A 49,458-nucleotide genomic window follows, 5' to 3' on the forward strand; every position below is an offset into this window, starting at 1 on the left:
GCTGGATTTGGGTTTGCCGGCAATAATCTCCAGACTCACCCAACCACCACTGCTCACACGACCAAGCGTGTCGTAGGCAAACCCGCGCGACAGCCCGAAAATAAAACTACCCAACACCATTTGTTGTCGCATCACACCATTCCATCGGTCAGTGCTGCGTCGCGTCGCGTCGCCAGCAGGTTGTCCATCGATAACGGCCTGAACTGCGCCTCGATCTGCTGCACCACGATTGCCGCCAGCTGTTGATAGTTGGCCTGCTCGGGCGCGGTGATGGTGATCTGCGGGGCGAAGTTGATTTGCCGATTATCGGCTTGAGCATTGGAGAGGTTTTTGCTGACATCTGTGGGTGGAGGGAGGCGGTCGGCAGGGCTCGAAAACTTTTCACCTAACCACGCGCTGATGTTGCTGCCGATGTCGCTGCCGATGACAGTGCCCAAGGCACCACCGACATACCTACCGACTGCACCGCCCACAACCAACCCCACCCCATTGCCGATAACGGGTACAACGGTACCCAGCAACCCCCCGGCGGCTGCACCCACGACCTGGCCAATAGCCGCGCCGGCGAACTGGCCTGCAATCCCACCTGCCGCAGAACCGGCGGCGGAGCCCATCAGCTGTTTATCTCCCGTCACAGCACCCTTGACGAAATCGAAGCCGGCGTCTGCCATGACCATCGCAGGACCTGCCCATTTGGCGAGCTTGGCGGTTTTGCCGGACAAGCCCCACGTCGGGCCGGCAGAAGGCTTGGCATTTTTGGACGTGCCCTTGCCTTTTTGGCGGTTCTTGTTTGTGGAGTTGCCTTTCTTCCTGGAGCCGCTGCCGGGACTTGTATCGCCTTCGCGCAAAATCTTCCCGGCCACCTTGTCGAAAACCTTGTCCTTCACGGCATCGAACACGCCGCTTAAAAGCGGCCCCATTACCGCGGCAGCCACCGTGACAGTGGCAGTCGTCTTGGGCAAAGCTTCAGCCAACCAACCCACGCCGTTGACCAACGCGGTCATCGCCGTCAGCGTGGTATTCACGATCGGTGCCATCGCCGTATCGCTGGCAGTGTCCAGCCGTGTGGTGCTTGCGTCGAAGGCCTGCCGGCGCGCTTGTGTGGAGTCGGCACGAAGCTCCGCCGAACGCACGACTGAACCCTGCGCGCCCACGGCCGAGGTGGCATACGTCGACTTGTCCGCCACCAGCGAGAAGGCCTGCTTCACACTGTCGACTGCCGGCATCAGGCTCAGGATCGACTGGTTGCCGTCGAACAGCTGTGTGGCCAACGCCGCCTGTCGTTGCGCAGGCTGCGCCTTGAGCGCTTCAAGTACCGTCACCAACGTTTGCGGTGCGTCTTGCTTCATCTCGCCCGCGAGTACTTTGGGGTCAAGCTTGAGTTCTGCCCAAGCACTGCGCTGGGCCTCTGAGGCGTTTTCACCTTTTGCCAGGGCGGCGCTGATTTTTTCCACCCCAACACCCGTGGCACCTTTGCTGTTGCCAGCGTTGAGTAACGCTGCCGAGAGTGCCGCTATCTGTTCAGGGCGCATGCCAGCCGCCATCGCGGCGGCACCCTGGCCTTGTACAACGCTACCGATATCTGCAGCCTCAGCGTTCAGCGAGACGCTGGTGCCCAACACGTTTGTCGCGTCTGCCAGATCCAGAGCTTGCCCACGGTCGAGCTTCATCGACGCGCGCCACCCGCCGATGATTTCGCCAGCATTTTTAACGTCGATCTTGAAAGCCGTGGCCATGATCGCGGAGTCACGGGCGAACTGTGTCAGGTCAACCTGGCGCGCCGCGCGATCGATGTTCCCCGAAGCGTCGACGCGCTCACTGCCGATACCGGACTTTGCCGCCACATACTCGACCTTGGCCAGATCGACCGCACTTGCACCACTCGCCGCCACCACCGGCTCTGTCGCCATGGCAAGGTTAGTTTCGCGCAGATGTTTGCGCTCACGCCCTGCAAACCCCAGCAACTGATCCAGGTCGGTCATCGCCGCGTCCAACATCTGCGACCGCGTCCCCGAATCAGGAACTTCGGAGGCCTTGGCACCGCTCGCCGCGTTGCCAGATTCGATTTGTCGGGCGTCCATCAGGTTCAGCAGCGAGGCGTTGAACAACTCCAGCGTGTCAATAAGTCGAGCCTGCCCTGCAACCAGTTGGCTGATCTGCTGGCCGGCCGAGTCGCCCGGGACCGTATCCAGAAAGGAGGGTGTCACAAGCGTTGGCGCAATAGCGTTGATACTGGCGTAGGACTCTGCTCGATCAAGTGAGCCAAAAGGCGCCCCGCCATCCTTGGCGATGGCCGACCTCAGTCCATATTCACTGTTTGCCATCCGCTCTACTCCTGTTTGACGCCAAGGCGAGTGATCGCGATGTCGTAGCGGCGCAATGCTTTTCCAGCGTCCCAATCGAGGATCTCCGCTTCATTTACCGAGTAAATGAGCGGAACGATATCGAGGATTACTTCGATATCGCGCTCCGAAAGAAGTCCGCCGGCTTGTTTAAAAAATCGTCGATGCGCTCCTGCAGTTCCGTCCAGTCAGGCACGGTCAGGCCGGCGAGATCGGGAATCATCAAGCCAGTGCAGTGGGCGGTGATGAACTCGGCGCGCTCTTTGTTGGTGGCGAGTTTTTTCATCACTTTGGTGGCACGCAATGCAGGCATTTCCAGGGTGACGGCGGTGAGGCTGCGACCGGCCGTATCGAGTGGCAGCAGCAGCGAGACGTGCTCGCTGGTTTGCGACTCCCGTGGCTGATCGTTAGCGTTGAGGAAAAACGAGGCCGGGCGGGTCGACATCTCGTGCACGTACTGCGCGATGCTGACGTAGTCCGGACGCTTGAGCTGGTCGAGCTCATGTTCAGAAAGGCCGGTGGCGAGTTTTGCGAGTTCGAAAAATTGGTCGTCTTCGTCGTCGCCAGCGCGAGCCAGGGCTTCTTTCTGTGGCGCGTAGAACAGCGGCTTGAGTTGGATCTTCTCGATCGTCTCACCGGTATCGGCGGTGATCGGGGACAGCAGGATGTGCAGCGGAGGCATCCAGGCCATGGGACAATTCCTTGGTGAAGTATGGGAGCGAGCACACTCGCTCCCAGGGGCTTACGGCATCAGTACCGCGCGGCGGGCGTCGCCCAGGATGTCGACGCCATTGAGCACGAACTTCTGCGTTCGCACATCGATGTCGATCACCGGGATGCCGTTTTCGAGGCGGTTGTAGGTGCGGCAGGTCAGGATCAGCGTGGTGGTGACCTTATCGCCCATCTTCAGCTTGGATTCGGTCAGGGTTTTCAGCTTGCCGCCCACCGTGTGGTAGATGAAGTAGGTCTTGCCGTCCTGATCCTGGCCGGCTTCACGTACGTTCAGCAGGATGTCATCGCCTAGCTTCACACCCAACGCCAGCATGATTTCGGGCCCCACGCCCTGCAGCGCCAGGGTCGCGTTCAACACCTTGCCGCTCTTGGCCATTTCTTCGGCAATGAAGCGGCCACCGGTCATGGGTTCCATATCAAAATCAATCACCGGCGGGGTGAACTCTTCCACGGTTGCGGACAACGGCAGGCCTTGAAGGGTGGCCGCCATGGCCTGTCTGATTCGGTTGGTAAACATTAGAGAACGTCCTCCAGGAACTGCTCGATGATTTCATCGCGGGCGTTGAGTTGATAAATCATGTGTTCGTTCGGCGCGTAGCGGCCGTAGTCGATGACGATGAACCAGGTGCCGTTCTTGTACTTCTCGACACTGTTCAGTTCAGGGTGCAGGTACACGCTGCCGCCTGGAATGGTCTCGTCGGCCACCAGGGTTTGCAGCCAGTCGTTGATGCGCTTGACCTCCTGGTCCATGAACGACTTGGTGAGGTTCTTGGCCATGGCTTTCTGGCCGGCCTTGACCAGCTTGCGGCTGATCGCATCTTCCAGGCCCACGTAGCTGATGAACTTGCCGGTGATGGAGCGGTTACCCAGCAGCGAGAAACCGCCGAGGATGGTGCGGGCGTAGTAGCTCACGCCGTAGCGGTTGAGCAGGTCGCCTTCGGTGGAGGTGTCAAGGATGTTGTACTCAACCACGCGGGACACGTCTTCGGCGAAAGTCACCTGGTTGCCCGGGCTTTCCCACTGCTTGACCTTGGCCAGCGCGGCGATGGCCAGGGACGACGGCGCCAGGAACACGTTTTTCTTCGCGGCCTTGGAGTACACCGACGGCATGTTGTGCACCAGCAGGCAACGGTCGAAACCGAGATCGGCACCGCCCAGTTCGCCGCTGTAGGTCACCTGGTCGGCGACGGTTGCGTCCTTGCCGTCCAGCACCACACGGGCCTTGACGCGCTTGCCGAAGGAGGCGAATTCGCCGGCCACGGCCTTGGTGCCGGTGAAACCCGGGGCGCCGATGATGGTCAGGTCTTCGGGGACGCTGGCCAGGGCGGCGAGACCCAGTTTGCGGCCGGTGACCGGCTCTTCACCGCCGATTACGTTATTGATGGTGTCGGCCGGGGTGGTGCCCTCGTCGACGATCACTACGTAGACCGGCACCTTGACCACTTTGAGGATCTGGTACACGGCGTGGAACAGCGTGCCGGTTTCAGCGCCGGTGGGGTCCAGCAGCGCCTGGGTGGTGAAGCTGTTGATGCGGAACGGGGCGTTTTTCGGAATCGACGCATGGGCGTTGGGGGCGGTGCCCACCAGGCCGATGACGTTATCGCCCAGGCCACCCATGGCCTCGGGGGATTCAGTGGCATTCACGGTGATGCCGTTATGTTCGAAGTTCAAAACCTCAGCCATGATCAGTCAGCCTTCTTCGGGGTGGAGTTGAGGACGCTGGTCAGTTCCAGGCGGCCAGCGGTGCGCAGGGCGGATGCTTCGACGTCCAGCAGTTCCAGTTCCTCGCCGGCGGTAGACCAGTGGCCGTTGCCGGTGGGGAATGGAATGAGGACGGTGTAGGTTTGGCGGTTAAACATGAGTGGGATTCTCCGGGTGAAAAACGCCAAAGCCCCTGCGAGAGGGGCTTTGGGCGGGCGAAAAAAAACCGCTTTCGCGGTGGGTGATTATTTATCTTCCGGCAACGGGAACCGCGCCTTGATTTCGGCCACTTTGGCTCGCCATTCCTTCTCCTTCTCAGGCGTACCGTCGAATTGCCACTCGAGGTACATCGGGTCCGCTTCGCTGACATAGGCAGAGCGGCGAGCAGCAATAGTGCTAGCGAGCGCTGCAGCGGCAGCGGCTTTCTCGATCAGCGCTTGAGCGGCCACATCACTAAAGCCAAGACCTTTAAGTGTCTGCACGCTGGCAGGTACGTTGATCAGCGAGTCACCAGCGGGGGTTTCCAGTTTTTCAATAAACAAAGTCATTTGATCAGTCCTTAAACCTTGGCGGTATACCGAGTGTCGTTGTCGTAGGAATAAGCCAAGCGCTTCTCTTCATAGGCCTTCCCAAGCACGGCATCTGCCTGGGCCAGCGCATAAGGCTTCACTACCCAACGCACCTCCCAATCAGCCGTAACGTCATCTTTCATGATCACTTCGGTATCCACCTTGCTGAAGCTCACAGGGTAATCAAACGTTTTGGTGATCGTGTAACTCAACCCACCTCTTAGGTACATCCCGGAGAATTGTGGGGACGTGGTCAGCTGACCAGCGACCAAACCGACATACATGGGTTTAAGCCCTGTAACGGCACGAGCCGTGCAAATCATGCCAAACGAGATGCCCCGAACCGTTTCGCGATAGGTTTGCGATATTCGTTTGATCGACAGGAAGTTGGCATCACCATTCCATGGAAAACCAACACCTTCCAATTGCAGGTTCAAGCCGGCGATATGATAGATACCCTCACCAAAGGGCGCCTTTTCGCTATCTCGAGAAAAAATTCGAGAGATAGTAAGCTCGGTTTCTCCCCCATCGTTACCGGGCATGCTCCACCACACTGGGTAAAGCACGTCCGTGGACAAGCCGGTAAGGTCAATATCCTGCTTGTAAAGCGCGCGGCCATTGATGTCTTTCGCTTGTACACCGTTACGCCACGCAGTGAACTGACTCGACGCGGCCTCTACCCGTGCATCAATTTTGCCAATCTGGTTAGTCACCGTTTCTGTCAGCTTGTTACACGCATCCACCACTTTCGTGATAGTCGTTTCAATTCCCATCATCAACTCCCTGTCAATTAGTCTTTCCAGCACTTTTGTCAGTGCAACTACTTCGCTTCGAGATGCATAACCCGCAACATCAGATCAACGTGGCGGAACATATTGCCAACCGAAGCCGCCGCCATGATTGCGATTTCTTCAGCCATCAATACATTCAAATTCTCGCTCCCCACCACAATCGTCACGCTATCCGCCGGCAACGGCGAAATATCCAACGTGAACTTCTGCAGTACCCGAGCCGCCGCCGCTTTATACGTGAGCAGTTTCCCCTCCACGGAATACACCGCCAACAACGTGCCACTGGCGAGGTAAAAACCAAACTCGCCGATCTCATACTCGGCCTCGCCATCAAACAGCGCGGCCATCCGGAGTTGCCGGTCGCCCAGATCCTCGTAGTCCACAATGGCGACCCGCTGGCGCTCGTCACGCAGGGCCACTTCGATGCCGTCGGGGTTGTAGCGGCCAGTACCGGCGCCAATGTGGGTGATCTCGCCTTTCAAGCCCTGGTTCTTTGCCTGCAGCACTTCATCCAATCCCTTGGAGGTGAAGCGCACCAGGCGTGTAATTTCATCTGTCATGGCTGCGCCCTGAGGTCGTAGTCGTTAATGGTGTAGTGCCGGGCAACCCCGGCACTGTTTAGCCGGGCCGCCAGCCCGAGTTCAGGCAGTACGCCGCACAACTGCAACTCGCCATCGCTGAGCGGTGTGTGCGCCACGCTGCTGCAAGCAAGTACCCCGTTCAGCTTCACTTCGGGCAACGCCCCGGGCTGGCCCTCATCGCCGATGCTCAACCCTGGATCAGCGGCTGCAGCAACACGTAAACCCTGGGAGGTCTCGTGCACGATGGTGATGGTGGCCAGGTCCCGCTCGCTCTTGGCCGCGTTGATGCGGCGGATCAAACGGTTGTGATCGCCACTGGACCAACTGCGACCGATGATTGCCTGCACATCAAAGGTGTAAGGCAGGCCGGTTGGCCGCTGTTGATACCAGGCACTGATATTGGGGGTGAATCCCAGGGATTCGACGGCGTAGCTCAGCGCCTTGGGCGTACCGGCCTGACGCTGGATTTGCCAGGACAAGGCCACGGTGAGGCGCTTCTCCGACTCGCTGGCAGCGGCGTCCCATTCACTGACGCCGCGATCAGCGGCCAGGTAGGGAAGGAATTCAGCCGGCGTCTGCAGCGGGTTCATCAGGGCGGGAAAAGGGGGCGTCACCCGATCGAGCAATTGCCCGAAACCCAGGTCCAGCGCCTTCTCCAACGGCGAACTGTTGGCGGGCAGCAAACTGCCTTTGGGCTCGTTCATAGCGTGCGCACCTCCACCTCGACACCCGTGCAATATGGGGCCTGGAATGCCGTGGTGACGATCGGCTCCAGCGGTTCAAGGATTTGCAGTTGTGCAGCTCCCGCCGAGTGGATGGCGTAGTCGATCCAGCTCGGGTCCACCCGCCCTTCCAGGCGATGACAGGACTCTGCATAGTCTTGCAGCAGTTTCTGGGCGGCGACTTGAGTGAGCCCGGAATCCGGGCCGGCGTTGATCTTGGCCACCACGCGGATTTTGTAGCGCAGGATCTGAGCCGCCTGCACCGTGACGAGATCCGTTTCCGGTCGCACGTCAGGCCGGGCGAAATGCCGACGTACACAGTCAAGCAGATCAGCAGAAGGTGTACCATCCCCGTCTCGGGACAGGACCGTGACCATCACTTCGCCGGGCGCGGTTCGACGGCCATTACCATCCTTGACCCGCGCCGCGTAACCGTCCGGGTCGAAGGTATAAGTGACCGTCACCACACCCGGCGTAGCACTTTGCACTTTCACCGATGGACGCTCACCGAGGGTGAAAACCTCCCGCCGATACTGCATCCGCGAACCCGCCGCCGGAGCGTGAGGCGCGAGGTAATAACGCAACCGGGCGTCATCGTCGCTCTCCAATATTGGCGGTACCGGCGGGAAAGCCGCCGGGTCACCAGGGTCGAGCACCTGGCGCTCCAGGCCCATGTCCGCCAGGCGCGCATCGAGGTTGCTGCCGGTGGCCCACCACGCCAGCATCTGCTTGATGCGGGCGTTGTATTTGCGCTCGTGGGTTTGCAGGCGAACGCAAAAAGCTTCCAGCGCCAACGTCAGCAACTCGCTCTCGTTCTCCAGGCTGACCTTCAGCTTGGCGGCATTTTCAGGCGCACGAGTAGCGACGTAATCAACGACAAACGCCTTGAACTCCGCCAACAGTGGCTCGAACTCATCGACGGCAATGATCGCTGGCTCAGCCAGCTGGTTCTGGCCGGGTATCAGCATGCTCATGTCACCACCTCGAAGGATTGCTTGCGGTTTTTCCAGGTGCCGGCGAAGCGCAGCAACAGGCCGGCGCCCTGGCGGTTGGCGACGATGACTTGCGGCTCGAAGTCGGCGATGCCGTTCTGCGGGTTGTAGAACGCCTGGGCGGCATGGCTCTGGGCGAGAATCAGCAGGTCATCGCCGAGGTTTTGCCCGAGCAGCTGCGGGATCATCGAGCCGTACAGCGGGCGCTTCTGGCGAGTGCCCAAGGGCGTGGTCAGCGCTCGGGTAGCGCGCTGCACAAATTGCAGCCAGTCATCGACCGCCGCCCCGGTGTTTCTATCGATTCCGATCATGGGATGTCCTTGTCAGGGGCTGATGACTCGACCCTGGTGGTCCACCACCGGGCCGCTGAAGTGCGCGCCGCCTGCATCCAGCAACAGGCTGGTGCCGCCGACTTGCAGCGTGATGCCCTGGGCGCTCATCGTGAGGCTGGCGGCGCCGACCTTGATGTCGACCTGTTCGCGGGAACCTGTGAACGTGGTGGGGCCATTGACCCAGTTGAAGGTATGGCTGGCGTCGTCGTAGTCGCTCTGGGTACCGTCCTGATGGCGGCGCCGGGTCAGTGTCGAAGCGCTGGAGACCGGTGGAAAGCGGTCGCTGTTCAAGCCGAACAAGGCCACCGATTGCGCCCCGCCCTCCCCGGCACCGTAGTTGAGCAGCAAACATTGCTCGCCTACTGACGGGATGCGGGTTTCCGTCTGCGCTCCGGCGCTGGGGTTGAAAAAGCGGATCGCCGGGGTGAGCAGTTCGCCGTGGCTGACCTTGCAGGTATTGCTGGCGGCGTCGACCTCCTGGCACACGCCGATTCGGCAGAAACTTTCGGCGCGTCGATACAGGTCTTCGAGCTGGCTTTCCATTTCCGCCAGGCGCTCCACGATCGGCCCCAGTTGCATGCGTAACAGCGCGTCGAACATGGGCTACTCCGCCAGCGGCTTGTATTGGTCGGGGTCGTCGATGTTCGAAACTTCCCAGGTGCAGGCAAAAAGCGGCTTGCCTGTGGGATCGTTGAGCAACGGCGGCCCGATATAGAGGGTTTGGGTGAAGGTGACGGTCCAGGTGTCGTAGTCCGTCTCCGCGCTGGTGCGTATTGAAGGCGCAGCGACAATGCTGGTCGGCAGGTCGCACTGCGCCTGCGGCAGGTTCCAGCGGTTATCCAGCACCAGGTCCATCAGTTGGCTGGCCAGGTCGCAGGCATCAAAGGGCAAGGCACCCGGGGCCACCATGGCCTTGAGTGAAATCCCCAGGGCATGGGCCTTGCGCCCCTCGCGGGAGCGAAGGCCCGGCCCATTGCCTTCGACCGTGATCAACACGCCGGTGTCGTTCGCGCCGCCCTGAAAGTCCTGATGAGTGCCGACCTTAAGTTCCGGAAACGCCCTGCGCAGTGCCTCGCTGATGGCCTGGGGCAGTTGGGAGGGTTTTTCGATAAGTGTCATTTAAGTAGCGTCCTTGCAACGGTTACTGCGGGTCCCGGCCAGGGCCTTCGTTGACGCCGATGCGCTTGGCCGCCCAGCGTTCATAAAGGCCGATGGCCACGTCGGCGCCGGCCATGGCGGTCAGGCACCCAATGGCGCCGGCCGTCCAGATCGACATGCCGGCGGCGTAGCACAGCATCAGGGCTGATACCCCGCACACCATGCAGGCCCCCGAACGCAGGGCCAGGCGCCGCATAAGCGACCAACCGCGGGCGCCTTCCTTGTCGGCGCGCCACATTTCTCCGGAAACCCCGCCAATCACCGCCAATACGATGACCAGCCAGATAGGCATTTCCGCCAACGCTTGCTGCTCGTTTGTCATGTCACGCCTCCTGGAATGAGTGATACCGGCAGGTCGCCGGTTGTAGGTGTTTGTTTCAATTTGAATGGGTTCTCTAGGTAGGCATTCCAAAAAGCCCGGTTGCCCGGGCTTTTCAGTAATGATGTCCTCGAACTTTCGGCGCTACTGGCGCGGTACGGTTCTTTCCTCGATGTTTTTCCGACCACGATCCCTGTCTGCCGGATAACTGCTTCTGGTGCTTTACGCTGCACACCCGGGCCAGTTGCCAACCCTCTGAACCGTTAAGGCCGGTTCATCGCTGCCTGTTCTTGAAGCGGTTTGAAACTAAAGAGCGTCGGCATCCTTGCCGGTATTGCCTGGCATCCTTGCCATCGCTTCGATGGCGTCCTTGCCGGTGTTGCGTAACGTCCTTGTCTTCCTTGGCAGCATCCTTGCCGCCTCCACCAGGCCTTCTTGGCTGGCTTGAGATGAAGAATATGCATGTATGCATATACAGTCAATGCACAAATGCATTTATTTTTGCGCAAGAAATGCACAGGTGCATTTATAGCCCCACAGGCAAAGGGTTTGGTGGTTTACGCAGACGAAAAAAAGCCCGCTCACTGGCGGGCTTTGTCTTACACAGAAGGGTTAGCGGGCGTACATGCCCCACCAGAAAACGTGACCAAGGATGCTGATCTGTTCATCCTGGATTTCCTGGAAGCTGTAGTCCTCGTCCGGATGTTCATCGCGGTTGAAGCTACGCAGGCGAATCCCGGAAGGCAGGCGATAGAGCTGTTTCACCCGTAGCTGGCCGTTGTGATTGATGGCGTAAAGATCGCCATCGACGATGTCACCAATCCCGCATTTGCCCGCATTGACACCTACGGTGGCGCCGTCGCGCAGCACCGGCAACATACTGTTGCCGCGCACCGTCACGCACTTGGCCTGGTCGAACTGCACACCGTTATGCCGCAGGCTGCGCTTGCCGAATCGCAGGCTGGCCTTCTCGCTTTCCTCGATGACGAATCTTCCTGATCCAGCAGCCAATTCAACCTCGCGCAGAAAGGGGATCGACACCTCGTCATCATTAACGGGTGTTTCGTCGTCCCACAGGCTTATGTCCTTGAGTTCCGAATGCATCGGGTCACGCTCGTCCGACCGCACCGGCACCAGCCCTGCGCGCCCGCGCAGCTGATCGGTGCTGACCTGGAAGTAATCGGCGATGCGCGAGATGTGCTTGTCCGACGGATCCACGATCTTGCCGCTGAGGATCCGGGACAGTGTGGATTGAGGCACGCCGGTACGCCGGTGAAGCTCCGTGGGGGAGATCCGGTCGCGGTCCAGCAGCTCTCTTAATACGATAGAAACGTTGCGTTTTTGCATAATGCGGATAGTGCAGGCAGTTTTGATGCTTGGCAAATGCTTATTTGCATATTTAATGCATGGAGCAGCGAATTTGACCTGACCGTTTGTGCACTGCGAAGCCCCGACCGCGCGTGTTAACCTTGCGCCCATTGCAAAAAATGCTGGGCCAAGCGCCCCCTTTGCCCCATCACTTTCAACGAATTTGCCAACTATCCAATGAGTAAAAACACTTCCGATCTGTCCTCCCACACCCCGATGATGCAGCAGTACTGGCGCCTGAAAAACCAGCACCCTGATCAGTTGATGTTCTACCGCATGGGCGACTTCTACGAGATCTTCTATGAAGACGCGAAGAAGGCGGCCAAGTTGCTGGACATCACCCTGACCGCGCGCGGGCAGTCGGCCGGGCAGTCAATTCCGATGTGCGGGATTCCATATCATTCGTTGGAAGGTTACCTGGTCAAGCTGGTGAAGCTGGGCGAGTCGGTGGTGATCTGTGAGCAGATCGGCGACCCGGCCACCAGCAAGGGCCCGGTGGAACGCCAGGTGGTGCGCATCATTACGCCGGGTACGGTGAGTGATGAGGCGCTGCTGGATGAGCGTCGCGACAACCTGATCGCGGCAGTACTGGGGGACGAACGCCTGTTCGGCCTGGCAGTCCTGGATATCACCAGTGGCAACTTCACGGTGCTGGAGATCAAGGGCTGGGAGAATCTGCTGGCGGAGCTTGAGCGCGTCAACCCGGTGGAGTTGATGATCCCGGACGACTGGCCAAAGGACCTGCCGGCGGAACGTCGCCGTGGGACCAAGCGTCGTGCGCCGTGGGATTTCGAGCGTGATTCGGCGCTGAAAAGCCTGTGCCAGCAATTCTCCGTGCAAGACCTCAAGGGCTTCGGTTGCGAAACCCTGACCCTGGCCATCGGCGCCGCCGGTTGCCTGCTCAGCTATGCCAAGGAAACCCAGCGCACTGCCCTGCCGCATTTGCGCAGCCTGCGTCATGAACGCCTGGACGACACCGTGGTGCTGGATGGCGCCAGCCGTCGCAACCTGGAACTGGACACCAACCTGGCCGGCGGGCGCGACAACACCCTGCAATCGGTGGTCGACCGTTGCCAGACCGCCATGGGCAGCCGCTTGCTCACCCGCTGGTTGAACCGCCCGCTGCGGGATTTGACCGTGCTGCAAGCCCGCCAGACCTCTATTACCTGCCTGCTCGACCGCTACCGCTTTGAAAAGCTGCAACCGCAGCTCAAGGAAATCGGCGATATCGAGCGGATTCTGGCGCGGATCGGCCTGCGTAATGCGCGGCCCCGCGACCTGGCACGCCTGCGCGATGCCCTCGGCGCCCTGCCGCAACTGCAAGCGGCGATGACCGAACTGGAAGCACCGCACCTGCAGCAGCTGGCAGTCACCACCGGCACCTACCCGGAGCTGGCGGCGCTGCTGGAAAAAGCCATCATCGACAACCCGCCCGCGATCATCCGTGACGGTGGCGTGTTGAAGACCGGTTACGACACCGAGCTGGATGAGCTGCAATCCCTGAGCGAGAACGCCGGGCAGTTCCTGATTGACCTGGAAGCCCGTGAAAAAGCCCGCACGGGCCTGGCCAACCTGAAAGTCGGCTACAACCGCGTGCACGGCTACTTTATCGAGTTGCCAAGCAAGCAGGCCGAGCAGGCGCCGATCGATTACCAGCGCCGCCAGACCCTCAAGGGTGCCGAGCGCTTTATCACTCCGGAGCTTAAAGAATTCGAAGACAAGGCGCTGTCGGCCAAAAGCCGCGCCCTGGCCCGGGAGAAAATGCTCTACGAAGCCTTGCTCGAAAGCCTGATCGACAAGCTTGCGCCGTTGCAGGACACCGCCGCCGCCCTGGCCGAGCTGGATGTACTGAGCAACCTGGCCGAGCGTGCCCTGAACCTTGACCTGAACTGCCCGCGCTTTGTCAGCGAGCCGTGCATGCGCATCGTGCAAGGTCGCCACCCGGTGGTTGAGCAGGTGTTGACCACGCCGTTCGTCGCCAACGACCTGTCGCTGGACGACGACACCCGCATGCTGGTGATCACCGGTCCGAACATGGGCGGTAAATCCACCTACATGCGTCAGACCGCGTTGATCGTGCTGCTGGCGCATATCGGCAGCTTCGTGCCGGCGGCAAGCTGCGAATTGTCACTGGTGGACCGCATCTTCACCCGGATCGGTTCCAGCGATGACCTGGCCGGTGGCCGTTCGACCTTTATGGTGGAAATGAGCGAAACCGCCAACATCCTGCACAACGCCACCGAACGCAGCCTGGTGCTGATGGACGAAGTGGGCCGCGGCACCAGCACCTTCGACGGGCTGTCCCTGGCGTGGGCGGCGGCCGAGCGTTTGGCGCACCTGCGGGCATATACGCTGTTCGCGACGCACTACTTCGAACTGACCGTGCTGCCGGAAAACGAGCCGTTGGTAGCCAACGTGCACCTCAATGCCACCGAGCACAACGAGCGCATCGTGTTCCTGCACCACGTGCTGCCCGGCCCGGCAAGCCAGAGTTACGGCCTGGCCGTGGCGCAACTGGCGGGGGTGCCGGCCGAGGTGATTACCCGTGCTCGCGAGCACCTGAGCCGCCTGGAAGAAACAGCGCTGCCCCATGAGATTCCCGTGGCCAGCCCGGCCAAGGCCAGCAACAAACCCAGCGCGCCGCACCAGAGCGACATGTTCGCCAGCCTGCCTCATCCGGTACTGGATGAGTTGGCTAAGCTTGACCTGGATGACGTGACGCCGCGAAAAGCGCTCGAAATGTTATATGCACTGAAGACTCGGATATAACGCAGACGCTTGCAAGCTGGTAGACTCTCGCGCGGTTTGGGATGCTGCGGGCTTTTAGCCTGGCCTGCAGACTATCGCTCCCGAACCTCGCGAGCCCTGCCACAAAGGGTTTCGCTGCCGCCGCCTGAGGAGAAAATTAGAAATGACCTTCGTCGTCACCGACAACTGCATCAAGTGCAAGTACACCGACTGCGTAGAAGTGTGTCCGGTGGACTGCTTCTACGAAGGCCCGAATTTCCTGGTCATCCACCCGGACGAGTGCATTGACTGCGCCCTGTGTGAACCAGAATGCCCGGCCGTCGCTATTTTCTCCGAGGACGAAGTCCCGGCAGAGATGCAGGAATTTATTCAGTTGAACGTTGAGCTGGCGGAAATCTGGCCGAATATCACTGAGCGCAAAGACCCGATGCCGGATGCGGCAGAGTGGGATGGCAAAAAAGGCAAGATTGCCGACCTCGAACGCTGATAGCGTCGATGCCCTCCAAAAGGCCCCTTGCGGGCCTTTTTGCATTTCTGCGGGGCGGGTTTCACTTTTCTACAGGCAAAAAAAAGGGGCGGTATGACCCGCCCACATTTTTTCCCTAGTCCCTGTGTTCCTTTTCATCGTCCTGATGAATCGCATCCTGCGAGGTTCCCTGAATCATCGTTCCTTGATGACTGTGTCAATCCGTGGACACAGGGCTGATCTTAGAGAGTTCACGGGGAAGTTCAACGGGATCCAACCCGCCGGGTTTTCGATTCACGCGCTCAAACGCGAATAAATAATCTTTATATTTCAATAAGATAGAAATATAGGCAATCAATTCAAGACGCCCCCGCCGATGAAAAAACCCAAACGCTTACGAAAAAGTAAGTGAATGCTTACACCAGCAATTACGTAAAAGAGTAAAAAACGCCTCGTTGGTGTTCACCAGGCAAGAAAAAGCCCCGACAAGGTCGAGGCTTTTTTCCCATCCGGTGGATCAGTCGTCGCTGACAGTAATCGTCGGCATTGCCTGGGCCTCTGCTTCCTGCAGGACGATTCGCGCGCCTACGTGGCGCGCCAGCTCCTGGTAGACCATGGCAATCTGGCCATCGGGCTCGGCAACCACCGTCGGCTTGCCGCCATCAGCCTGCTCTCGAATCCCCATGGACAGCGGCAATGACGCCAGCAGTTCAACGCCGTACTGGGTCGCGAGCTTCTCGCCGCCGCCTTCACCGAACAGATGCTCGGCGTGGCCGCAGTTGGAGCAGATGTGCACCGCCATGTTTTCCACGACGCCCAGCACCGGGATGTTGACCTTGCGGAACATCTCCACACCCTTGCGGGCATCCAGCAGCGCCAGGTCCTGCGGTGTGGTGACGATCACCGCGCCGGCCACCGGCACTTTCTGCGCCAGGGTCAGCTGGATATCGCCGGTGCCGGGCGGCATATCGATCACCAGGTAGTCCAGATTGCCCCAGTCGGTCTGGGTGACCAGTTGCAGCAACGCACCGGATACCATCGGGCCGCGCCAGACCATCGGTGTGTTGTCGTCGGTCAGGAACGCCATGGACATGACTTCCACGCCATGGGACTCGATCGGCACGAACCATTTCTGGTCCTTGATCTTCGGCCGGGTGCCTTCCGGGATGCCAAACATCACGCCCTGGCTCGGGCCATAGATGTCGGCGTCGAGAATCCCGACCCGCGCGCCTTCCCGGGCCAGGGCCAGGGCCAGGTTGGCGGCGGTGGTGGATTTGCCCACGCCGCCCTTGCCGGAAGCCACGGCCACCACGTTCTTGACGTTGGCCAGGCCCGGAATCTGCGCCTGGGCCTTGTGCGGGGCGATCACGCACTGGATGTCGACCCTGGCCGCGCTGACGCCGTCCAGGCCTTCGATGGCCATTTGCAGCATCTGCGCCCAGCCGCTCTTGAACAGGCCTGCGGCGTAGCCCAGCTCAAGCTGGACCGAAACCTTGTCACCCTGCACGTCGATGGCGCGTACGCACCCGGCGCTGACCGGGTCCTGGTTCAGGTAGGGGTCGGTGTACTGGCGAAGAACGGCTTCCACCGCTGCGCGATTGACGGCGCTCATGGGCTACTCCCGAAAAAAGACTGACTAAAACAGGCGGCTATCCTAACCGTTCCAGCGCCCCAGCGGCACGCTTTCGGCCTGTGGGAAAATCCGGAAACAGCCGCACGGGGTGAAATAAATTTCCCGGCGCTTTATAGTGGCCGACCTCCGTTTCATCAAGTAGCCGAGCCCCATGTCCGAGCCACGCAAGATCCTCGTCACCAGCGCCCTGCCCTATGCCAATGGTTCCATCCACCTTGGCCATATGCTTGAGTACATCCAGACCGATATGTGGGTGCGCTTCCAGAAGCATCGCGGCAATCAATGCATTTATGTCTGCGCGGACGACGCCCACGGTTCGGCCATCATGTTGCGCGCCGAGAAGGAAGGGATCACCCCGGAACAACTGATCGCCAATGTCCAGGCTGAACACAGCGCCGACTTTGCCGAGTTCCTGGTGGATTTCGATAACTTCCACTCGACCCACTCCGACGAAAACCGCGAGCTGTCGAGCCAGATCTACCTGCGCCTCAAGGACGCCGGGCACATTGCCACGCGTTCGATCACCCAGTATTTCGACCCGGAAAAGAAAATGTTCCTGGCCGACCGCTTCATCAAGGGCACCTGCCCGAAATGCGGCACTGAGGACCAGTACGGCGACAACTGCGAGAAATGCGGCGCCACTTACGCGCCCACCGACCTGAAGGATCCGAAGTCGGCCATCTCCGGCGCCACCCCGGTACTCAAGGATTCCCAGCACTTCTTCTTCAAGCTCCCGGATTTCCAGCAGATGCTGCAAACCTGGACCCGCAGCGGCACCCTGCAGGACGCCGTGGCGAACAAGATTGCCGAATGGCTGGACGCCGGCCTGCAACAGTGGGACATCTCCCGCGATGCGCCGTACTTCGGCTTTGAGATCCCGGGCGAGCCAGGCAAGTACTTCTACGTGTGGCTGGACGCGCCGATCGGCTACATGGCCAGCTTCAAGAACCTGTGCGACCGCACGCCGGAGCTGGACTTCGACGCGTTCTGGAACAAGGACTCCACGGCCGAGCTGTATCACTTCATCGGCAAGGACATCGTCAACTTCCACGCGCTGTTCTGGCCTGCAATGCTTGAAGGCTCGGGCTATCGCAAGCCAACCGGCATTGCCGTGCACGGTTACCTGACGGTCAACGGCCAGAAGATGTCCAAGTCCCGTGGCACCTTTATCAAGGCGCGCACCTACCTGGACCACCTGTCGCCGGAATACCTGCGCTACTACTACGCCTCCAAGCTGGGCCGTGGTGTCGACGACCTGGACCTGAACCTGGAAGACTTCGTACAGAAGGTCAACTCGGACCTGGTGGGCAAGGTCGTCAACATCGCCAGCCGTTGCGCCGGGTTTATCCACAAGGGCAACGCCGGGGTGCTGGTGGCTGAAAATGCCGCACCTGAGTTGACCGATGCATTCCTGGCCGCCGCGCCGAGCATCGCCGATGCCTATGAAGCTCGCGACTTTGCCCGGGCCATGCGCGAAATCATGGGCCTGGCCGACCGCGCCAACGCCTGGATCGCCGACAAGGCGCCGTGGTCGCTGAACAAGCAGGAAGGCAAGCAGGCTGAAGTCCAGGCGATCTGCGCCACGGGCGTCAACCTGTTTCGTCAGTTGGTGATCTTCCTCAAGCCGGTATTGCCATTGCTGGCAGCCGACGCCGAGGCGTTCCTCAATGTGCCGCCGCTGACCTGGAATGACCACGCGACACTGCTCGGCAACCATCAGTTGAATGAGTTCAAGCCGCTGATGACCCGTATCGACCCGGTAAAAGTGCAGGCCATGACCGACGCATCGAAAGAAGACCTCGAGGCCAGCAAGACCGATACCGGCGACGCTGCACCTGCGGGCAATGGCGAACTGGCGAAAGATCCGTTGTCGCCGGAAATCGACTTCGACGCCTTCGCTGCGGTGGACTTGCGGGTGGCCCTGATCCTCAAGGCCGAAGCCGTGGAAGGCGCCGACAAGCTGCTGCGCCTGACCCTGGACATCGGTGATGAACAACGCAACGTGTTCTCGGGGATCAAGAGCGCCTATCCGGACCCATCCAAGCTCGATGGTCGCCTGACCATGATGATCGCCAACCTCAAGCCGCGGAAAATGAAGTTCGGTATCTCCGAAGGCATGGTGATGGCGGCCGGCCCTGGCGGTGAAGAGATCTACCTGTTGAGCCCGGACAGCGGCGCCAAGCCGGGTCAGCGCATCAAGTAACAATGGCTAACTGCCTCATGGTCTCGGCCATGGGGCGGTTTCAGCTAGTACCCCCTCCTCGCTTGCCGGATAATCGGATTCTGTTTGCTGTCGGCCCGTTGTTGGCTGTGGCTTTTCCGGGTTCCAACGCAATGATCAAACCATGAGCCTGATTCAACGTATCGACGCCCTGCTGCCGCAAACCCAGTGTGGCAAATGTGGGCATCCTGGCTGCAAGCCCTACGCAGAAGGCATTGCCCAAGGCGAGGCGATCAACAAGTGCCCTCCGGGCGGCCAGGAAACCATTACAGGCCTGGCGCAGCTGTTGAAGCTCCCGGTGCTGGAGTTGGACACATCTCGAGGGGAAGCGCCCGCACAGATCGCGTTTATCCGTGAAGCGGAGTGCATCGGCTGTACCAAATGCATCCAGGCCTGCCCGGTGGACGCTATCGTCGGTGCTGCCAAATTGATGCACACGGTGATTGTCGACGAGTGCACGGGTTGCGACCTGTGTGTAGCACCCTGCCCGGTTGATTGCATCGAAATGCGTCCGTTGAGCACCGTGGTACCGATTGTCGGCGGGCTGGCCTCCAATGATCATGAACGCGAGGCACGCAGCCTCAAGCGCGACCGGGCCCGGCGACGGTTTGAACAGCGCAACGCGCGGCTGCAACGCGAAGAGGAACAGAAACTTGCCGAACGCCAGGCACGCTCCAAGCGCGCCGCCCCGGTAGCTGCGGCCACGGTCAACCCGGTCCAGGCGGCCATTGAGCGGGTTCGTGCACAAAAAGCCGCGGCCATGGACGCCGCCTTGAAGAAGGCCAAGATCAACCTGGCCATGAGCCGCGCCCAATTGCACAAATCCCTGAAAGCTTTCGGCCACCCGCCGACCTTTGAACAGCAGTCGCAGTTGATCATTCTGCAACAGCACTTCGAAACGGCAGAGCAGGCGCTTGCGGCACTGGTGGTAGCTGATGCCCGCACCTGACCCCCTTGAGCACCGGCCCCACGTGATGAAGCGTGTACTGCCGGTGCACGCCGCGTTTATCCTGCTTGGGTTATTGGGCCCGTTTTTCGTAACCACACTGACTGTCCGCAAGGAACCGCTCGCCCCATGAACGCCGCAAAACGCCTGGAAATTTTCCGCCGGCTTCACGAAGACAACCCGGAACCGAAAACCGAACTGGCCTACTCCTCGCCGTTCGAGTTGCTGATCGCCGTGATTCTCTCGGCCCAGTCCACAGACGTCGGCGTCAACAAGGCCACCGCCAAGTTGTATCCGGTGGCGAACACCCCGGAGGCGATCTACGCGCTGGGGGTTGAGGGCTTGTCCGAATACATCAAGACCATCGGCCTGTACAACAGCAAGGCGAAGAATGTCATCGAGACATGCCGGCTGCTGGTGGAACTGCACGGCAGCGAAGTACCGCAAACGCGCGAAGCCCTGGAAGCCCTTCCGGGTGTTGGCCGAAAAACCGCCAATGTGGTGCTCAATACGGCATTTCGCCAATTGACCATGGCGGTGGACACGCACATCTTTCGGGTCAGCAACCGAACCGGTATTGCCCGCGGAAAAAATGTGGTGGAGGTGGAAAAACAGCTGATGAAGTTCGTGCCCAAGCCGTATCTGCTGGACTCGCATCACTGGTTGATCCTTCACGGACGCTATGTCTGCCAGGCCCGCAAGCCGCGCTGTGGCAGCTGCCGCATCGAAGACCTGTGCGAATACAAGGAAAAGACTTCCGACGATTGAGCCATCATTGCTTTTATCGATGGGTCGATTGAAAAAATCTTTTTTACCAGACCCGAGATTATCGTTATAAGGAGCGCCAACGGCAGTCTTAGCCTGGAGTTAACCTTATGAGCACTGGCAAAGAACAACTGGATGTAGAAGACGACGTTGTTGGCGCTGAATCCGACGATGATGCAGCAGAAGCACCGGTAGAGGTGGCCAAGACCAATTTGAGCAAACGCCGCACCATCGACAACCTTCTGGAAGAGCGGCGCTTGCAAAAACAGTTGGCCGATTACGACTTCGATCTCTAATCGATCCAACGATAAACAGAAGGCTCCCTTGCGGAGGCTTTTTTCTGACTGGATGTAAATGTGAGGCCGGCCTACACCAGACCGTTTCGCTGGGCCAGCTCGATCAAGTCCACCAGCGAGCGTGCGTTGAGCTTGAGCAGCAAGCGGGTCTTGTAGGTGCTCACAGTCTTGTTGCTCAGGAACATGCCATCGGCGATCTCCTTATTGGTCTTGCCGCGGGCCAACTGCTGCAACACCATCATCTCCCGTCCGGACAGGCGCTCGACCATGTCCGCTTCGCTGGCGTTACCCATTGTGGAGCGCACCGAGTTCAACGCCTGGTTGGGGAAGTAGCTGTACCCGCACAGCACCGCCTTGACCGCGCTCAACAGCTCGGTGAGATCCTGTTGCTTGCACACGTAGCCGGCAGCACCCGCCTGCATGCACCGCATCGAGAAATGCCCGGGCGCCTGGGACGTCAGCACCAGCACCTTGAAGGGATGTGCCTGTTTGGTTGATGACAGCCGGCATATAACTTCCAGGCCATCGAGTTTGGGAATTCCAATATCCAGTATGACAATGTCCGGCATATGCTCGCGCGCAAGTTGCAAGGCATCGACACCGTTATCGGTCTCGGCAACGACCTCATAACTATGACGTTCCATTAGCATACGTACAGCAAGACGAATGACGGGATGATCATCCACGATCAGCACTTTATTCATGGGCAAGTCCAATTTCGCTGTTCGAATTATTAAGAGTAAGCACAATAGCCTAGTCGTTTCTCGCTTGGCATAGCGCTCCCCCCCAAGCAACAGCAAGCAGAGACCTAACCCACAAAGACATAGGATTTAACCTACAAAAAAACGCCAGATCGGAGCTATTCAGTTTTGTTGGGGCTTTCAGAACTTTCCGAGCACAAACATATTTTGAGTGAAAATTCCCAGGATTACGCGGGTCCGGGTAAACGCGCCGTACACAAGTTTCAGGAAATGCCCCTTGTGCGCTGTCAGAAGACCTGTGAACCCGGAGGGAAACCGGGTTTTTAAAAGTTCCATTCGACATAATTACTAACGCTCCATAAATCCTACAGGCATGTCAGCATCTGACATATTCGCGGTACATTTCTGAGTGAATTTTCTGTAGTACATAGTTCCTGCCTACAAGAAAAAATCTCACTTTCAACAATGCATCACTTATCGAGCGAAATTAATAAACATTGCCCCCGTAAAAATATAAACACTCCAGATCATCTCCTGGAGTACCTGAACTTTTTCGAAGCGAACAATAAACACAGGCGCGCGCCCGATGATTCCGGATGTATTTTCAACCAAAAAAAATGGCCCCTTGAGGGGCCATTTTTCATTGCAACTTACAACACTCAGAACAACTTGCGACCTTTGTTGGCCGCAATGCGCATGCGCAACGCGTTCAGCTTGATGAAGCCTGCCGCGTCTGCCTGGTTGTAGGCGCCGCCATCTTCTTCAAAAGTGGCGATGTTGGCGTCGAACAACGACTCATCGGACTTGCGACCGGTCACGATCACATTGCCCTTGTACAGCTTCAGGCGCACAACGCCGTTCACGTGGACCTGGGAAGCGTCGATCATCTGTTGCAGCATCAGACGCTCCGGGCTCCACCAGTAGCCGGTGTAGATCAGGCTGGCGTACTTGGGCATCAACTCGTCTTTGAGGTGAGCCACTTCACGGTCCAGGGTGATGGACTCAATGGCGCGGTGAGCGCGCAGCATGATGGTGCCGCCCGGGGTTTCGTAGCAACCACGGGACTTCATGCCCACGTAACGGTTCTCGACGATGTCGAGGCGGCCGATACCGTGTTCGCCACCGATACGGTTCAAGGTCGCCAGTACGGTGGCCGGGGTCATTTCGACGCCGTCCAGCGCGACGATGTCGCCGTTGCGGTAGGTCAGTTCCAGGTACTGGGCCTTGTCAGGAGCGTTCTCCGGGGAGACGGTCCATTTCCACATGTCTTCTTCGTGCTCGGTCCAGGTGTCTTCCAGCACGCCGCCTTCATAGGAGATGTGCAGCAAGTTGGCGTCCATCGAGTACGGGGACTTCTTCTTGCCGTGACGCTCGATCGGGATCGCGTGCTTTTCAGCGTAGTCCATCAGCTTTTCACGGGACAACAGGTCCCATTCACGCCACGGAGCAATCACTTTTACGCCTGGCTTCAAGGCGTAGGCGCCCAGTTCGAAACGCACCTGGTCGTTGCCCTTGCCGGTGGCGCCATGGGAAATGGCGTCGGCGCCGGTTTCGTTGGCGATTTCGATCAGGCGCTTGGCGATCAGCGGACGTGCGATGGAAGTACCCAGCAGGTACTCGCCTTCGTAGACAGTGTTGGCGCGAAACATCGGGAAAACGAAATCGCGGACGAACTCTTCGCGCAGGTCGTCAATGTAGATCTCTTTCACGCCCATGGCTTGCGCCTTGGCACGTGCAGGTTCGACCTCTTCGCCCTGACCCAGGTCAGCGGTGAAGGTCACCACTTCACAGTTATAAGTATCCTGCAGCCACTTGAGGATCACCGAAGTGTCCAGGCCGCCGGAATACGCGAGAACGACCTTGTTTACGTCGGCCATGCCATCACTCCACGGGGTTGTACGGAAAGGCGTCGATTCTACCGACCAAAACCGTGAAATTACAGAGGCGCGACAGCAAATGAAGATAAAGCGACAGATTATGTCGAGCGGGCGACGAAACGCCGCACCTTATGAGGTGGCGGCGGCGTTGCCTGGCGCCTTGGCCTGGGGCGCCGGTTTCTCGGGGGCTGCCACCCGTTCGAGCTGAATATTCACCCGGCGGTTTTTCGCCCGGTTGGCCGCGTTGGTGTTCGGCGCCAGCGGATAGCTTTCGCCATGAAAGCGCAGGGTAATCTGAGATTCCTGGATGCCATTGGCCTTGAAGTAGTCCATTACCGCCAATGCACGACGCCGCGAAACGTCGCGATTGGTCAGGCGATTGCCGCTGTTGTCGGAGTGGCCATTCAACTCGACGTGGTTAACCGTCGGGTCGGCTTTCATGAATTCGAGAATCACCGAGAGCTTTTTCCTGGCCGCCGCGTCCAGTTCGATGCCGCCACCCGGGAAGCCCACCTCGGTCTGTTTGACCTGCTCGAAATTCATCGGCAGCAGCTTGGTGGTGCAGAGTTGATAGTCGTTGTAGGCCTTGCTGAATTTCGCCGGCAGCAGGCGGATCTCGGAGTAACCGCCGTCGCGGCTATAGTGGCGCACCGTCGGGCTGCGCCCTTCGAGCAGGCCGGTAAACAAACGCCCGGCCTGGGCCTGGGAGCTGTTGAACAGCACATCGCCACTGCCGACACGCACCGCCCCCAGGTTGATATCGCCACGCCCTGGCTGCCACGGCGCAGCCGCCGCCAACAGGGTTGCGGAACCGGCACCCAACGAGCCGTTAAAGGCTTTCAGGCGAAACGTCGCCTGCTCGCCGGCCCGGCGCACGAACTCGCCCGAGCCGAAATCGGTGATCGGCTGGGTCAAGCGGCACTCGAATTTATCGCCCTCCACTTTCCACTCAATATTCTCCAGACGAGTCTGGAACGTGAGGGCCATCGCGGGCAGGCTGGCGAACACACTGAGCAGGGCTAAATAATGCTGGCGCACGGGAGGCTCCACTGGTTTCTACAACACATCAAGGCGTCATACATCGTTAAGGCATACCCAGGGATATCGGTCGCATCCTGCAAAACTTGATAGCGAGTGCCTGCAAGAGTCTTTTCCGGTAGCATTCCCACCAGATTGACCCGCCTGGAATCCCCAATGTCCGACCGCCTGACCCTGCTGCGTCCCGACGACTGGCATATTCATCTTCGCGATGGTGCTGCGTTGCCCCAAACCGTGGCCGATGTAGCGCGCACGTTTGGCCGCGCCATCATCATGCCTAACCTGGTACCTCCGGTGCGTAACGCCGCGGAAGCCGACGCCTATCGCCAGCGCATTCTCGCTGCACGACCGGCCGGCAGCCGCTTCGAACCGTTGATGGTGCTGTACCTGACCGACCGCACCCAGCCCGAAGAAATCCGCCAGGCCAAGGCCAGTGGTTTCGTGCACGCCGCCAAGCTGTACCCGGCCGGCGCGACCACCAACTCCGATTCCGGCGTCACCAGTATCGACAAGATCCTGCCGGCCATCGAAGCCATGGCCGAAGTGGGCATGCCGTTGCTGATCCACGGTGAAGTCACCCGTGGCGATGTCGATGTGTTCGATCGTGAAAAGATCTTCATCGACGAGCACATGCGCCGAGTTGTCGAACTGTTCCCGACCCTCAAGGTGGTGTTCGAGCACATCACCACCGCCGATGCCGTGCAGTTCGTCACCGAGGCTTCGGCCAACGTCGGCGCGACCATCACCGCGCATCACCTGCTGTACAACCGCAACCACATGCTGGTGGGCGGGATTCGGCCGCACTTCTATTGCCTGCCGATTCTCAAGCGCAACACGCACCAGGTAGCGCTGCTCGATGCCGCCACCAGTGGCAGCGAGAAATTTTTCCTCGGTACCGACTCTGCACCTCACGCCCAACACGCCAAGGAAGCCGCGTGTGGTTGTGCCGGTTGCTATACCGCCTATGCGGCAATCGAGTTGTATGCCGAAGCGTTCGAACAACGCAACGCGCTGGACAAGCTTGAAGGGTTCGCCAGCCTCAACGGCCCACGTTTCTATGGCCTGCCGGCGAATACCGACCGCATTACCCTGGTCCGTGAAGACTGGACCGCCCCCACCAGCCTGCCGTTTGGCGAGCTGACCGTTATCCCGCTGCGCGCCGGTGAAACACTGCGCTGGCGCCTGCTGGAGGAACACCCGTGAGTGAAGACCATTACGACGACGACCAGGAACACGGTGGCGGTGGTGGCGGTTCCCGTCACCCGATGGCCGAGCGTTTCCGTGGCTACCTGCCCGTTGTCATCGACGTAGAAACCGGCGGCTTCAATTGCGCCACTGACGCGTTGCTGGAAATCGCCGCCACGACCATCGGCATGGATGAACAGGGTTTCGTGTTCCCGGAACACACCCACTTCTTCCGCGTCGAGCCGTTCGAAGGCGCCAACATCGAAGCGGCGGCCCTGGAATTCACCGGGATCAAGCTTGATCACCCACTGCGCATGGCCGTCAGTGAAGAAGCGGCGCTGACCGACATCTTCCGTGGCGTACGCAAGGCCCTGAAGGCCAATGGCTGCAAACGCGCGATCCTGGTGGGCCACAACAGCAGCTTCGACCTGGGCTTCCTCAATGCCGCCGTGGCGCGCCTGGACATGAAGCGCAACCCGTTTCACCCGTTCTCCAGCTTCGACACTGCGACCCTGGCCGGTTTGGCCTATGGCCAGACCGTGCTGGCGAAGGCCTGCCAGGCTGCCGGTATCGACTTCGACGGTCGTGAGGCCCACTCGGCCCGCTACGACACCGAGAAGACCGCCGAGCTGTTCTGCGGCATCGTCAACCGTTGGAAACAGATGGGCGGCTGGGAAGACTTCGGCGACTGAAGCCAAATCCCGCGCATAAAAAAACCGGCCCTCTCAGGCCGGTTTTTTTTGCTTCGAACGTGGCTTACAGCTTGCCAGCGTTCTCGGTCAGGTAAGCCGCAACGCCTTCTGGCGAAGCGTTCATGCCTTTGTCGCCTTTTTTCCAGTTGGCAGGGCAAACTTCACCGTGCTCTTCGTGGAATTGCAGAGCGTCGACCAGGCGGATCAGCTCTTCCATGTTACGGCCCAGCGGCAGGTCGTTGATGATCTGCGAGCGCACAACGCCCTTGTCGTCGATCAGGAACGCGCCACGGAAAGCCACGCCGCCTTCGGACTCAACGTCGTAGGCCTTGGCGATGTCGTGCTTCATGTCGGCAGCCATGGTGTATTTGACTTTGCCGATGCCGCCATCATTGATGGCGGTGTTGCGCCAGGCGTTGTGGGTGAAATGGGAGTCGATGGAAACGGCTACCACTTCAACGTTACGCGCCTTGAAATCGTCCATGCGGTGATCCAGAGCGATCAGCTCCGATGGGCAGACGAAGGTGAAGTCCAGCGGGTAGAAGAACACCAGGCCGTATTTGCCTTTGATGGCTTCAGACAGTTTGAAGCTGTCTACGATTTCGCCATTGCCGAGGACGGCGGGTACGTCGAAATCCGGGGCTTGTTTGCCGACGAGTACGCTCATTGGGTATCTCCTGATGGTGGTGACTGAAGTAAAAGGATCCGTCCCAGTGTGCCGCAGCTAAACGACAGGCCTGTGACGTGATCACGCTTCGTGAAGACCGACCATCATACCGGAAAAAAGCCGTTCGTCAGTGAAGCCGCGTGCAAACACCAAGGCTTGAGAAACTACTTTGACAATCATTCTCGTTAACATTAAGATCCGTCGCACTTAAGCCTTAAACCGCGATGGTTCTCCCTTATGTATGTCTGCCTTTGCACTGGCGTCACCGACGGACAAATCCGCGAAGCAATCTACGAAGGTTGCTGCAGCTACAAGGAAGTACGTGAAACCACCGGCGTTGCCAGCCAATGCGGCAAATGCGCCTGCCTCGCCAAGCAAGTGGTACGGGAAACCCTGACGCAGCTGCAAACTGCCCAGGCTGCGATCCCCTACTCAGCAGAATTTACACACGCTTAATCAGCGTGTTTTAAAGAACCGGACTTAGTGTCCGGTTTTTTTATGCCCGAAATTCAAACAGTTAGCGCCAAGACGCGGAACACAAACATTCTTATTCCGATTAATTTTCATTTATTATTCAATAACTTAGGTTTGACAGTAGTAAATGCGCAGCTCAAACTCCGCCTTATATACAGCTAATACAGGGCAGGACCCCAATCATGAAAGGCGACATCACAGTCATCCAGCAACTCAACAAAATCCTTGCCAATGAACTGGTCGCGATCAATCAGTACTTCCTGCATGCGCGCATGTATGACGATTGGGGCCTGGAAAAGCTGGGCAAGCGTGAATACAAAGAATCCATCAAGGCCATGAAGGACGCTGACGCGCTGATCAAGCGCATCCTGTTCCTGGAAGGCCTGCCGAACGTGCAGGACCTGGGCAAGCTGAACATCGGCGAGCACACCCAGGAGATGATCAACTGCGACCTGAACTTCGAGCGCAAGAGCCACACCGACCTGAAGGCCGCCATTGCTCATTGCGAATCCAAGGGCGACTTCGGCAGCCGTGAACTGCTGGAAGATATCCTTGAAGACCAGGAAGAACACATCGACTGGCTGGAAACCCAAATCGGCCTGATCGACAAAGTGACTATCGAGAATTACCTGCAATCGCAGATGGGTGAATAACCCTTCAATTCCCGGCCACTAAAAAGCCCCGCTCTCTTTCGAGAAGCGGGGCTTTTTATTGCCGCGGCCTAAAACAAATCAGGCTTCGGTCTTCGCAGCTGCTTTGGCCGCTGCGTCTTTGATCAGTGCCTGCAACGAACCATCAGCCGCCATTTCGGTGATGATGTCGCTACCGCCGACCAGCTCACCGGCAACCCACAGCTGCGGGAAGGTTGGCCAGTTGGCGTACTTCGGCAGGTTGGCGCGGATTTCCGGGTTCTGCAGGATATCCACGTAGGCGAACTTCTCGCCACATTGCATGATTGCCTGGGAAGCCTTTGCGGAGAAGCCACACTGGGGAGCGTTAGGGGCGCCCTTCATGTAAAGCAGAATAGTGTTGTTGGCAATCTGCTCTTTGATCGTTTCGATGATATCCATGGAACACCTCGGCTGGAACTTTCCGACTCATGGGTCGGCACGGTGGCGCATTGTAACGCAAACCCCAGCGTGACGCTCGGACTCCCCGACAGACAATCCTTACGCCGCCGCCACCTGCACCGGCACGCCGTTCAGCGCTGCGTTGCCCGACAGCTCATCCAGTTGCCGCTCATCCGTCAGGTCATTCGCGCTCGCCCCCGGCTGCCCGCTGGCGATGGTCATCTGCACGCCAGGGCGGCCGTGGCCCCAACCGTGAGGCAGGCTGACCACGCCGGGCATCATGTCGAGACTGGCCAACACTTCCACCTCGATCATGCCGATCCGCGAGCTGACCCGTACCCGCTGCCCGTCAGTCAACTGGCGATGGGCAAGGTCATCCGGATGCATCAGCAGTTGATGGCGAGGCTTGCCCTTCACCAGCCGGTGGTAGTTATGCATCCAGGAGTTGTTGCTGCGCACATGCCGGCGGCCGATCAGCAGCAACTCATTCACCTCGGGCACCGGCTGCGCGGCAAAGCGCGCCAGGTCGGCAAGGATCACCGACGGTGCAGCCTGCAGATGGCCATTAGCGGTTTTCAGGCGGCCTGCGAGGTTGGGTTTCAGCGGCCCGAGGTCCAGGCCATGAGGGTGATCGGCCAGCGCGGCAATGGACAACCTGTCGCCATAAGGCCCGGCTCGCAGCCCGAAGTCGATCATCTGCGCAGGCGGCATCGTCGGTTTGAGTGTATTACCCGTCTTCTCGGCAAACGCCCGGGCCAGGCCGACGAAGATTTCCCAGTCATGCAACGCACCCTCGGGTTTCGGCAGGATGGCGCGGTTGAAACGGGTGACGTTACGCACCGCGAACATATTGAAGGTGGTGTCGTAGTGATCGTTTTCCAGGGCCGAGGTGGACGGCAGGATCAGGTCGGCATAACGCGTGGTCTCGTTGATATACAGGTCGATGCTGACCATGAACTCCAGGCCATCCAGCGCCTGCTCCAGTTGCCGGCCGTTGGGCGTGGACAACACCGGATTGCCCGCCACCGTCACCAGGGCGCGGATTTGCCCTTCACCCTCAGTGAGCATTTCTTCAGCCAGTGCCGATACCGGCAGCTCGCCCCCGTACTCGGGTCGCCCGGAAACCCGGCTTTGCCAGCGATTGAAATGCCCGCCGGAAGTCGAGGCCACCAGGTCGACGGCCGGTGTAGTGCACAAGGCCCCGCCGACTCGATCCAGATTACCGGTCACCAGGTTGATCAACTGCACCAGCCAATGGCACAGCGTGCCAAACGCCTGGGTCGATACGCCCATGCGGCCATAACACACTGCTGTGTCGGCCGCAGCGAAGTCCCGGGCCAACTGGCGGATCTGCTCGGCGGGCACCGCACATTGACGGCTCATGGCCTCGGCGGTGAATCCGGCCACGGCGTGGCGCACGTCATCCAGGCCGTCCACCGGCAGGTGACTGTCACGGGTCAGGTTCTCGGCAAACAGTGTATTGAGCAATCCGAACAACAACGCCGCATCACCGCCCGGGCGCACGAACAGATGCTGGTCGGCCATCGCCGCCGTCTCGCTGCGGCGCGGATCAACCACCACGACTTTGCCGCCGCGAGCCTGGATGGCCTTCAGGCGTTTCTCCACATCCGGCACGGTCATGATGCTGCCGTTGGACGCCAACGGGTTGCCGCCGAGGATCAGCATGAAATCGGTATGGTCGATGTCCGGGATCGGCAGCAACAGGCCGTGGCCGTACATCAGGTGGCTGGTGAGGTGGTGGGGTAACTGGTCCACCGAGGTGGCGGAAAAACGATTGCGGGTCTTCAGCTGGCCAAGGAAGTAGTTGCTGTGGGTCATCAGGCCATAGTTGTGCACGCTCGGATTGCCCTGGTACACCGCCACAGCATTCTGCCCGTGACGCGTCTGAATCGCGGCCAGGCGCTCGGCTACAAGTACAAAGGCGTCTTCCCACGGGATCGGCTGCCATTCGCTGCCCACTCGCAACATGGGCTGGTGCAGGCGGTCCGGGTCATTCTGGATGTCTTGCAGGGCCACGGCCTTGGGGCAGATATGGCCACGGCTGAACGTATCCAGGGGGTCGCCCTTGATCGAGGTGATCGCCAGGCTTGCGTCTTCGCCCTGGGTGGTCTCCAGTGTGAGGCCGCAGATGGCTTCGCACAGATGGCAGGCACGGTGGTGGAGAGTCTTGGTCATGGCCAGTCTCTTTTATTGTGGGCTAGGCGCTTCGGACGAAAACTATGGCCCGCCCGGGGCAGCAGCGCCAGCAACGTTCGTCGTGTGAATCCAGGGGCATCAGGGCAGGCCATGAGGAAACATCAGGAAATGTTTCAGAAGCCTTCGGCAGCCCGCTGAAACCGACGCAGCCCGGCCTCAGCCCGCCCTCACGCATTGCAATGTGGCGCAGCGCCAGTGTACAAATGACCCGCTGCTGTCAGGAAACAGGCTTCAAAAGCGCCCTCCCCGCGTCCTTGAACTCCCCTAAAAACTGTAGCCCTATTGGTAAGACGCGACATTTAATTATAAGATCGCGCCTTCCCCTATTTCGTCGCCCCGTGCGGCTTTCGCCGCAGGTCTCGCCCGTTTTCAAAATAAACCAGGCTTTGAGTATCTGCGGTCTGTTGCAAAAAGGTAGTTAATGATGAGCGCAAGGCACTTTCTCTCCCTGATGGATTGCACGCCCGAAGAGCTGGTCAGCGTGCTCCGTCGAGGCATTGAGCTTAAAGACCTGCGTAACCGCGGCGTACTGTTCGAGCCTTTGAAAAACCGCGTGCTCGGGATGATTTTCGAGAAGTCGTCCACCCGCACCCGCGTGTCTTTCGAAGCCGGCATGATTCAGCTCGGCGGCCAGGCTATCTTCCTGTCACCTCGCGATACCCAACTGGGCCGTGGCGAGCCGATCAGCGATTGCGCGATCGTGATGTCGAGCATGCTGGATGCGGTGATGATCCGTACCTTCGCCCACAGCACCCTGACCGAATTTGCCGCCAACTCCCGAGTGCCCGTGATCAACGGCCTGTCCGATGACCTGCACCCCTGCCAGTTGCTGGCCGACATGCAAACCTTCCTCGAACAGCGCGGCTCGATCCAGGGCAAGACCGTGGCCTGGATCGGCGACGGCAACAACATGTGCAACAGCTATATAGAAGCGGCGATCCAGTTCGACTTCAAATTGCGCGTTGCCTGCCCTGAAGGCTACGAGCCGGATGCACGTTTCCTGGCCGAGGCCGGCGACCGCGTGACCATCGTCCGCGACCCGCGTGAGGCGGTCATCGGCGCACACCTGGTGAGCACCGACGTGTGGACCTCCATGGGCCAGGAAGAGGAAACCGCCAAGCGCCTCAAGCTCTTCGCCCCGTTCCAGGTCACCCGCGCCCTGCTCGACCTGGCCGCGCCGGACGTGCTGTTCATGCACTGCCTGCCCGCCCACCGTGGCGAAGAAATCAGTCTCGACCTGCTGGACGATCAACGTTCAGTAGCCTGGGCCCAGGCGGAAAACCGCCTGCACGCACAAAAAGCCCTGCTCGAGTTTCTGGTTGCGCCGGCGTACCGTCCTGCATGAGCCAGCCATTACTGCTGAACCTGCGCAATCTGGCATGCGGCTATCAAGACCAACGGGTGGTGCAGAACCTCAATCTGCACCTCAACGCCGGCGACATCGGTTGCCTGCTGGGCTCCTCGGGCTGCGGCAAGACCACCACCCTGCGAGCGATTGCCGGGTTTGAGCCGGTGCATGAAGGCGAGATCAGCCTGGCAGGCGAAATCATTTCCAGCGCCGGTTTCACACTGGCTCCGGAGAAACGTCGGATCGGCATGGTGTTCCAGGACTACGCGCTGTTTCCACACCTCAGCGTGGCCGACAACATCGCCTTCGGCATTCGCAAGCACCCGCAAAAAGAGCGTGTGGTCGCTGAATTGCTGGAACTGGTGAACCTGAAAAACCTCGGCAAGCGCTTCCCCCACGAACTCTCGGGCGGCCAGCAGCAACGCGTCGCCCTGGCTCGCGCCCTGGCGCCGGAACCGCAATTGTTGCTGCTGGACGAACCCTTCTCCAACCTCGACGGCGAACTGCGGCGCAAACTCAGCCACGAAGTACGCGATATCCTCAAGGCGCGGGGCACCAGTGCGATTCTGGTGACCCACGACCAGGAAGAAGCCTTCGCAGTGAGTGACCATGTCGGCGTGTTCAAGGAGGGTCGCCTGGAGCAGTGGGATACGCCCTACAACCTCTATCACGAACCGCTGACACCCTTTGTCGCCAGCTTCATTGGCCAGGGTTACTTCATTCGCGGGCAGTTGAACACGCCGGAATCGGTTACCACCGAACTGGGGGAGTTGCGCGGCAATCGTGCCTACACCTGGCCAACCGGCGGCGCGGTGGATGTGTTGCTGCGCCCGGACGACATCGTTTATGCACCGGACAGCGCCTTGAAGGCGCGGATTGTCGGCAAGACGTTCCTCGGCGCGTCGACCCTGTATCGCTTGCAGCTGCCGACAGGCGCTCAGCTGGAGTCGATCTTCCCCAGCCACGCCGATCACTTGGTCGGTGCCGACGTGGGCATTCGCGTGGCAGCCGAGCACCTGGTGTTGTTCCAGGCCTCAGGCAGCACCGCAGCACAAATCCCTCAGGTTGAGTCAGGCGTTCGACGCTACAGCACCGCCTCCTGACGTCAACGCATCACGCCCGGCCAATTTCCGCGAACTTGGCCTGGGTGTGTTCGGCCAGCACTGTCGCTGCCAACTCCACCTCAAGCCCCCTTCTCCCCGCACTGATAAAAATTGTCGGAAACGACTGCGCCGTCACATCGATGAAGGTGCGCAGGCGTTTCTTCTGCCCCAGCGGGCTGATGCCGCCTAGTAAGTAACCGGTGGCCCGTTGCGCCGCTGCCGGGTCTGCCATCTCGACCTTTTTTACCCCCGCCGCCTGCGCCAACGCCTTTAAATCCAAACTTCCGACGACCGGCACAACCGCCACCAGCAGCTCGGCTTTTTCACTGCTGGCCAGCAGGGTCTTGAACACCTGCGCCGGGTCCAGGCCCAATTTTTCCGCGGCCTCCAGACCATAGGACGCTGCCTTGGGGTCATGTTCGTAACTGTGAATTCGATGTTCGGCGCGAACTTTTTTCAACAGGTCCAATGCGGGCGTCATGTGGGCTCCAGGCTTGGCAAAAAGGTGAAAAAACAGACAGCCAATTCTAGGCCAACAACAAGCAAAAGGCTCTAGTCCGAAGCCCTCTGCCACGCGCTCACGCGCACCTTCCCTGCCGCTTCCCGCGCCCACGGCACGATCATTCACCACACCAATAATTACAAAATGACCGATCGTTCACTTTCGACCTTTGACAGCCGTCATTCTTGTCTATATTTTTTCGTTTACGAATACTGTAGGAATGCACCTACGGATTCACAGCAGTAAGCCGCGAACAGGATGGGGATCCTCGCCACGGTGAAAATCGCCGATTGCCCGTTGCGGCAAAACGCCAGACAACAACAAAAACAGAGGTTTTCCATGACAACTGCTCTTCAACAGCCTTCACTTTCAAGTCAATGCATGGCCGAATTCCTGGGCACTGCGTTGCTGATCTTCTTCGGTACCGGATGTGTTGCTGCGCTCAAGGTCGCGGGTGCCAGCTTTGGGTTGTGGGAAATCAGTATCATCTGGGGGATCGGCGTCAGCATGGCGATCTACCTGAGCGCCGGTATTTCCGGGGCTCACCTGAATCCGGCGGTCAGTATCGCCCTGTGCATCTTTGCCGATTTCGACAAGCGCAAACTGCCGTTCTACATCATCGCCCAGGTCGCCGGGGCCTTCTGTTCGGCCGCGTTGGTTTACACGCTCTACAGCAACCTGTTTTTCGATTACGAACAAACCCACCACATGATTCGCGGCACCCAGGCTAGCCTGGAATTGGCGTCGGTGTTCTCCACCTACCCGCATCCGCTGCTGGGCACGGCCCAGGCGTTCCTGGTGGAAATGGTCATCACCGCGATCCTGATGGGCGTGATCATGGCCCTGACCGATGACAACAACGGCCTGCCCCGCGGCCCGTTGGCGCCGCTGCTGATTGGTTTGCTGATTGCCGTGATCGGCAGTGCCATGGGCCCGCTGACCGGCTTTGCGATGAACCCGGCCCGTGACTTCGGCCCCAAGCTGATGACCTTTTTCGCCGGTTGGGGTGAAATGGCTTTCACTGGCGGGCGCGACATTCCTTACTTCCTGATTCCGATCTTTGCGCCGATTGTCGGCGCCTGCCTCGGTGCTGCCGCCTATCGCGGGCTGATTGCCCGTCACCTGCCCAGCGCCGCACCTGCTACAACTGATGCAACCGAAGCGGCTGCCACCGCCAAAACCCGTACTTCCTGATGCGATAGCCTGGACCGTACTGCCCTTTTGCGGCCCAGGCTGTTTACTGACTTCCCTATTCTCCGTCCAAGGCAATCGACATGACCGACATTCAGAATAAGAACTACATCATTGCCCTCGATCAGGGCACCACCAGTTCCCGGGCGATCATCTTCGATCGTGACGCCAACGTGGTCTGCACCGCCCAGCGTGAATTCACCCAGCATTACCCGCAAGCCGGCTGGGTCGAACATGACCCGATGGAGATTTTCGCCACCCAGAGCGCGGTGATGGTCGAGGCCCTGGCACAAGCCGGCCTGCACCATGACCAGGTCGCGGCAATCGGTATCACCAACCAGCGTGAAACCACCGTGGTATGGGACAAAATCACCGGCCGTCCTATCTACAACGCGATCGTCTGGCAATGCCGCCGCAGCACCGAGATCTGCCAGCAGCTCAAGCGCGACGGTCACGAGCAATACATCAACGACACCACCGGCCTGGTCACCGACCCGTACTTCTCCGGCACCAAGCTCAAGTGGATCCTCGACAACGTCGAAGGCAGTCGCGAACGTGCGCGTAACGGCGAGCTGCTGTTCGGCACCATCGACAGCTGGCTGATCTGGAAATTTACCGGCGGCAAGACCCACGTCACCGACTACACCAACGCCTCGCGCACCATGCTCTTCAACATCCACACGCTGGAGTGGGATGCGAAGATGCTGGAGATTCTCGACGTGCCGCGCGAAATGCTGCCGGAAGTGAAGTCTTCCTCGGAAATCTATGGTCGCACCAAAAGCGGTATCGCCATCGGCGGTATCGCCGGTGACCAGCAGGCGGCGCTGTTTGGCCAAATGTGCGTAGAACCGGGCCAGGCGAAAAACACCTACGGCACCGGCTGCTTCCTGCTGATGAACACCGGCGACAAGGCGGTGAAATCCAAGCACGGCATGCTCACCACCATCGCCTGCGGCCCGCGTGGCGAAGTGGCCTACGCCCTGGAAGGCGCCGTGTTCAACGGCGGCTCCACCGTGCAATGGCTGCGTGACGAGTTGAAGATCATCGCCGATGCCACCGACACCGAATACTTCGCCGGCAAGGTCAAGGACAGCAACGGCGTGTACCTGGTGCCAGCCTTCACCGGCCTGGGCGCTCCGTACTGGGACCCGTATGCCCGTGGTGCGCTGTTCGGCCTGACCCGTGGTGTACGCGTGGATCACATCATTCGTGCAGCCCTGGAGTCGATTGCCTACCAGACCCGCGACGTACTCGATGCCATGCAGCAGGATTCCGGCGAACGCCTCAAATCCCTGCGGGTAGACGGTGGCGCGGTCGCCAACAACTTCCTGATGCAGTTCCAGGCCGACATCCTCGGTACCCAGGTTGAACGCCCACAAATGCGCGAAACCACCGCGTTGGGCGCCGCTTACCTGGCCGGCCTGGCGTGCGGTTTCTGGGGCAGCCTGGACGAACTGCGTGGCAAGGCGGTAATCGAGCGTCAATTCGAACCGCAGCTGGAAGAAGCAGCGAAGGAAAAACTCTACGCCGGCTGGCAGAAAGCAGTCAGCCGCACCCGCGACTGGGAACCCCACGAAGGCGCTGAATAAGCCAAGCGCCGGACGCGCATAGGGTTGTAACTGGCAGGGAGCAGATTCCTGCGTCATCATGGGCCACTTTTTACGGCAGCCCAAAGGACGCACCATGAATCTGCCTCCCCGCCAGCAACAAATCCTCGAACTGGTTCGCGAACGCGGCTATGTGAGTATCGAGGAAATGGCGCAGCTCTTCGTTGTCACCCCGCAAACCATCCGCCGCGATATCAATCAACTGGCGGAAGCCAATCTGTTGCGCCGCTACCATGGCGGCGCAGCCTATGATTCCAGCGTTGAAAACACCGCGTACGCCATGCGTGCCGACCAGATGCGCGACGAAAAACAGCGCATCGGCGAAGCCATCGCCGCGCAAATCCCCGATCACGCCTCGCTTTTTATCAACATCGGTACCACCACCGAATCGATCGCGCGTGCGCTGCTTAACCACAGCCACCTGAAAATCATCACCAATAACCTCAACGTCGCCATGATGCTGAGTGCCAAAGACGACTTCGACGTACTCCTGACCGGCGGCAACGTGCGCCGGGATGGCGGTGTGGTAGGCCAGGCCAGCGTTGATTTCATCAACCAGTTCAAGGTCGATTTTGCCCTGGTGGGCATCAGCGGCATCGATGAAGACGGCAGCCTGTTGGACTTCGATTACCAGGAAGTACGGGTTTCCCAGGCGATCATTGCCAATGCGCGCAAGGTGATCCTGGCGGCGGACTCCAGCAAATTCGGGCGCAACGCCATGATTCGCCTGGGACCCATCAGTTTGATTGATTGTTTAGTCACCGATCAGCAGCCGGTCCCGGCACTGGTGCAGTTGCTGAATCAGCACAAGATTCGGCTGGAAGTGGTGTAAGCCTATACAGGGGGTGTCCTGCCCCCTGATGTTCACAAATTTTCCTTTCTTCGCCCTTCGATCAGTATTTTCAATCGAAGCGGGCTGGCTGTGCCTGCGTTTATAAGCTACCATTTTCGCAAATGAACATTTATGTTCGAATTCCAATACGAAAAAGATTGCGAGGCCAGCCGATGAACCCTTCTACCTTGCCTGCCCCACCGCTTGCCGAAGTCTATGACGTCGCCGTTATCGGTGGCGGGATCAATGGCGTCGGGATTGCAGCAGACGCAGCCGGTCGCGGTTTGTCGGTATTCCTTTGCGAAAAGGACGACCTGGCCAGCCACACTTCCTCCGCGAGCAGCAAGCTGATCCACGGTGGCCTGCGCTACCTGGAGCATTACGAATTCCGCCTGGTGCGCGAAGCCCTGGCTGAACGTGAGGTGCTGCTGGCCAAGGCCCCGCACATCGTCAAGCAGATGCGCTTTGTATTGCCTCACCGCCCGCACCTGCGTCCGGCATGGATGATTCGCGCCGGCCTGTTCCTGTATGACCATCTGGGCAAGCGGGAAAAACTCGAAGGCTCCAAGAGCCTCAAGTTCGGCCCCGACAGCCCGCTGAAAAGCGAAATCACCAAAGGCTTCGAATACTCCGATTGCTGGGTCGACGACGCCCGCCTTGTAGTACTCAACGCCATGGCTGCGCGGGAAAAGGGTGCGCACATCCACACCCAGACCCGTTGCGTCAGCGCACACCGCAGCAAAGGCCTGTGGGAAATGAACATGGAACGTGCCGACGGCAGCCTGTTCTCGATCCGCGCCCGAGCGCTGGTGAACGCTGCCGGCCCGTGGGTGGCCAAGTTCATCAAGGATGACTTGAAGCTGGATTCGCCCTACGGCATCCGTCTGATCCAGGGCAGCCACCTGATCGTACCGAAGCTGTATGAAGGCGCCCACGCGCACATCCTGCAGAACGAAGACCAGCGTATCGTCTTCACCATTCCGTACCTGAATCACCTGACCATCATCGGCACCACCGACCGCGAATACACCGGCGACCCGGCGAAAGTGGCGATTACCGAAGGTGAAACCGACTACATGCTCAATGTGGTCAACGCGCACTTCAAGAAGCAGCTGAGCCGCGATGACATCGTGCACACCTATTCCGGCGTGCGCCCGTTGTGCAACGACGAGTCCGACAACCCGTCGGCCGTGACCCGCGACTACACCCTGGCGCTGTCCGGCACCTCGGGCGAGGCGCCGTTGCTGTCGGTGTTCGGCGGCAAGCTGACCACCTACCGCAAGCTGGCCGAATCGGCGATGGCACAACTGGCGCCTTACTTCACGCAGATGCGCCCAAGCTGGACGGCTACAGCCACCCTGCCCGGCGGCGAAAACATGAGCACTCCAGAAGCCCTGGCCGATGCAATCCGTAGCAAATACGACTGGGTGCCGAGCGAGATTGCCCGTCGCTGGTCCACCACTTACGGCAGCCGCACCTGGCGCCTGCTGGAAGGCGTGCAATCGCTGGCGGACATGGGTGACCACCTCGGTGGCGGCCTGTACACCCGCGAAGTCGATTACCTGTGCGCTGAAGAATGGGCCACTCAGCCCCAGGACATCCTGTGGCGCCGCAGCAAGCTGGGCCTGTTCACCACGCCGCAGGAGCAGGAGAACGTGCAGCGTTACCTGTCCAAGGTTGAGCACAACCGCGGCAAGATCGAAGCGGCCTGATCAGCCCGACGTAAAAAAGCCCCTGCACCGAAAGGTCCAGGGGCTTTTTCATGCCTGCAGATGACGCTGATAGCGCAGGCCCATTTCACGAATCCCGCTGAAGGCAGAGCCCAGCAACACGGGATAAGCCGCCTGCAAAAAGCCTGGCGTGGCCGTCGCGAGAGCCCGCTCCAACCATAGGCAGGCCTGCACTTCGTCGCCGTCGTCAGCCAGCTCCGCAGCATGGTTGTATTGCCCGCGGAAATCCCCGGCCTCGGCTGAGCGCTGATACCACTGGCGCGCCAGTTGAACATCCTTGGGCACCACCACGCCTTCATGGTGGAACCGACCCAACAGGTTCATCGACTTGGCGTGCCCCTTGGCCGCAGCCTGGCGGAAGAGTTCATATGCCGCGACAAGGTCACGCTCCACACCACGGCCACGCGTCAGCAACTGGCCGTAGTTATACAAACCCCAATCCAGCCCCAGATCGGCGGCCTTGCGGTAATGCCGCGCACTGTCTTCCAAGTCGACCTCGCAGCCCCAGCCATTCTCCAGGCAGCGCCCGATCATGTTGATCGCCATGGGGTGACGCTGCCGCGCAGCGATGCGAAACCAGCTCAACCCCAGCGCCTCATCCTTCTGCACGCCACGACCGTCGAGCAGCAGCTGGGCCAGGGTCGCCTGTGCGTCGGCATCTCCCAGCTGTGCCGCATACATCACCCAGCGCACGTAGGCACGCGGGTTATCACCGATATCCGAGGGCTCGCTGCCTGGCTGTGCGCTCTGCATTCCTGCCCCGAGTAGCGATCAAGGACCGCAAAAAGTTTCATGATTTATTTGGTTACAAAGTATTACATTTGAGATCGCTTATCAATTACGATCGCATCTCACTAACACCAACAAGAGATTACTCAATGGCTACCGGCATCAGTTCTGCCCCCCTCTCATCGCGGCATTTGCTCGCGTCGGCAGTGGGCCTGGCAGTGGCTGCGCAAGGAGGATTCAGTTACGCGGCGGAGCCCGCACCAGAAGACAACACAGGCGTCATCCAACTCGGCGCGACCAGCATCGAAGGCCAGGCCCCGAGCCAGAGCGTCTACAACCCTGTGGCGCCTTCTTCCCCCAAGTACACCGAGGCCCTGCGCGACACGCCGCAGACCATCACGGTGGTGCCCAAGGAAGTCATTCATGACCAGAACCTGCTGACCCTGCGCGACGTGCTCAGCACCGTGCCGGGGATCACCTTCGGGGCCGGCGAAGGCGGCAGCGGGTATGGCGACAGCATCAACCTGCGCGGCTTCTCCGCCAGCGGCGACATCTACGTGGACGGCGTGCGCGACAGCGCGCAGTACAGCCGCACCGACCCGTTCAACCTGGAGCAGGTCGAAGTCGTCAGCGGCGCAAGTTCGGTGTATTCCGGCTCCGGCGCGGTCGGTGGCACCATCAACCTGGTGAGCAAACAGCCGGAATTACGCGACAAAACCACCATCAGTGCGGGCATCGGCACCGATAACTACAAGCGCACCACCCTGGACACCAACCAGACGCTGAACGACACCACCGCGTTCCGCCTGAACCTGATGGCCCATGGTAACGACGTGCCTGGCCGCGATTATGAAGATTACGAACGCTGGGGCATCGCGCCCTCCATCGCGTTTGGCCTGGGCACGCCGACACGCGTCACCGTCAGTTACGAGCACCAGAAAGACAACAACACGCCGCAGTACGGCATCCCGATCTACAACGGCAAGCCCATGCCGGGCGTGGGTTGGAGTGACTACTACGGCTACCACAACATCAATGACCAGCAAATCACCTCGGACTCGTTCAGCCTGAAGCTCGAACACGACTTCAACGACGCCGTCTCGGTGCGCAACTTCACCCGCGTCGAGCGGGTGCGCCAGGACCTGCGCGCCTCAGGCCCCGAAGGTGCATTGACCGGCTGTCTGGCCAGCGGCACCCAGATCACCGGCGCCCCTTGCGCCGCAGGCCTGCAGCCGGGCTACTTCCAGCCAAGCGGCGGCTCACTGGGTAACGAGCGCAACACCCAGAACAAGATGTTCACCAACCAGACCGACGTCACCAGCCACTTCAGCACCGGGTTCATCGACCACACGCTGGTGACCGGCATCGCCATCAGCCGCGAGGAATACGAGGCGGATACCGGTAAATGGCTGACCAACGCCAACGGCAGCACCATCGTCCCACCACCGGTCAGCTACAGCGATCCGAACTCCGAATGGTCCGGCCCCGTCAACTTCACCCGGGCCGCCCACATTGACGGCGCGCTGAACAACCGCGCCGCCTATGCCTTCGACACGCTCAAGCTCAACCCACAGTGGGAAATCAACGGCGGCCTGCGTTACGAGCACAACGCCGGCAGCTCGGTGACCAATGCCTATTCCAGCACTGGCGTGGAAACGCCCGGCACTCGCTACGGCCAGGCGGATGACCTGACCTCCTACCGCCTGGCGCTGGTCTACAAACCGGTGGAAAACGGCAGCTTCTATATCGCCTACGGCAACAGCAAGACGCCGTCCCAGGCCAGCGTCAATGGGGGTTGCTACACCCCGGCCAAAAGCTCAAGCATCGCCACCAACAACTGCGATGTTTCCCCGGAAACCGCCGTCAGCTATGAGATCGGCACCAAGTGGGACCTGCTCGACAACGCCCTGTCGCTGACGGGCGCGATCTTCCGCAATGACCGCACCAACTATAAAGTCGCCGACAACGACCCGAGCAACCTGAGCGGCACCCAGACCCTCGACGGCAAGGCACGTGCAGACGGCGTGGCGCTGGGCCTGAGCGGCCAACTTACTGACCGCTGGAAAGTCTTCGCCAACTACACCTACCTGAACACTCGTGTGCTGCGCAGCGCCAGCGATTACACCCTGGCGACCACCGGCATCGACGTGCAGAAAGGCGAGCCGCTGACCTTCACCCCCAAACATGCAGCCAGCATCTGGACGGTGTACGACCTGCCCTACGACTTCCAGGTGGGCTACGGCATTACGGCGCAAACCAAGCAGTACCTGGTCAGCGCCGCCAACTCGCCGACTTCCCCCGGCTATGCGGTGCAGCGTGCGATGCTCGGTTACAAGGTCAACAAACAGTTGAACCTGCAGCTGAACATCAACAACCTGTTCGACAAGGAGTACCTCACCCGTATCCGCAACAACGGTTGGGCAGTGCCCGGCGATGGCCGCGCGGCAGTGGTGTCGGCCGACTATACGTTCTGACAGAGCCACACCCAAAAGCCCCGGGAGCCACACTCCCGGGGCTTTTTCATGGGCGATACAGGCCCACGCCGCCATTCGGTTTTCCGAACGCCATAGCTCAACCTATTCGGTTTGCCGGACCCAAACAGGAGAAAAAACCCGTAACACAAAGTTAATCTCTATATAAATCATATGGTTAACCTTTTATTTCTGGTCTGGCACGACTCATGCTCTACACTCGTAGGCGATTGCCTGAGGCGCCTCAGGAGCCGTCACAGGCTTTCGCAGTACTGTTTATATAAAAACGTGGCCGTCCCAACCGGTCTCATAAAAAAAACAAATGTCGAGGAAGTATTGATGCGCATCGTTCCCCATATCCTGGGCGCAGCTATCGCTGCTGCTCTGATCAGCACTCCAGTTTTCGCCGCCGAACTCACCGGCACACTGAAGAAAATCAACGACTCCGGCACGATCACTCTCGCTCACCGCGACAGCTCCATTCCGTTTTCCTATATCGCGGATGGTTCGGGCAAACCCGTGGGCTACTCCCACGACATTCAGCTGGCTATCGTTGAAGCCCTGAAAAAAGACCTGAACAAACCCGACCTGAAGACCAAGTACAACCTGGTCACCTCGCAAACCCGTATCCCGCTGATCCAGAACGGCACCGCGGATATCGAGTGCGGCTCCACCACCAACAACGCCGAACGCGCCCAGCAGGTTGACTTCACCGTCAATATCTTCGAAATCGGCACCCGCCTGCTGGTCAAGAAAGACAAGGAAGGCAAGCCGTCCTACAGCGATTTCGCCGACCTGAAAGGCAAGAACGTCGTGACCACCGCCGGCACCACGTCCGAGCGCATCATCAAGGCGATGAACGCCGACAAGCAGATGGGCATGAACGTCATCTCCGCCAAGGACCACGGCGAATCCTTCCAGATGCTGGAAAGCGGCCGCGCCGTTGCCTTCATGATGGACGACGCCCTGCTGGCCGGTGAAGAAGCCAAGGCCAAGAAGCCGGACGACTGGGTCATCACCGGTACTCCACAGTCCTTCGAAGCCTACGCCTGCATGGTTCGCAAAGACGACCCAGCCTTCAAGAAGGCCGTGGATGATGCGATCGTCGGCCTGTACAAGTCCGGCGAGATCAACAAGATCTACAGCAAGTGGTTCGAGAGCCCGATTCCACCAAAAGGCCTGAACCTCAACTTCCCGATGAGCGACAAGGTCAAGGATCTGATCGCCAACCCAAGCGACAAGCCAGCGCCTGACGTAAAAATCTGATACCTGACTAAGCTTATGTCCTGAGGGAGCCAACCCTCCCTCAGGCGTCTGTTGCTACCTGCTGGCTTTAATTTTGGAACACTCGACCTGGCGGTTTTCGAGCCGATCGCGTGTGCCTGGCGTTCACCGTCGGGCGGGAAAGGACCTTCCCCAAGCGGGTGCTTGTACATCGATCGATCTCGAGGGGAGACCCTAATGAATTACAACTGGGACTGGGGCGTGTTCTTCAAGTCCACCGGCGTGGGCAGCGAGACTTATCTCGACTGGTACATCGCCGGCTTGGGCTGGACCATTGCCATCGCCGTCGTGGCATGGATCATCGCCTTGCTGCTGGGGTCTATTCTGGGCGTCATGCGCACCGTGCCAAACCGCATCGTATCGGGCATCGCGACCTGCTACGTGGAACTGTTTCGCAACGTACCGCTGCTGGTTCAGCTGTTCATCTGGTATTTCCTGATACCCGACCTGCTGCCGCAGAACCTGCAGGACTGGTACAAACAAGACCTCAACCCGACCACCTCGGCCTACCTGAGCGTTGTGGTGTGCCTGGGCCTGTTCACCGCCGCCCGTGTGTGCGAACAAGTGCGTACCGGCATCCAGGCGCTGCCACGGGGCCAGGAATCCGCCGCACGCGCCATGGGCTTCAAGCTGCCGCAGATCTACTGGAACGTGCTGCTGCCCCAGGCCTACCGGATCATCATTCCGCCGCTTACCTCGGAATTCCTCAACGTCTTCAAGAACTCCTCCGTGGCGTCCCTGATCGGCTTGATGGAACTGCTGGCGCAAACCAAACAGACCGCCGAGTTCTCGGCCAACCTGTTCGAGGCCTTCACCCTGGCCACGCTGATCTATTTCACCCTGAACATGAGCCTGATGCTGCTGATGCGCGTGGTCGAGAAGAAAGTCGCCGTGCCCGGCCTGATCTCCGTGGGGGGTAAATAATGGACTTCGATTTCAGCGGCATCATCCCCGCCATCCCGGGCCTGTGGAACGGCATGGTCATGACCTTGCAGTTGATGGTCATGGGCGTGGTCGGCGGCATCATCCTGGGTACGATCCTCGCGCTGATGCGCCTGTCGTCCAGCAAACTGCTGTCGCGCCTGGCCGGCGCCTACGTGAACTACTTCCGCTCGATCCCGCTGCTGCTGGTGATCACCTGGTTCTACCTGGCGGTGCCGTTCGTGCTGCGCTGGATCACCGGCGAAGACACCCCGATCGGTGCGTTCACCTCCTGCGTCGTGGCCTTCATGATGTTCGAGGCGGCGTACTTCTGCGAAATCGTGCGGGCCGGCGTGCAGTCGATCCCCAAGGGCCAGATGGCCGCGGCGCAAGCGATGGGCATGACCTACGGCCAGACCATGCGCCTGATCATCCTGCCCCAGGCGTTCCGCAAGATGACCCCGTTGCTGTTGCAACAGTCGATCATCCTGTTCCAGGACACCTCGCTGGTCTACACCGTGGGCCTGGTGGACTTCCTCAACTCCGCCCGTTCCAACGGCGACATCATCGGCCGCTCCAATGAGTTCCTGATCTTCGCCGGTGTCGTCTACTTCATCATCAGCTTTTCCGCCTCGCTGCTGGTCAAGCGTCTGCAAAAAAGGTTTGCCGTATGATCTCTATCAAGAATATCAACAAGTGGTATGGCGACTTCCAGGTGCTGACCGATTGCAGCACCGAGGTTAAAAAAGGCGAAGTGATCGTGGTGTGCGGGCCGTCCGGCTCGGGCAAATCGACCCTGATCAAGTGCGTCAACGCCCTGGAACCGTTCCAGAAAGGCGACGTGGTGGTCGATGGCACCTCCATTGCCGACCCGAAGACCAACCTGCCGAAACTGCGCTCGCGCGTCGGCATGGTATTCCAGCACTTCGAGCTGTTTCCGCACCTGACCATCACCGAAAACCTGACCATCGCGCAGATCAAGGTATTGGGCCGCAGCAAGGAAGAAGCCACCAAGAAGGGCCTGCAACTGCTGGAGCGCGTCGGCCTGTCGGCTCACGCCCACAAGCACCCGGGCCAGCTTTCCGGCGGCCAGCAACAGCGTGTGGCGATTGCCCGTGCGCTGGCGATGGACCCGATCGTCATGCTGTTCGACGAACCGACCTCGGCCCTCGACCCGGAAATGGTCAACGAAGTGCTCGACGTGATGGTGCAACTGGCCCAGGAAGGCATGACCATGATGTGCGTGACCCACGAAATGGGTTTCGCCCGCAAGGTAGCCGACCGGGTGATCTTCATGGACGCCGGCAAGATCATCGAAGACTGCCCGAAAGAGGAATTCTTCGGCGACATCAGCGCCCGCTCCGAGCGTGCGCAGCACTTCCTCGAGAAAATCCTGCAGCACTAAGCACTGCCCTGTTGTGGTGGGTCGGGCAACCCCACTCACCACAACTGGTTGACCCAAGGCATCTGTGATGAAATGCGACCCCAACCTCTTTCGCGCCGCGCCGCCATCACTTGCCGTGAAGCCTCGTCTGATTCGCCAATTGTTCCTGCCGCCGCTGATCATTGCCCTGATGATCGGACTGGGTTACGTCGGCTTCTGGATCAGCGAGTTCTATGGGATCCGCACCCTCAGCGATACCGGCGAACGCCAACTGGAATTGCACGCCCGCACCGTCGAGAGCGAACTCAGCAAATACACCTACCTGCCCAGTCTCCTGGAGCTGGAATCCAGCGTCTCCAGGCTGTTGGCCGACCCGAATCAAGAAACCCGCAAAACCGTCAACGACTACCTCGAAGGCCTGAACCGGCGCAGTCGCAGCCGGGCGATCTACGTGATGGACACCACCGGCCGTGTGCTGGCGACCAGTAACTGGCGCGATGCCGACAGTTACCAGGGTGAAGACCTGTCCTTCCGTGCCTATTTCCAGAATGCCGTGCGCGGCCAGCCCGGCCGGTTCTACGGCATCGGCAGCACCAACGGCGAACCCGGCTATTACCTGGCCCATGGTCTGGAAGAGCACGGCAAGATCATCGGCGTCGCCGTGGTCAAGGTACGCCTGGAAGCGCTGGAAGAGCGCTGGCAGCGGGCGCGCCTGGAGGCCTTCGTCAGTGACGAGAATGGCATCATCATTCTCTCCAGCGACCCGGCCCGTCGCCTCAAGTCCGTGCGGCCATTGAGCGATGACACCAAGGACCGCCTTGCCCACAGCCTGCAATACTACTGGGCGACGCTCAACGAGCTGGAACCACTGGCCCGCGAGCGCCTCAACGAAGGCACCGAGAAGTTGACCTTCCCGGCCAACAGCGAAGTGGTGGCCGACGAGCATGAGGTCAGCTACCTGGCCCAGACCCGCCCGCTGAACGACACCCCCTGGAATTTCACCCTGCTCACCCCGCTGAACGACCTGCGCCGGGCCGCCATCAACCAGGGCATCCTGGTGGCCGTAGCCTTTGCGCTGGTGGCATTCCTGCTGATTGCCTGGAACGAGCGCCGCAAGGTGATTGCCACCCGCCTCGCCGCCCGGGAAGCCCTGCAGGAAGCCAATAACCAGCTGGAGCGACGGATTGCCGAACGCACCACCGACCTGCGGGCCAGCAACGAGCGGCTCAAGAGCCAGATTCGCGAGCGGCGCCAGGCCGAGGAAACCTTGCGCCGGGCCCAGGACGAACTGGTGCAGGCCGGCAAACTCGCGGCCATCGGCCAGATGTCCACCAGCATCGCCCATGAATTGAACCAGCCACTGGCCGCCCTGCGTACCCTGTCGGGCAACACCGTGCGCTTCCTTGAGCGTGGGGCGCTGGACACCGCCAGTGCCAACCTCAAGACCATCAACGAACTGATCGACCGCATGGGTCGCATCACCGCCAGCCTGCGCTCCTTTGCCCGGCGTGGCGATGACCAGGGCGAAGCCAATCTGGGCAAGGCCGTGGACGCTACGTTCCAGATCCTCGGCAGTCGCCTGGAGACCCTGCCGCTGACGGTGCACCGCCACTTCAGCAGCGCGCAGTTGCAGATCGACCAGACACGCCTGGAGCAGATCCTGGTCAACCTGATGGGCAACGCCCTGGACGCGATGCAGGCGCAACCGGCCCCCGAACTGTGGCTGGAAGGCGACATCGCCGACGGCAAATATCGCCTGCGGGTACGCGATAACGGCCACGGGATTGATCCCGAGACCCGCAAGCATTTGTTCGAACCGTTCTTTACCACCAAACCCGGCGAACAAGGCCTGGGCCTCGGCCTGACGCTGTCGGCCAGCCTCGCGGCGGCGACCGGCGGCAACCTCGCCGTCGAGCATCCGGCCAGCGGTGGTACTGCCTTTGTCCTGAGTTTGCCGCTGGCAAGCCCTCAACAAGTCGAGTCGAAATGAACGCAGAAAAAACCACCGACCTGACCGTCCTGATCGTCGAAGACGACCCCCATGTATTGCTCGGCTGCCAGCAAGCCCTGGCCCTGGAAGACATTCCCAGCGTGGGCGTGGGCAGTGCCGAAGAAGCCCTGACCCTCGTCGGTGAAAACTTCGCCGGCATCGTCATCAGCGATATTCGCCTGCCGGGCATCGACGGCCTGGAGTTGCTGACCCGGCTCAAGGCCCTGGATAAAAGCCTGCCGGTGGTGCTGATCACCGGCCACGGCGATATCTCCATGGCCGTGGGCGCGATGCGCAACGGCGCCTATGACTTCATGGAGAAACCCTTCTCTCCCGAGCGCCTGGTGGACGTAGCCCGCCGCGCCCTGGAACAACGCGGTTTGGCCCGGGAAGTCTGGTCGCTGCGCCGGCAACTGGCCGAGCGCGATTCGCTGGAAGGCCGGATCATCGGTCGCTCCCCGGCCATGCAGAACCTGCGGGAATTGATCGCCAACGTCGCCGACACCTCGGCCAACGTGTTGATCGAGGGCGAGACCGGCACCGGCAAGGAATTGGTCGCGCGCTGCCTGCACGATTTCAGCCGGCGCCACTCCCACCAGTTCGTCGCCTTGAACTGCGGCGGCCTGCCGGAGAACCTGTTCGAAAGCGAAATCTTCGGCCACGAAGCCAACGCGTTCACCGGCGCCGGCAAGCGCCGCATCGGCAAGATCGAACACGCCCACGAAGGCACGCTGTTCCTCGACGAAGTGGAAAGCATGCCGATGAACCTGCAGATCAAGCTGCTGCGGGTGTTGCAGGAACGCACCCTGGAACGCCTGGGCTCGAACCAGAGCGTGGCGGTGGATTGCCGGGTGATCGCCGCGACCAAGTCCGACCTCGACGACCTGAGCCGCGCCAACCAGTTTCGCAGCGACCTGTACTACCGCCTCAACGTGGTGACCCTGGAACTGCCGCCGCTGCGTGAACGCCGCGAAGACATCCTGCAGTTGTTCGAACACTTCCTGCAGCAGTCGTCGCTGCGTTTCGACCGCACCGCGCCGGACCTCGACAACCAGACCCTGTCCAGCCTGATGAGCCATGACTGGCCGGGCAACGTGCGTGAACTGCGCAACGTGGCCGAGCGGTTTGCCCTCGGTTTGCCGGCGTTCAAGAAGAGCGGCGCCAGCAGCGGCAACCATGGGCTGGCCTTTACCGAAGCGGTGGAGGCGTTCGAGCGCAACCTGCTCAACGATGCCTTGCAACGCAGCGGCGGCAACCTGACCCAGGCCAGCCAGGAACTGGGGATGGCCAAGACCACGTTGTTCGATAAGGTCAAGAAGTACGGGCTGAGCCACTAGGAGCGCATTGTGGATTTATTGTTGAAGGCGGCATTGGGTGCGGGGGTGGTGTTGATTCTGGCGGCGCTGGCCAAGACCAAGAACTACTACATTGCAGGGTTGGTGCCGCTGTTTCCGACGTTCGCGTTGATTGCGCATTACATTGTCGGCAAGGGTCGGTCGGTGGAGGATTTGAAGACCACCATCGTGTTCGGGATGTGGTCGATCATTCCGTACTTTGTGTACCTGGCGACGTTGTATGTGATGGTTGACCGGATGCGTCTGGAGGCTTCGCTGGCGGTGGCGGCGGTGGCGTGGTTGATGGCGGCTACGATTTTGGTCAGCGTGTGGGTCCGGGTACACGCCTGACATACACCTATCAAAGATGCGGAGCCGGGTGGGTGTGTATATCCGTTATTTAGGTAACGGCCGCTATTGGTTCCGCTC

48 protein-coding genes and 1 pseudogene (1 of these 49 only partly in view) are annotated in these 49,458 nt (G+C 59.9%); 24 read left to right on the forward strand and 25 right to left on the reverse strand.

What is annotated here, in order from left to right; translation table 11 throughout:
- The 16 genes from HX873_RS12620 to HX873_RS12695 form a co-directional block, all read right to left on the reverse strand.
- Positions 1–132 carry the 5' portion of a phage tail protein gene (locus tag HX873_RS12620; protein WP_087695294.1) on the reverse strand. The gene continues 252 nt to the left of window position 1, outside the view, so 132 of the gene's 384 nt are visible here — the first part of the coding sequence; it begins with the start codon at positions 130–132; its stop codon lies off the left edge, out of view.
- Positions 132–2,324, reverse strand: a complete 2,193-nt coding sequence (locus HX873_RS12625) for a phage tail tape measure protein (RefSeq protein ID WP_177122746.1) — start codon at positions 2,322–2,324, stop codon at positions 132–134. The genes HX873_RS12620 and HX873_RS12625 overlap by 1 nt, the downstream gene beginning before the upstream one ends.
- Positions 2,325–2,451: 127 nt before the next feature.
- Positions 2,452–3,033: a phage tail assembly protein gene (locus HX873_RS12630; protein WP_087695292.1), complete on the reverse strand. Its 582-nt coding sequence runs from the start codon at positions 3,031–3,033 to the stop codon at positions 2,452–2,454.
- A 51-nt stretch (positions 3,034–3,084) separates the two neighbouring features.
- Positions 3,085–3,591, reverse strand: a complete 507-nt coding sequence (locus HX873_RS12635) for a phage major tail tube protein (RefSeq protein WP_087695291.1) — start codon at positions 3,589–3,591, stop codon at positions 3,085–3,087.
- On the reverse strand, positions 3,591–4,757 hold the full coding sequence (locus HX873_RS12640; RefSeq protein ID WP_177122747.1) for a phage tail protein: 1,167 nt from the start codon (positions 4,755–4,757) through the stop codon (positions 3,591–3,593). The genes HX873_RS12635 and HX873_RS12640 overlap by 1 nt, the downstream gene beginning before the upstream one ends.
- 2 nt (positions 4,758–4,759) lie before the next feature.
- A complete protein-coding gene (locus HX873_RS12645; protein ID WP_003208665.1) occupies positions 4,760–4,933 on the reverse strand; it encodes a hypothetical protein in 174 nt (57 codons plus the stop codon).
- An 87-nt stretch (positions 4,934–5,020) separates the two neighbouring features.
- Positions 5,021–5,323 (reverse strand): hypothetical protein, encoded by a 303-nt coding sequence (locus HX873_RS12650; RefSeq protein WP_177009849.1) that lies wholly within the window; start codon positions 5,321–5,323, stop codon positions 5,021–5,023.
- An 11-nt stretch (positions 5,324–5,334) separates the two neighbouring features.
- Positions 5,335–6,117, reverse strand: coding sequence for a phage tail protein (locus tag HX873_RS12655; RefSeq protein ID WP_177019259.1), 783 nt, complete (start codon positions 6,115–6,117; stop codon positions 5,335–5,337).
- 47 nt (positions 6,118–6,164) lie between these two features.
- Entirely contained in the window at positions 6,165–6,695 is a 531-nt protein-coding gene (locus tag HX873_RS12660; RefSeq protein ID WP_177122748.1) for a hypothetical protein, read from the reverse strand.
- Positions 6,692–7,420, reverse strand: coding sequence for a phage tail protein I (locus tag HX873_RS12665; protein WP_177122749.1), 729 nt, complete (start codon positions 7,418–7,420; stop codon positions 6,692–6,694). The genes HX873_RS12660 and HX873_RS12665 overlap by 4 nt, the downstream gene beginning before the upstream one ends.
- Entirely contained in the window at positions 7,417–8,412 is a 996-nt protein-coding gene (locus HX873_RS12670; protein WP_177122750.1) for a baseplate J/gp47 family protein, read from the reverse strand. The genes HX873_RS12665 and HX873_RS12670 overlap by 4 nt, the downstream gene beginning before the upstream one ends.
- Positions 8,409–8,741 carry a phage baseplate protein gene (locus tag HX873_RS12675; protein ID WP_003208675.1) on the reverse strand — a complete coding sequence of 111 codons (333 nt, stop codon included), beginning with the start codon at positions 8,739–8,741 and terminating at the stop codon, positions 8,409–8,411. The genes HX873_RS12670 and HX873_RS12675 overlap by 4 nt, the downstream gene beginning before the upstream one ends.
- A 12-nt stretch (positions 8,742–8,753) precedes the next feature.
- Positions 8,754–9,362 (reverse strand): phage baseplate assembly protein V, encoded by a 609-nt coding sequence (locus HX873_RS12680; RefSeq protein ID WP_177041848.1) that lies wholly within the window; start codon positions 9,360–9,362, stop codon positions 8,754–8,756.
- Positions 9,363–9,365: 3 nt separating this feature from the next.
- Complete coding sequence (locus HX873_RS12685) at positions 9,366–9,881, reverse strand: hypothetical protein (protein ID WP_177122751.1); 516 nt, start codon at positions 9,879–9,881, stop codon at positions 9,366–9,368.
- A gap of 22 nt (positions 9,882–9,903) precedes the next feature.
- A complete protein-coding gene (locus tag HX873_RS12690; RefSeq protein WP_003208680.1) occupies positions 9,904–10,242 on the reverse strand; it encodes a phage holin family protein in 339 nt (112 codons plus the stop codon).
- Positions 10,243–10,851: 609 nt separating this feature from the next.
- Complete coding sequence (locus HX873_RS12695; RefSeq protein WP_032899152.1) at positions 10,852–11,586, reverse strand: XRE family transcriptional regulator; 735 nt, start codon at positions 11,584–11,586, stop codon at positions 10,852–10,854.
- A gap of 198 nt (positions 11,587–11,784) precedes the next feature.
- Between HX873_RS12695 and mutS the strand changes: the two genes are divergently transcribed.
- Together mutS and fdxA are read left to right on the forward strand one after the other, a co-directional pair.
- Positions 11,785–14,376 (forward strand): DNA mismatch repair protein MutS, encoded by a 2,592-nt coding sequence (mutS, locus tag HX873_RS12700; RefSeq protein ID WP_008433521.1) that lies wholly within the window; start codon positions 11,785–11,787, stop codon positions 14,374–14,376.
- Between the two features lie 142 nt (positions 14,377–14,518).
- Positions 14,519–14,842 (forward strand): ferredoxin FdxA, encoded by a 324-nt coding sequence (gene fdxA, locus HX873_RS12705; RefSeq protein ID WP_003208688.1) that lies wholly within the window; start codon positions 14,519–14,521, stop codon positions 14,840–14,842.
- Positions 14,843–15,338: 496 nt separating this feature from the next.
- On the opposite strand, the gene apbC is transcribed toward fdxA, so the two are convergent.
- Positions 15,339–16,433, reverse strand: coding sequence for an iron-sulfur cluster carrier protein ApbC (apbC, locus tag HX873_RS12710; RefSeq protein WP_102369833.1), 1,095 nt, complete (start codon positions 16,431–16,433; stop codon positions 15,339–15,341).
- Positions 16,434–16,605: 172 nt separating this feature from the next.
- On the opposite strand from apbC, the gene metG reads away from it, so the two are divergent.
- The 4 genes and pseudogenes from metG (at position 16,606) to HX873_RS12730 (ending at position 20,682) form a co-directional block, all read left to right on the forward strand.
- Positions 16,606–18,657 (forward strand): methionine--tRNA ligase, encoded by a 2,052-nt coding sequence (gene metG, locus HX873_RS12715; protein ID WP_003208690.1) that lies wholly within the window; start codon positions 16,606–16,608, stop codon positions 18,655–18,657.
- Between the two features lie 121 nt (positions 18,658–18,778).
- Positions 18,779–19,600: pseudogene (gene rsxB, locus HX873_RS12720) on the forward strand (electron transport complex subunit RsxB); the annotation flags it as partial.
- 150 nt (positions 19,601–19,750) lie between these two features.
- Complete coding sequence (nth, locus tag HX873_RS12725; protein WP_010170146.1) at positions 19,751–20,389, forward strand: endonuclease III; 639 nt, start codon at positions 19,751–19,753, stop codon at positions 20,387–20,389.
- A gap of 107 nt (positions 20,390–20,496) precedes the next feature.
- Positions 20,497–20,682: a PA3496 family putative envelope integrity protein gene (locus HX873_RS12730; protein ID WP_003208696.1), complete on the forward strand. Its 186-nt coding sequence runs from the start codon at positions 20,497–20,499 to the stop codon at positions 20,680–20,682.
- A 71-nt stretch (positions 20,683–20,753) separates the two neighbouring features.
- On the opposite strand, the gene HX873_RS12735 is transcribed toward HX873_RS12730, so the two are convergent.
- From HX873_RS12735 to HX873_RS12745, 3 genes are all read right to left on the reverse strand, one after another.
- The gene (locus HX873_RS12735; protein WP_003208698.1) at positions 20,754–21,386 is read right to left on the reverse strand and encodes a response regulator transcription factor; all 633 of its coding nucleotides are present in this window, start codon (positions 21,384–21,386) and stop codon (positions 20,754–20,756) included.
- Positions 21,387–22,042: 656 nt separating this feature from the next.
- Complete coding sequence (locus HX873_RS12740) at positions 22,043–23,260, reverse strand: argininosuccinate synthase (protein ID WP_003208700.1); 1,218 nt, start codon at positions 23,258–23,260, stop codon at positions 22,043–22,045.
- A 129-nt stretch (positions 23,261–23,389) separates the two neighbouring features.
- On the reverse strand, positions 23,390–24,298 hold the full coding sequence (locus tag HX873_RS12745; RefSeq protein ID WP_087695280.1) for an OmpA family protein: 909 nt from the start codon (positions 24,296–24,298) through the stop codon (positions 23,390–23,392).
- 156 nt (positions 24,299–24,454) lie between these two features.
- On the opposite strand from HX873_RS12745, the gene pyrC reads away from it, so the two are divergent.
- Together pyrC and rnt are read left to right on the forward strand one after the other, a co-directional pair.
- Positions 24,455–25,501 carry a dihydroorotase gene (gene pyrC, locus HX873_RS12750; RefSeq protein WP_003208703.1) on the forward strand — a complete coding sequence of 349 codons (1,047 nt, stop codon included), beginning with the start codon at positions 24,455–24,457 and terminating at the stop codon, positions 25,499–25,501.
- Positions 25,498–26,175, forward strand: coding sequence for a ribonuclease T (gene rnt, locus HX873_RS12755; RefSeq protein ID WP_003208704.1), 678 nt, complete (start codon positions 25,498–25,500; stop codon positions 26,173–26,175). The genes pyrC and rnt overlap by 4 nt, the downstream gene beginning before the upstream one ends.
- A 64-nt stretch (positions 26,176–26,239) precedes the next feature.
- On the opposite strand, the gene HX873_RS12760 is transcribed toward rnt, so the two are convergent.
- Complete coding sequence (locus tag HX873_RS12760) at positions 26,240–26,842, reverse strand: peroxiredoxin (RefSeq protein WP_003172097.1); 603 nt, start codon at positions 26,840–26,842, stop codon at positions 26,240–26,242.
- A gap of 237 nt (positions 26,843–27,079) precedes the next feature.
- On the opposite strand from HX873_RS12760, the gene HX873_RS12765 reads away from it, so the two are divergent.
- Both HX873_RS12765 and bfr read left to right on the forward strand, forming a co-directional pair.
- Positions 27,080–27,298 (forward strand): bacterioferritin-associated ferredoxin, encoded by a 219-nt coding sequence (locus tag HX873_RS12765; protein ID WP_003208706.1) that lies wholly within the window; start codon positions 27,080–27,082, stop codon positions 27,296–27,298.
- 200 nt (positions 27,299–27,498) lie between these two features.
- Complete coding sequence (gene bfr / locus HX873_RS12770) at positions 27,499–27,969, forward strand: bacterioferritin (protein ID WP_008433502.1); 471 nt, start codon at positions 27,499–27,501, stop codon at positions 27,967–27,969.
- A 78-nt stretch (positions 27,970–28,047) separates the two neighbouring features.
- Here bfr and grxD read toward each other — a convergent pair whose 3' ends face one another.
- Positions 28,048–28,386 carry a Grx4 family monothiol glutaredoxin gene (grxD, locus tag HX873_RS12775; RefSeq protein WP_003208710.1) on the reverse strand — a complete coding sequence of 113 codons (339 nt, stop codon included), beginning with the start codon at positions 28,384–28,386 and terminating at the stop codon, positions 28,048–28,050.
- 99 nt (positions 28,387–28,485) lie between these two features.
- Positions 28,486–30,582 carry a molybdopterin oxidoreductase family protein gene (locus tag HX873_RS12780; protein WP_177036168.1) on the reverse strand — a complete coding sequence of 699 codons (2,097 nt, stop codon included), beginning with the start codon at positions 30,580–30,582 and terminating at the stop codon, positions 28,486–28,488.
- 445 nt (positions 30,583–31,027) lie between these two features.
- Between HX873_RS12780 and argF the strand changes: the two genes are divergently transcribed.
- Positions 31,028–31,948 carry an ornithine carbamoyltransferase gene (gene argF / locus HX873_RS12785; RefSeq protein WP_134327267.1) on the forward strand — a complete coding sequence of 307 codons (921 nt, stop codon included), beginning with the start codon at positions 31,028–31,030 and terminating at the stop codon, positions 31,946–31,948.
- Positions 31,945–33,054, forward strand: a complete 1,110-nt coding sequence (locus HX873_RS12790; RefSeq protein WP_177122752.1) for an ABC transporter ATP-binding protein — start codon at positions 31,945–31,947, stop codon at positions 33,052–33,054. The genes argF and HX873_RS12790 overlap by 4 nt, the downstream gene beginning before the upstream one ends.
- Positions 33,055–33,064: 10 nt before the next feature.
- Here HX873_RS12790 and ybaK read toward each other — a convergent pair whose 3' ends face one another.
- Positions 33,065–33,535, reverse strand: a complete 471-nt coding sequence (ybaK, locus tag HX873_RS12795) for a Cys-tRNA(Pro) deacylase (RefSeq protein ID WP_003208718.1) — start codon at positions 33,533–33,535, stop codon at positions 33,065–33,067.
- Between the two features lie 360 nt (positions 33,536–33,895).
- Between ybaK and HX873_RS12800 the strand changes: the two genes are divergently transcribed.
- From HX873_RS12800 to glpD, 4 genes are all read left to right on the forward strand, one after another.
- On the forward strand, positions 33,896–34,750 hold the full coding sequence (locus HX873_RS12800) for an MIP/aquaporin family protein (protein WP_008433490.1): 855 nt from the start codon (positions 33,896–33,898) through the stop codon (positions 34,748–34,750).
- A gap of 80 nt (positions 34,751–34,830) precedes the next feature.
- Complete coding sequence (gene glpK / locus HX873_RS12805; RefSeq protein ID WP_003208721.1) at positions 34,831–36,336, forward strand: glycerol kinase GlpK; 1,506 nt, start codon at positions 34,831–34,833, stop codon at positions 36,334–36,336.
- 94 nt (positions 36,337–36,430) lie between these two features.
- The gene (locus HX873_RS12810; protein WP_003208723.1) at positions 36,431–37,186 is read left to right on the forward strand and encodes a DeoR/GlpR family transcriptional regulator; all 756 of its coding nucleotides are present in this window, start codon (positions 36,431–36,433) and stop codon (positions 37,184–37,186) included.
- A gap of 173 nt (positions 37,187–37,359) precedes the next feature.
- Positions 37,360–38,898, forward strand: a complete 1,539-nt coding sequence (gene glpD, locus HX873_RS12815; RefSeq protein ID WP_008433488.1) for a glycerol-3-phosphate dehydrogenase — start codon at positions 37,360–37,362, stop codon at positions 38,896–38,898.
- A 48-nt stretch (positions 38,899–38,946) separates the two neighbouring features.
- Here glpD and HX873_RS12820 read toward each other — a convergent pair whose 3' ends face one another.
- Positions 38,947–39,669 carry a tetratricopeptide repeat protein gene (locus tag HX873_RS12820; RefSeq protein ID WP_177122753.1) on the reverse strand — a complete coding sequence of 241 codons (723 nt, stop codon included), beginning with the start codon at positions 39,667–39,669 and terminating at the stop codon, positions 38,947–38,949.
- Between the two features lie 125 nt (positions 39,670–39,794).
- On the opposite strand from HX873_RS12820, the gene HX873_RS12825 reads away from it, so the two are divergent.
- The 8 genes from HX873_RS12825 to HX873_RS12860 all read left to right on the forward strand — a co-directional run bounded on the left by HX873_RS12825 (position 39,795) and on the right by HX873_RS12860 (position 49,380).
- Positions 39,795–42,119, forward strand: coding sequence for a TonB-dependent siderophore receptor (locus HX873_RS12825; RefSeq protein ID WP_177044494.1), 2,325 nt, complete (start codon positions 39,795–39,797; stop codon positions 42,117–42,119).
- Positions 42,120–42,455: 336 nt separating this feature from the next.
- Complete coding sequence (locus tag HX873_RS12830) at positions 42,456–43,382, forward strand: glutamate/aspartate ABC transporter substrate-binding protein (RefSeq protein ID WP_008433481.1); 927 nt, start codon at positions 42,456–42,458, stop codon at positions 43,380–43,382.
- A gap of 195 nt (positions 43,383–43,577) precedes the next feature.
- On the forward strand, positions 43,578–44,324 hold the full coding sequence (locus HX873_RS12835; RefSeq protein ID WP_003208731.1) for an amino acid ABC transporter permease: 747 nt from the start codon (positions 43,578–43,580) through the stop codon (positions 44,322–44,324).
- Entirely contained in the window at positions 44,324–44,995 is a 672-nt protein-coding gene (locus HX873_RS12840) for an amino acid ABC transporter permease (protein WP_003208733.1), read from the forward strand. Before HX873_RS12835 ends, HX873_RS12840 begins: the two co-directional genes overlap by 1 nt.
- A complete protein-coding gene (locus HX873_RS12845; RefSeq protein WP_003208734.1) occupies positions 44,992–45,726 on the forward strand; it encodes an amino acid ABC transporter ATP-binding protein in 735 nt (244 codons plus the stop codon). The genes HX873_RS12840 and HX873_RS12845 overlap by 4 nt, the downstream gene beginning before the upstream one ends.
- A 67-nt stretch (positions 45,727–45,793) precedes the next feature.
- Entirely contained in the window at positions 45,794–47,695 is a 1,902-nt protein-coding gene (locus HX873_RS12850; protein ID WP_003208735.1) for a sensor histidine kinase, read from the forward strand.
- Positions 47,692–49,032 (forward strand): sigma-54 dependent transcriptional regulator, encoded by a 1,341-nt coding sequence (locus HX873_RS12855; RefSeq protein WP_003208736.1) that lies wholly within the window; start codon positions 47,692–47,694, stop codon positions 49,030–49,032. The genes HX873_RS12850 and HX873_RS12855 overlap by 4 nt, the downstream gene beginning before the upstream one ends.
- An 18-nt stretch (positions 49,033–49,050) precedes the next feature.
- Entirely contained in the window at positions 49,051–49,380 is a 330-nt protein-coding gene (locus HX873_RS12860; RefSeq protein WP_172834602.1) for a GlpM family protein, read from the forward strand.
- Positions 49,381–49,458 lie beyond the last annotated feature (78 nt).

Origin of the sequence: Pseudomonas sp. P7758 (assembly GCF_013386485.1) — a bacterium.
Lineage (GTDB): Bacteria > Pseudomonadota > Gammaproteobacteria > Pseudomonadales > Pseudomonadaceae > Aquipseudomonas.

Coding starts and splice junctions, on each gene's coding strand:
- HX873_RS12625 (WP_177122746.1), bottom strand. CDS start 2,324: ATGGCAAACAGTGAATATGGACTGAGGTCGGCCATCGCCAAGGATGGC.
- HX873_RS12630 (WP_087695292.1), bottom strand. CDS start 3,033: ATGGCCTGGATGCCTCCGCTGCACATCCTGCTGTCCCCGATCACCGCC.
- HX873_RS12635 (WP_087695291.1), bottom strand. CDS start 3,591: ATGTTTACCAACCGAATCAGACAGGCCATGGCGGCCACCCTTCAAGGC.
- HX873_RS12640 (WP_177122747.1), bottom strand. CDS start 4,757: ATGGCTGAGGTTTTGAACTTCGAACATAACGGCATCACCGTGAATGCC.
- HX873_RS12645 (WP_003208665.1), bottom strand. CDS start 4,933: ATGTTTAACCGCCAAACCTACACCGTCCTCATTCCATTCCCCACCGGC.
- HX873_RS12650 (WP_177009849.1), bottom strand. CDS start 5,323: ATGACTTTGTTTATTGAAAAACTGGAAACCCCCGCTGGTGACTCGCTG.
- HX873_RS12655 (WP_177019259.1), bottom strand. CDS start 6,117: ATGGGAATTGAAACGACTATCACGAAAGTGGTGGATGCGTGTAACAAG.
- HX873_RS12660 (WP_177122748.1), bottom strand. CDS start 6,695: ATGACAGATGAAATTACACGCCTGGTGCGCTTCACCTCCAAGGGATTG.
- HX873_RS12665 (WP_177122749.1), bottom strand. CDS start 7,420: ATGAACGAGCCCAAAGGCAGTTTGCTGCCCGCCAACAGTTCGCCGTTG.
- HX873_RS12670 (WP_177122750.1), bottom strand. CDS start 8,412: ATGAGCATGCTGATACCCGGCCAGAACCAGCTGGCTGAGCCAGCGATC.
- HX873_RS12675 (WP_003208675.1), bottom strand. CDS start 8,741: ATGATCGGAATCGATAGAAACACCGGGGCGGCGGTCGATGACTGGCTG.
- HX873_RS12680 (WP_177041848.1), bottom strand. CDS start 9,362: ATGTTCGACGCGCTGTTACGCATGCAACTGGGGCCGATCGTGGAGCGC.
- HX873_RS12685 (WP_177122751.1), bottom strand. CDS start 9,881: ATGACACTTATCGAAAAACCCTCCCAACTGCCCCAGGCCATCAGCGAG.
- HX873_RS12690 (WP_003208680.1), bottom strand. CDS start 10,242: ATGACAAACGAGCAGCAAGCGTTGGCGGAAATGCCTATCTGGCTGGTC.
- HX873_RS12695 (WP_032899152.1), bottom strand. CDS start 11,586: ATGCAAAAACGCAACGTTTCTATCGTATTAAGAGAGCTGCTGGACCGC.
- mutS (WP_008433521.1), top strand. CDS start 11,785: ATGAGTAAAAACACTTCCGATCTGTCCTCCCACACCCCGATGATGCAG.
- fdxA (WP_003208688.1), top strand. CDS start 14,519: ATGACCTTCGTCGTCACCGACAACTGCATCAAGTGCAAGTACACCGAC.
- apbC (WP_102369833.1), bottom strand. CDS start 16,433: ATGAGCGCCGTCAATCGCGCAGCGGTGGAAGCCGTTCTTCGCCAGTAC.
- metG (WP_003208690.1), top strand. CDS start 16,606: ATGTCCGAGCCACGCAAGATCCTCGTCACCAGCGCCCTGCCCTATGCC.
- nth (WP_010170146.1), top strand. CDS start 19,751: ATGAACGCCGCAAAACGCCTGGAAATTTTCCGCCGGCTTCACGAAGAC.
- HX873_RS12730 (WP_003208696.1), top strand. CDS start 20,497: ATGAGCACTGGCAAAGAACAACTGGATGTAGAAGACGACGTTGTTGGC.
- HX873_RS12735 (WP_003208698.1), bottom strand. CDS start 21,386: ATGAATAAAGTGCTGATCGTGGATGATCATCCCGTCATTCGTCTTGCT.
- HX873_RS12740 (WP_003208700.1), bottom strand. CDS start 23,260: ATGGCCGACGTAAACAAGGTCGTTCTCGCGTATTCCGGCGGCCTGGAC.
- pyrC (WP_003208703.1), top strand. CDS start 24,455: ATGTCCGACCGCCTGACCCTGCTGCGTCCCGACGACTGGCATATTCAT.
- HX873_RS12760 (WP_003172097.1), bottom strand. CDS start 26,842: ATGAGCGTACTCGTCGGCAAACAAGCCCCGGATTTCGACGTACCCGCC.
- HX873_RS12765 (WP_003208706.1), top strand. CDS start 27,080: ATGTATGTCTGCCTTTGCACTGGCGTCACCGACGGACAAATCCGCGAA.
- bfr (WP_008433502.1), top strand. CDS start 27,499: ATGAAAGGCGACATCACAGTCATCCAGCAACTCAACAAAATCCTTGCC.
- grxD (WP_003208710.1), bottom strand. CDS start 28,386: ATGGATATCATCGAAACGATCAAAGAGCAGATTGCCAACAACACTATT.
- HX873_RS12780 (WP_177036168.1), bottom strand. CDS start 30,582: ATGACCAAGACTCTCCACCACCGTGCCTGCCATCTGTGCGAAGCCATC.
- argF (WP_134327267.1), top strand. CDS start 31,028: ATGAGCGCAAGGCACTTTCTCTCCCTGATGGATTGCACGCCCGAAGAG.
- HX873_RS12790 (WP_177122752.1), top strand. CDS start 31,945: ATGAGCCAGCCATTACTGCTGAACCTGCGCAATCTGGCATGCGGCTAT.
- ybaK (WP_003208718.1), bottom strand. CDS start 33,535: ATGACGCCCGCATTGGACCTGTTGAAAAAAGTTCGCGCCGAACATCGA.
- HX873_RS12800 (WP_008433490.1), top strand. CDS start 33,896: ATGACAACTGCTCTTCAACAGCCTTCACTTTCAAGTCAATGCATGGCC.
- glpK (WP_003208721.1), top strand. CDS start 34,831: ATGACCGACATTCAGAATAAGAACTACATCATTGCCCTCGATCAGGGC.
- HX873_RS12810 (WP_003208723.1), top strand. CDS start 36,431: ATGAATCTGCCTCCCCGCCAGCAACAAATCCTCGAACTGGTTCGCGAA.
- glpD (WP_008433488.1), top strand. CDS start 37,360: ATGAACCCTTCTACCTTGCCTGCCCCACCGCTTGCCGAAGTCTATGAC.
- HX873_RS12820 (WP_177122753.1), bottom strand. CDS start 39,669: ATGCAGAGCGCACAGCCAGGCAGCGAGCCCTCGGATATCGGTGATAAC.
- HX873_RS12825 (WP_177044494.1), top strand. CDS start 39,795: ATGGCTACCGGCATCAGTTCTGCCCCCCTCTCATCGCGGCATTTGCTC.
- HX873_RS12830 (WP_008433481.1), top strand. CDS start 42,456: ATGCGCATCGTTCCCCATATCCTGGGCGCAGCTATCGCTGCTGCTCTG.
- HX873_RS12835 (WP_003208731.1), top strand. CDS start 43,578: ATGAATTACAACTGGGACTGGGGCGTGTTCTTCAAGTCCACCGGCGTG.
- HX873_RS12840 (WP_003208733.1), top strand. CDS start 44,324: ATGGACTTCGATTTCAGCGGCATCATCCCCGCCATCCCGGGCCTGTGG.
- HX873_RS12845 (WP_003208734.1), top strand. CDS start 44,992: ATGATCTCTATCAAGAATATCAACAAGTGGTATGGCGACTTCCAGGTG.
- HX873_RS12850 (WP_003208735.1), top strand. CDS start 45,794: ATGAAATGCGACCCCAACCTCTTTCGCGCCGCGCCGCCATCACTTGCC.
- HX873_RS12855 (WP_003208736.1), top strand. CDS start 47,692: ATGAACGCAGAAAAAACCACCGACCTGACCGTCCTGATCGTCGAAGAC.